Below are 57,671 nucleotides of genomic sequence, written 5' to 3' on the forward strand. Positions count from 1 at the left end.
ACGACAAAACACTACATATTTTTAGGGGGCATAATATGTTTAAGAAACTGATAGGAGTTGGTATGTCAGTTGCACTTGCTGCAGGTGTACTAGCTGGTTGTGGAAACAATGAGGAAGCATCAACATCTTCTGGATCTAACGGAGAAAGCGCAGAGAAAAAAGAGCTAACTGTACAATTTGTTCCGTCACAAAACGCTGATACGCTTGAAGCAAAAGCAAAGCCGCTTGAAAAGCTATTAAGTGACGAGCTTGATAGACCTGTGAAAGTTAGTGTTTCTACAGATTACAATACAATTGTAGAAGCAATGGCTTCAAAGAAAGTAGATGTTGGCTTTTTACCACCAACAGCTTATGTTTTAGCAAAAGACCAAGGAGCAGCTGACGTTATTCTACAAGCTCAGCGCTATGGAGTAAATGATAAAGACGGTTCCCCAACGGACGAGCTTGTTGATTCTTATAAGTCTATGTTCATCGTAAAAAAAGATTCTGGTATTGATAGTTTAGAAGATTTAAAAGGGAAAAAGATTGGCTATCAAAACGTAACATCTTCAGCAGGTTATGTATGGCCAGCAGCCTCTTTAATGGACGTTGGACTTGATCCGCTAAAAGATGTACAACCTGTGACATTGAAAGGTCATGACCAAGCTGTTATTTCTTTATTAAATGGAGATATTGATGCAGCTGTAACATTCCAAGACGCACGTACAATCGTTCAAAAAGATTACGAAGATGTATTTGATCAAACAAAAGTAATTCATTATACAGAACCGATTCCTAATGATACTGTTGCTGTTCAATCTGATATGGACGAAGACTTAAGAAAAGACATTCAAGAAGCGTTTATTAATATCGGAAAAGATGAAGAAGGCAAAAAGATCATTCGCGATATCTATACACATGAAGGTTATGTAAAGTCTGATGATAGCAAGTTTGAAATTGTACGAGAATATGGAGAAAAAGTAAAAACAGAGTAGTGAAATGAGGATATTAGAGAGAAAAATCAAGATGGCTGAGCCTTCAGCCATCTTTCTGTTGTCTATACTTACAAGAGTGGGGGATTCTAAATGATTGAATTTAAAAATGTATCTAAAGTTTATCCAAATGGAACAAAAGGATTAAATAATATTAACTTAACGATGCAAAAAGGAGAGTTTATCGTTGTTTTAGGACTTTCAGGAGCTGGGAAATCTACTCTTTTACGTTCAGTTAACCGGCTACATGAAGTAAGCGGGGGCGAGATTATTGTGAATGGAAAATCCATTACAAAAGCAAAAGGAAGAAACTTGTATGAAATTCGCCGTGATATTGGAATGATTTTTCAAAACTTTAATCTCGTGAAGCGTTCGTCAGTTCTTCGTAACGTTTTATCTGGTCGTGTTGGCTATCATTCAACATTACGTATGATGTTAGGGATGTTTCCGCAACATGACAAAGAGCTTGCTCTAAAGGCGCTTGATCGTGTAAATATTCTAGAAAAGGCTTATTCAAGAGCAGATGAGCTTTCAGGAGGCCAGCAACAACGTGTTTCAATTGCAAGGGCACTTGCTCAAGAGGCAAAAATTATTTTAGCTGATGAACCTGTTGCTTCTCTTGATCCTCTTACAACAAAGCAGGTAATGGACGATTTAAAAAGAATTAATGAAGAGCTTGGTATTACGACTGTTGTTAATCTTCATTTTATTGATTTGGCACGTCAATATGCGACAAGAATTATTGGTCTTCGAGCAGGAGAAGTAGTATTTGATGGAAGTGTTGATGAAGCAACAGATGAGAAGTTCGCCGAAATATACGGGCGTCCAATTCAAGATGAAGAACTAATGGGTGTTGCAAAATGAAAACTGTTCAAATTAAACAAAACCAAACCGTTCACTATAACAAAATGCCTTCAAAGAAAGTGAAACATATCCTAACTTTTATACTTTTACTTCTATTCATTTATTTGAGTGGAAAGCAAGTTGAGTTTTCACTTTCTAGCTTAGCAACGGGTTTACCTAACATTGGTGACCTTATTGTTCAAATGGTTCCCCCAAACTGGGCATACTTTTCAAACATTACAGCTCCTATATTAGACACTTTGCGTATGGCGGTTCTTGGGACAACATTCGGAGCATTGCTAGCTATACCAATTGCTTTATTATCTGCTCGCAATATTTTTCAAACAAAGGTTATTACAATTCCAGCTCGCTTTGTTCTAAATTTAATCCGAACAATTCCAGATCTACTTCTGGCGGCAATCTTTGTAGCTATTTTTGGAATTGGCCCGATTCCAGGCGTATTTGCTCTAACTGGCTTTTCACTTGGGATCATTGCTAAGCTTATCTATGAATCAATTGAATCGATTGATAAAGGACCGCTTGAAGCAATGACAGCTGTTGGAGCTAATAAAGTAAAATGGATTATGTTTGGAGTTATTCCTCAAGTTCTTCCACAGTATATTTCTTTTGTATTATATACGTTTGAAGTTAATGTGAGGGCTGCAGCTGTTTTAGGTCTCGTAGGCGCGGGAGGAATTGGTCTGTTTTATGAACAGACGCTCGGATTTTTTGAATACGACAAAACCTCTTCACTTATCGTCTATACTCTTATTGTTGTATTAATTATTGATTATATTAGTACAAAAACAAGGGAGAAGTTAATATGAATAATATATCGTTGCAGCCACCGGAAAGAACAGGGAAAAAGATTCGTAATGGTGCAATTTTAGCCATTGTTATTGCTATTTATGTTTGGGCTTTCGCAGGGATGCCAGCTCTTGAATTTAAAGATACGTCTAAAGAAATAGTTTCTGCTATTTTCTCAGGACTTCTTCACCCAGACTGGGATTATGTGTATTACCCAGATGGAGAAGACTTGCTTCGAGGTCTTTTAGATACGTTGGCAATCGCGCTTTTAGGTACTGTTATTGCAGGGTTATTATGTGTACCTTTTTCATTCTGGGCGGCAAAAAATATTGTGAAGAATAAAGGGATTTCTGGTGCAGGAAAGTTTGTGCTAAGTTTTATTCGTGTTTTTCCAGATATTATTATGGCCCTTCTTTTCATTAAAGCTGTTGGTCCTGGATCATTTTCTGGAGTACTTGCTTTAGGTATCGGCTCTATTGGAATGCTTGGTAAACTTTTTTCAGAAGATATTGAGAGCATTGATTTAGGACCAACAGAGGCGCTTGTTGCAACAGGAGCAAATCCTATAAAAGCAATCTGGTTCGCTGTTCTTCCACAAGTATTACCGAGCTATCTGTCATTTCTTTTGTATCGATTTGAAATTAATGTTAGAGCAGCAACTATCCTTGGGGTAATTGGGGCTGGAGGAATTGGAACTCCCCTTATTTTTGCCCTAAGTGTAAGGGATTGGGAACGAGTAGGAATTATTTTGCTAGGTATTATTATAATGGTCGCAATAATTGATTTCTGCTCAGGAAAAATCCGAGCACGTCTCACATAGAGAAAAAACCGTCTTTCAATAAAGGCGGTTTTTTTGTCCTCATTTTATAAAATAGAGAAAATTATTCTATAATATAAGGGAAAATAAAGGAATTAAATAGGACAATTTACATGGTTGAAATTTAAAAGTATAGGCACAATTGTAATGAGTAGCGAAAAAGAGAGAAAAATGTAGTAGATTATCGTTCTCTGTTTCACTAAAGGTATGTTATAATTTGTTTCGTGCTTTTAATAAAAGTACAAGCTGCGGAACGGATGAAAAATGGAAATAAGGATAGGCTAAAATGATAAGTCGTTTATTATTAGAGAGAAAATGATAAACGAGCTTTTTAAAGAGAAATAAAAATGCTGCTTTTTAGGAATGCTTTTATTAAAAGGGTTTTTAAAATTAAGTATATTTCTAATTTATTATTGCATAAAGCATGTAAATGTTCATTTTGGCTCTATGATAAATATTGGAGGGTTTGAAAGTGGCAATGAGAAAGAAAAAAGATAAATTTTCATTACTGTTAATGGAAATTGCGAAAAATTTGGATGAAACAGCGGATTTCTTTGTGAACTTTAAGGTAACAAATCAGTCCACTTTGAAAGAATTTGCGGACAAACTTAAAGAGTTTGAAACAAAAGGAGATAATCACGTACATGTTATTATTCGCGAATTGAATAAAGCATTCATCACACCGATTGAGCGTGAGGATATTCTTCAACTTACAATGAGTATGGATGATGTTTTAGATGGTATTGAAGCATTCTCAGCTTCAATGGAAATTTATTCTATCACTGAAACAGATGAGCATATGGATAAGTTTATTGGCTATATCCGTGAATGTGTTCGCGAAATCTTAGTAACAATTGAGCTTTTATCAAACAATCGTCTTAAAGATATTCAACCACATGCAATTAAGATTAAAGAATATGAGCACAATTGTGATAATTTACTTCGTAAATCTTTAAAGAACTTGTTTGCTCTTGTAAAAGATCCAATCAAAGTTATTCAATATAAAGAAATTTATGAAACACTTGAAGAAATTGCAGATAGCTGCCAAAATGTAGCAAACAATCTAGAAACTATCATCATGAAGAACGCGTAATGAGGGATTAGTATGGATTCTTTATTTGTCTTAACCATTTTAATTGTCATTTTTGCTTTAGCTTTTGATTTTATTAACGGATTTCATGATACAGCAAATGCAATTGCAACATCTGTATCAACGAAAGCTTTAAAACCACGTCATGCAATTATTTTAGCCGCAGTTATGAATTTTATTGGAGCGATGACGTTTACAGGGGTTGCTAAAACCATCACTAAGGATATTGCAGATCCCTTCAAGCTCGATAATGGACTAGTTGTAATTTTGGCTGCGCTTATTGCAGGGATTGCATGGAACTTGATCACTTGGTATTACGGAATTCCAAGTAGTTCTTCACATGCCATCATTGGGGCGATTGCAGGAGCAGTTATTGCTTCTTCTGGTTTTGGAGCTATTAACTATAATGGATTTATTAAAATTATTGAAGCACTTCTTATTTCACCAATCCTTGCCTTTGTTGTTGGGTTTATTATGTATACTATTATTAAATTGGTTTTTAAAGATAGTAACTTATCCAAAACAAACAAGCAGTTTCGTCGTGTGCAAATTTTGACTGCAGCTGTTCAGTCTTATACACACGGAACAAATGATGCCCAAAAGGCGATGGGGATTATTACAATGGCTTTAATTGCAGCGAACTTACAAGAAACAGATGAAGTTCAATTTTGGGTACAGCTTTCTTGCGCAATTGCAATGGGTCTTGGAACATCTATCGGTGGATGGAAAATCATTAAAACTGTTGGCGGGAAAATTATGAAAATCCGTCCTGTAAATGGAGTAGCAGCAGACTTAACAGGAGCAGCTATTATCTTTGGAGCTACATATATTCACCTTCCTGTTAGTACAACACACGTTATCTCTTCTTCTATTTTAGGGGTTGGCTCTGCTCATCGTGTGAAAGGTGTAAAATGGGGAACAGCTCAGCGTATGATTATTACATGGATTATTACGCTTCCGATTTCTGCAGCACTTGGAGCAATTATGTATTTTATTTTAGATTTATTTTTATAAGAGAAAGCGTAGGAGGTATTCCTACGCTTTTTTGTTTGTTAAAATAAGGTTAAAAAAGGGGGAAGAGTTTTGCAAGGACAAATAGTATCCGTTAACGTGGGAAAACCAAAAGAGTTAATTTATAAAGGAAAAAGTATTCAAACAGGTATTGAGAAACAGCCTGTAGATAAACCTCTTTTATTAACTAAAGTAAATTTTGTTGGAGATGGTCAAGCAGATCTTGTAAATCATGGGGGAGAAGATAAAGCAGTATGTGTTTATCCATTTGAACACTATGCTTATTTCAGCAGTGAAGTAGGGCTTTCTCTTTCTTATGGAGCTTTTGGAGAAAATCTAACGCTCCTTGGATTGACAGAAGAAAAGATATGTATAGGCGATGAATTTCAGATTGGAGAAGCTGTTGTACAAGTAAGTCAGCCAAGACAGCCGTGCTTTAAATTAGCTCATCGCCATGACACAAAGGATCTTCCTCTTCGTTTTCAGGAGACAGGTTATACAGGGTTTTATTTTCGTGTTCTTTCAGAAGGAGTAGTTTCTAAAGAAGACTCAGTTCAATTTTTAAGACGGCATCAAGATGAAATTACGATTTCATACATAAATGAAGTACAGTATAAGGATAAAAGTAATAAAGAAAAAGTGAAAAAAATTTTAAGTGTGCCATTTCTATCCCAAAGCTATCAAAATACGTTTATGAAACGGTTACAGTTATTAGAAAAGCAGAACTAGTACAATCTAGTTCTGCTTTTTGAATTGTGAAGGACGTGTAAAGAGTTAACATATTTTTTATAAAAGAAACGATAAAAAATCAAAAATAAGCCTATTTATAGCTCTTTTGCTTACTCAATTCTTTAATTATTAGCATATAGGACATTTACATAATGAATAAAAAAAGTATAAAGAATATTTATATGTCCTTTATAAATGTTCTTTAAAATAAAACTACAAGAAACATGTTATAAATGGTTACGGAAAGAAAGAGAGGTGAACAATTCTATGCGTTTCTTAATTACGAGCAGTAGCGGAATATTTTCACCTGCTGTAGGATCCATCGTTGAAGTTCTTAACCATTTTGGCGAAGTTTTCGTTGTTTGCCCTCATAAAGAGAACCCTTTGGCAGGTTATACGGTTACATTACATAAGCCACTAAAAGTTACAGAGCTAACGGCTTTTGGGGCTGAAATAAAATCATGGGTTGTAAACGGTACTTCAGTGGATTGCGTGAAAATTGGTATTGAGAAGTTGATTAAGAAAAAAATTGATTTTATTGTCTCAGGTATACATATAGGCTCACCGTCAGGAAGAGATCTTGCTTACTGCGGAGATATAGCAGCAGCAATGGAGGGCACGTTTTTTCAGATTCCGTCTCTTGCTCTTTCAATAGATGATATAGAAGAAAATGAGGTAAATTTTTCGTCTTTTAAAAAATATTTTAATGAACTTATAGAAGTATTCCTAGCTCATAAACATCCAAAAGGAGTTTGTTTTCATATTCATTTCCCCACTTTGTCAGAGAAAAACTGTCAAGGTGTAAAAGTGGTGGATTTTGATTTTACTTTTAGCCGCTACAAGTACGTTACCATACATGATGATCATCAGGATTTTTATGTACTACAACAAAAGGTGAGCGAAAGAAAAGATAAAGAAACTAGAGAGAACAACTCAACAAAAGCGAGTTACATAACTGTTACACCTTTAGAAAACTTAATAAGTCAGCGAAAGCATATTCGTCAATTAGAAAGATGGTTCAAAGACAAACAAATTATAGAGAAGGAGTTGCCATAATGAAGAAAAATTGGTTACTGAACGCATGTCTTGTTTCAGTTCTTTTACTTAGTGCGTGTGGAACAGAGAGCAGCAGTGGAGAAGAACGTAAGCAAGGGGATGTAGGAGGCACGCTTGAATTTTATACTTCACAACCTGATGAAGATGTTACAGAGCTCATTAAAGGGTTCAATAAAAAATACCCTGATGTAGAAGTTAAAGCTTTTCGTTCTGGAACAGAGGAAGTAGTGGGGAAGGTTCAAGCAGAGAAAAGAGCAGGGGATGTAAAAGCAGATGTTATGCTTGTAGCAGATAGCGTTACATTTGAAAAGTTAAAAGAACAAGATTTGCTTTTGTCCTATAAGTCGAAAGAAATCGAGCATATACCAGACGATTTTGTGGATGATGATTATATGTATACAGGCACAAAAATGATGGCAACAGTGCTAGCTGTAAATACGACAAATGTGAAAGCTCCTAAAGAAACGTGGAGCGTGTTAACTGATAAGAAAACAAAAGGGAAAGCTGTGATGCCAAGTCCTTTGTATTCAGGAGCTGCGGCTTATAATGTGGGCGTTATGAGCAGACAGAAGAATTTAAATTGGGATTTCTTTGACGAGTTAAAGAAGAACGATATGACCGTCGTACAAGGAAATGGTGCAGCATTAAAAGCAGTTGCGAGTGGCCAAAAAGACTACGGACTTGTGGTGGACTATCTTGCTTTACGAGCTAAAAAAGAAGGATCACCTATTGAACTCATTTATCCTAAGGAAGGAGTTCCGGTCATTACAGAACCTGTTGGTATTATGGAAGGTACAAAAAATGAAAAGGCTGCAAAAGCATTTGTTGACTATATTCTGTCAGAAGAAGGACAAAAGCTTTCTGCTAACCTTGGTTACGCACCTATCCGACAAGAGGTAGAGGCACCTGATGGTTTAAAGTCGATGGAAAGTATTCAAGTATTAGACTCCCCGTTATCAGAGCTGTATAAATCTCGAGAAGAAGATAAGGAGCGGTTTAAAAGAATTTTCGGAAACTAGAGAGGTGCTATAAATGGAACGCTTTTCGTTAAGAAGACAAATTTCTTTGTCTTCTCTTTTGTCGACACGTTTAACACATACTTTATTCATTAAACTCGGGATATTTTGTCTTCTCTTTTTCTTTTTTCTGCTCCCTATTGTTCGCCTTATTATAATGAGCTTCACAGAAGGTCATAAAATAAGTTTTTTGAATTATAGCTCTATTTTATCAGAAGCTGCTACATGGTCGATGTTAAAGAATACAGCTATCGTTGTTGGGGGAGCAACGATAGTGTCAATTTGTGTAGGGGTTTTGTTCGCTTGGCTTGTTGCTTACACAGATATTCGCTTGAAAAAACTTCTACAACTCTTCATTATGTTACCTTTTTTAATTCCCTCCTATATAATGACGCTCGCTTGGACTCAATTCACAGAGGGAAACAGCTTTTTTATCAGTTTTTTAAAGTCTTTTTTAGGGGTTTCTCATCTTAATCTTTATAGCTATAGTGGACTAATTTTTTTGCTTGGAATCGTTCATTATCCACTTGTTTATTTGCTGACTCTTCATGTATTAAGAAAGATTCCAAGAGACTTGGAATGGGCAGTAAGAGCTTCGGGAGGCACGCGATTTACGATGTGTAAGACCGTTACACTGCCTCTAGCACTTCCAGGTATTATTAGTGGGGCAATGCTTGCCTTCTTAACAACTATTGATAATTTTGGTATACCAGCCTTTCTTGGTATACCAGCTAATATCCCTGTTTTAAGTACGGCTATTTATCAAGAAGTGATTGGGTTTGGAGAAGATGCTTTTGCAAGGGGGGCTGCATTATCAGTCTTACTCGGCGTTATTGTGTGCCTTGTTACTTTTCTTCAATATATACTGCTAAAACGATTTTCTTATCAGGAAACAGGTAGAGCAGAAAATGAACCACGCATTTTTTTAAAGAAAGGGAGATGGGCTGTAGAAATAGTGCTATGGTTATTTCTTCTTTTTATAAGCATTATTCCTTTATTTTCAATGATTGGGACTTCTTTTATTAAGGCATATGGCTTACCATTTTCATTTGAAAATATGACGATGGAACATTATAAATATATTTTGTTTCAGTATGAGAAAGTAAAAATTGGAATTGCAAATAGTTTAAAGCTTGCTTTCTTTACAACTATAATTTGTCTTTTTATTGGAACGGCTATAGCTTATATAAGAATACGATTTGATCGCCATGAAACAAGATTAACAGAAGGAATCATTAGCTTACCATATGCACTTCCAGGTATGGTGCTTGCTCTTGCTATGATTTTAGCTTGGGTCCAGCCTATTCCAGGATGGAAACCTGGAATATATGGAACAGTATGGATTTTGCTTGTTGCGTACGTTACAAGGTTTCTCATATTGCAAGTTCGAAGTAGTATGACGGCTCTTTCACAAGTTTCTACTGAGATGGAGGAAGCCGCACATATTAGTGGTGCTAGAGGTATAGCAAAGTGGCGTTATATTATGCTTCCGCTTCTATTTTCAGGAGTACTCAGTGGAGCTTTTCTCGTTTTTATTACAACATTGACAGAGCTTACGGTTTCGTCATTGTTATGGTCGAGCGGATCCGAGACAATCGGAATGTTAATCTTCAGTTTCGAACAAGGTGGATATACAACGTATTCGACAGCTCTTTCAACCCTTATTTTACTGTTTTTAATGCTCACAAGCCTCATTATCTATGTGCTTATAAAATGCTTTAACAAGAAAGTAGGGAAAGTATGAATACAGTTGTTAAAAATGTATCAAAAAAGTTTGGAGAAACATCAGCTTTATCCAGAATTAATTTAGATATTAGCAATGGGGAATTTATTGCAATTTTAGGCCCATCTGGGTGTGGGAAAACAACTCTTCTACGCCTTATAGCTGGGTTTGATTCACCAACGGACGGAGAAATTATGATGAATAAAGAATGTGTGGCAGAAAAGGGGAAAGTGGTTCCACCTGAGAAACGAAATATTAGTATGGTATTTCAATCTTTGGCTCTTTGGCCACATTTAAAAGTAAAAGAGCAAGTAATGTTTCCATTGAAGCATCATAAATTTATTGATCAGGAAATTAAAAAAAATGCAGACCAGCGGGTGCAGCAAATGCTTGAACTTGTTGGCTTACAACGTTTAGCAACACGTATGCCTCATGAATTATCAGGAGGTCAGAAGCAACGGGTTGCAATTGCAAGAGCTCTTGCTCCAAAGCCTTCTCTTTTATTAATGGATGAACCGTTAAGTAGCTTAGATGCTGAGCTACGGGCTGAATTGCGCAATGAAATTCAAACGATTCATAAGGTTACAAATACCTCTATTCTCTATGTTACTCATGATCAAACAGAAGCTTTAGCAATGGCAGATCGTATTGTTGTTATGAAAGAAGGAGCAATTGAACAAATTGGTACACCAGAAGATATTTATCATAATCCAAAAACTTCTTTTGTAGCCACATTTGTTGGGAAAGCGAACCTCATCCCTGGTAATTGGAAAGGAAACTACTTCCACCCTTTTTCACATCAGACGCTAGCATGGAATATTCCTTTTTCAACCTTTTTAAAAGAGGAGGGAAGCTGTGCAATAAGACCTGAACAACTTTTGTTAGACCGTGTAGGAGAAGGAATTCCCTGTACGGTTAAAAATGTTCTTTTCCTAGGAAAAGAAATTCATTACACAATAAAGCTTAGCAACTGTACAGTGCGTGTTATAGGTAGCTTAAAAAAACGATTTAGCGTTGGAGAGAAAGCTGTCTTAAAGCTGAGAAGTGTTGAAGAACCAAGTCAAGAGATGGCTTCTATTATCGGAGTGAATTGAAAGTAGCTAAAAATTTAAATATAAACTCAAAATGAAAAATAAAATTAAAGAACATTAAAAAAGAGGGTTAATAAGACTCTTCAAGAAACTATATATTATAGAAGGTTTATATTACTACTATAAAAAAGGATGGTGCGCAGACATTGAAACGTGTATGTGTTTTTGCAGGATCTAACATGGGACTTAATCCAGAGTATGCTAAACAAGCGAGAGAACTTGGGCGAGTCATTGCAATGAATGGGTTTCATCTTGTTTATGGTGGTTCTAAATTAGGGCTAATGGGAGAAGTAGCAAATGGCGCTCTAGAACAGGGGGGGCATGTTACCGGAGTTATGCCTAGAGGTTTATTTAAAGAAGAAATAGCTCATAGAGGTGTGAGCGATTTTATTGAAGTAGCAGATATGCATGAGCGAAAAGCGAAAATGTCAGAGTTAAGCGATATGTATGTAGCTTTACCTGGAGGATATGGAACATTTGAAGAACTTTTTGAGGTCATCTGCTGGGCTCAAATTGGTATTCATAAAAAACCAATTGGATTATTAAATGTGGAAGGATATTATGATCCACTTCTACAGCTTATTGAACATACTGTTAATTCAGGGTTTATGCCGCGTGTGCATGGACAGTACGTTATGCAAGGATCCAATCCAAAATGTTTATTAGAATATATGCTTGATTTTATTCCAGAAGGATACAAAAGTAAGAGAGTTCCTCCTGCTGGTTGAGAAATAAAACAATAGAATAGAAAAAACGGTCATAACAAGTTATGACCGTTTTGTTTAGACGGAAATCTCCTCAAAAGAGAAAACTTCATTATTTAATGAGACTCTCATAGCACAAAGCTTTCAATACGTCCCATGTTGGTGAAGAGCTTACTTTTGAACGTTAGCAGCTTGTGGACCACGAGCGCCTTCAACGATTTCAAATGTAACAGCTTGACCTTCTTCTAAAGTTTTGTAACCTTCACCTTGGATTGCAGAGAAGTGAACGAATACATCGTCTTGACCTTCTACTTCAATAAAACCAAAGCCTTTTTCAGCGTTGAACCATTTTACTTTACCTTCTAACATGTTATTGCCTCCTACTTGTGGAACAAAACCACTTGAAAATGTATATCCATTTCCCCTCTTCTTATTCTAAAAAAGCGTTTTCTAAAATAAAGAAAGAGCTACAATGGACAATTATAGTTTAGCAAGTTTTTTGAATAATTACAAGACTTTAAATGTTGGATATAGGAATAAAATGTTAAGAAAGTGTTTTCTAAGGGATTTATAGGAAAATTCATTGATTCTTACTTGTTAAGAAAATGTAAATTCACTAGTAAAATAAATTTTACTCTTGCATAATAGCAATTATTACAATATATCAAATAAATACAAAGGAGTAGTTATATGGAGCTAGTTATTTTACAAACGAGCGATATACATGGACATGTGTTACCAATTCAGTATGGAACAAATGAGAGAGCAGATCTCGGGATAGCTAAAATAGCAACAATGCTCAAACAAGAGGAAGAAAAAAGTGAACATGTATTAAAAATAGATAACGGAGATTTAATTCAAGGAAGTCCTTTGCTTACATACTATATGAAATATGAACGAAATCATAAAAATCCAATGATCGCTATCCTAAATCATTTAAAATATGACGGTGCAGTTGTTGGAAATCATGAGTTTAATTACGGACGTGTAGCTTTAGAGGAAGCTGTCGCACAATCAGACTTTCCATGGCTGTGTGCTAACATTTTGGAGAAGGAAAAAGAAACACCTTTTTTAGGAACACCTTATATAATTAAAGAAATAAATGGAGTAAAGGTAGCTGTTTTAGGAGTAACAACTCACTATATTCCAAATTGGGAAGAGCCTGCTCATATTGAAAAACTAGTCTTTGCGGATGCTCTAAAAGTAACTGAAAAATGGGTAACATATATTCGTGAACACGAAAAACCCCATCTTCTCGTTGTGTCTTATCATGGGGGATTTGAGCGGGATTTGGAAACAGGTGAAGCTACTGAAACGTTAACAGGAGAAAATCAAGCCTATGAGATGTGTCAGCATATTAAAGGTATTGATGTTCTTTTAACAGGGCATCAGCATCGCTCCTTAGCAGGAGAAGTAAATGGTGTGACAATTGTCCAGCCGAGCTTTTTTGGACAAGAAGTAGGAAAAGTTGTGGTTAAGTTTGAAAAAGAGGAAGAAGGCTATTCTATTCTAAAAAAAGAGAGCATGACACTATCTACAAAAGAAATTATCGAAGACGAGGAAATAGTAGAACTTATTCATTATTATGAAGAAGGAACACAAAAGTGGCTTGATGAGAGAATTGGAACTGCAAAAGAAAGTATGAAAATCGATGATGTCTTCCAAGCGAGAATAAAAGAACATCCACTTATTGAATTTATAAATAAGGTCCAAATGTACGCATCAGGGGCCCAGATTTCTTGTACAGCTTTGTTTAACGACAGTGTAAAAGGATTTGATAAAGAGATTACAATGCGTGACATTGTCTCGAATTATATTTATCCTAATACATTAAAAGTTATTAGAATAACAGGGGCTGATATGAAGGCAGCTTTAGAAAGATCTGCTTCCTATTTTGCGTTGGACGAAAATGGAGAATTAACCGTAAGCAAAGACTTTTCTTATCCAAAACCACAAGCCTATAATTACGATATGTGGGAAGGCATACAATATAAAGTTGATGTTTCCAAAAAAGTAGGCGAGCGTATTGTATTTCTAGAAAAAGATGGAGCACAAATAGATGAAGAAGCCTTTTATGAAATTGTTACAAATGCGTATAGAGCAGGTGGCGGCGGAGATTATGAGATGTTTAAAAATAAGGACGTTGTAAGAGATATAACAGTTGCAATGACAGACTTAATTGCTGAATATATTACAACGTTCTCTCCTATAAATGTTTCTGTTAATCATAATTGGAAAGTGGTAGCTTCTGAAAAACTAGAATAACGATGTTCTTTAGAAGGAGATGAAAGAATGGATTTCACTAGGTTAGTAGAAGAGAAAATCAAGAAATCAATTGCTGATGGAGATTTTGAAAATCTAGAGGGAAAAGGAGAACCGCTCAAGCTAGAAGACTTATCACATGTGCCAGAGGAACTTCGTACTAGCTATAAAATTTTGAAAAACTCAGGATATCTTCCTGAAGAAATGATGTTGAAAAAAAATATTGCAGAATTAGAAGATTTGCTTTCTGTTTGTGAGGGTAAAGAAGAAAAGGAGCAACTTGAGGAGAAAATAAGTGAGAAACTGCTTCGTTTTAATCTTCTGATGGAGAAAAGGAAGCTAAGCCATTCACGTGCATTCAAGCAATATCAATCTAAAATTCACAACCGCTTGTTTTAATAAAAGCGCTCCGAAGTACAAGAACAATAAGTCAACAGGAGGAGCAAGAATTGAAAGCATTTATTATTGGATTACTAACATTGCTTATTGTTTTCCTTGGAATATGGAAAACACAAAAAGCCGTTGGTGAGCAAGGACGATATGAACCTGTTTTGCTTTTCCATGGTTTTCTAGGTGGAGAACGTTCTTATAAGACTCTTATGGAGCGATTTGAGGAAAATGGCCAAGGGTATAAAGCAGCTGTTTGTCGTGTTAATGAACGTGGTGTTGTTTCGTGTGAGCATAAATACCATTTTCAGCAAAAAACAGATCAGTTTCCTCTTGTACAAGTCATTTTTGCAGATGATCATGCAAGCATAAGTAAACAAGGGAAATGGGTTCAAAACGTAGTAAAAAAACTTAAAGAAAAGGAAAAAATGAAAGGGTACCATCTTGTTGGTCATAGCATGGGTGGACTTGCTACTATTAAATATTTAGAAGAGACGAAAGATAAAAATGTTAAATCTCTTACAACGATAGGTACCCCTGTTGGAGGATTGGATATTGATGAACTTGCTGTAAACTATCCTAAAACAGAAAGCAATCGTACGTCAGAAGGAGCAAAAGATTTACAATATCACTCAGAGGCCATTACAAAACTTCAAAAAGAAGCAACAAAGCTGAAAGAATTACGTATTCCGATTCTTTCAATTGCCGGAAATGTAAAACATAAAGGTGGAGATGGAAGCGTTCTGACAGAAAGTGCATTTTCGTTAGAAAACTATGTGCCTAATGTAAAGAAAAAAGAGTTTCCTTTATTACACTCAGCTCTTCATGAAAGTTCCGCAGTTGATAAAGTTCTTTATACTTTTTTGAAGGACAGTGAAAAGGATGACCGCAGATAGCGGTCATCCTTTTCACTTGTTAATCAATTTTAAGTGTCCAGTTCAGTTCATCCTCTACAGTACCTGTTTGAATACCTGTAATTGTATTGTAAACGTCTAGAGAAAGCTGACCAGCTTTTCCATTACCTACTGTTAATTCACGTTCTCCCCATTTTAATTTTCCAACTGGAGAGATGACCGCAGCTGTACCTGTTCCAAAAATCTCCTCTAATTCCCCGCGTTCAGATGCTTCAAAAATTTCTTCAACTGAAATACGTTTTTGTTCAACTGGGATATTCCAATGTTCGAGAAGTTCAATCACTGAAGTTCTCGTAATCCCATCTAGAATACTTCCGCTAAGTTCAGGTGTATAAACTTTTCCACCGATTTTGAAGAAGATATTCATACTTCCTACTTCTTCAACATATTTCTTTTCAATTGCATCAAGCCAAAGCACTTGATCATAGCCAAGTTTCTCTGCTTCTGTTTGAGCACGAAGGCTTCCTGCATAGTTTCCTGCTGTTTTAGCAATCCCTACGCCACCACGTACAGCACGAACATATTCATTTTCAACGTAAATACTAACAGGTTGAAGCTGCTCGCCGCTGTTGTAATACGCACCAACAGGAGAAAGAATGATCATAAATTTATATGTTGATGAAGGACGTACACCTAAAAATGCGTCTGTTGCAATAATAAATGGACGAATGTAAAGAGAACATCCTTCTTCAGTTGGAATCCACTCTTTGTCAATTTCAATTAAGTTTTTTAAAGCTTCCATTGCTAAATCTTCAGGGATTTCCGGCATGCTTAAACGTTCGTTAGATAGATTCATTCGTTTTACGTTTTTAAGAGGTCTAAAGAGTTGAACACGATTGTCCGCTGTTCTGTATGCTTTAAGGCCTTCGAATACCGCTTGACCGTAATGGAATACCATTGAAGATGGTTCTAAAGTAAGCGGAGCGTAAGGAGTGATTCTTGGACTATGCCACCCTTTATCAGTAGAGTAATCCATTGTAAACATATGGTCTGTAAAAAACTTTCCGAAACCAAGTTCACTGTGATTAGGTTTTGTTTTTTTCTGAGAAGTTTTTGTTACTTCAATTGTTTGTAGCATATTTCTTACACCTCTTATAAAAAGAATTTTCAATCTATTTTTTTATTTTATGATATTACTCTATATTAATTTAAGTAATAACGCAATGACTAGAAAGCGCTTACAATATAAAAAATAAGAATTTATTCACTTTCTAAATGGTTTACTATGTTTAATAAATAAAACTTATTACCTGTCATATTAAGAAAATGAGTATGATAGAATAAGAGGATTAAAATTTTTGACGAAAAAAGGAGCGAAAAACATGCTGTATTTAGTTCGCCATGGTCAAACTGATTGGAATAAAAAGGGACTCGTTCAAGGGCAGACAGATATTCCATTGAATAGTACAGGAGTTGAGCAAGCTCAGGCGTTAGCAAAAAGGTTTCAAAAGGAAAATATTGATGTGATTTATGCTAGTGATCTTAAGCGTGCATATGGAACTGCTGAAGAAATTGCAAAAGTAAAAAATATGAGAGTATTAGAAGGCCTTCGGGAACTTCGTGAACGATCATTTGGGGAGCTAGAAGGAGCAGATCTTCCTTTGCTGCAAGAAAAATTTCCTAATCTTAGTACAGATTGGAGAGAGGATCTTCCTCTTAATATAGAATCACTAGGAAATATGCAAAAACGAATGGTGAAGGAACTTACAAATATTATGACAAATCATCAAGATGAGGATGTTCTTGTTGTAAGCCATGGAGCAGCTATTAACGTATTTATTCACTATGTTACAGATGGGGAAAACGGAACAGGAAAAATACTTTTAGCAAACACAGCTGTTAGCACATTTACTTTTGAAAATAAAAAATGGGCCATAGGTATGCTAAATGATGCGTCACATTGGATAAAAGAAGCGAAAAATAGCTAAAAAGTTGTGAAAAAAATGTCTTAATTTGTTGACATATGTCGAAATGTGTAGTAAATTTGTAAATAACTTATTAATACTGTAACAAAAAACATCTGAAAAAGCGATCAAATTTTACATTTGGCGTTTTATTATTCTCTTTTTTAGTCTTTATTTATTCTGTGATCCCAACCTCACATTACGATCTTCCAGTCATCGTAATGTGGGGTTTTTTAATGTCTTGAAAATATAACTTATAGAAGATTAGTGCTGATAGATGAGACGTTTAGAAGCGAAGGAAAACAAGAAAGATAACCGTGTATAAAACGTTAAAAGAGAGGTGTAGATTCACTTTTTGTAAACGGCGGCAATATAGATGAATTACAGAAGGGGGATAGAATAATGAAACAGAAAATTTCCATTATTGGTGTGCCGATGGATCTTGGTCAAATGAGGCGAGGAGTTGATATGGGACCTAGCGCAGTCAGGTATGCTGACTTAAATGAAAGACTAAAAAATTTAAATTATGATGTTACTGATGAAGGAGATATCGAAACTGAAATTAAAGAAAGGGCAGACCTTCATGCTCATACATCTTTAAAAAATCTAGAAGCTGTAGTAAAGGGAAATGAGCGACTAAGTACAAAAGTAAGGGAAGTAGTGGAAAAAGGAAACTTTCCTCTTGTGATTGGGGGAGATCATAGTATAGCAATTGGTACACTTGCAGGACTAGGAAAACGGGCTAACAATCTAGGGGTGATTTGGTATGATGCCCATGGAGACTTAAATACACTTGAAACCTCTCCATCAGGGAATATTCATGGCATGCCGCTTGCAGTTAGTTTAGGAATAGGGCATGAAAAACTAACGAATATAGGCGGATATATGCCAAAAATAAAACCGGAAAATGTAGTGATAATAGGGGCTCGCTCTCTAGATGATGGAGAGAAAGAATTAATTCGTAATAAAGGAATTAAAGTTTATACAATGCATGAGATTGATCGATTAGGAATGACCAAAGTAATGGAGGAGACCATCTCTTATTTAAAGAAACGTACAGATCAAGTTCATCTTTCTCTTGATTTGGATGGTTTAGATCCAAGAGAAGCCCCTGGAGTTGGTACTCCTGTTGTTGGAGGGATTAGTTATAGAGAAAGTCATTTGGCAATGGAAATGCTTGCAGAAGCAGAATTTATTACCTCAGCTGAATTTGTAGAGATAAATCCAATACTTGATGACTCCAACAAAACTGCCGAAGTTGCGGTTGCTTTAATCGGTTCTTTACTAGGAGAAAAGCTGCTTTAACAAGAGAGAACTCTCTAAACTTAGAGAGTTCTTTCTTGTTAAAGGAAGATCGTTATTTTACTAATTAGAAAGCACAGAGTGAATTTTACGAATAGCCCAATCCAAATCTTCTTCGGAAATAATAAGTGGTGGCGCAAAGCGAATGACAGTATTATGTGTTTCTTTACAAAGAAGTCCTTTTTCTTTCAAACGTTCACAATAAGAACGAGCAGGTGTTGTTAACTCTACGCCAATAAAAAGACCGCGTCCTCGAATTTCCTTAATAACAGAGCTGTTAATTTTCTTGAGTTGTTCTTTAAAATATTCACCTAATCTAAAAGAGCGTTCTGCTAAATGTTCCTCTTCTAACACTTGGAGAGAAGCTAATGACACGGCACAAGCTAGAGGGTTTCCGCCAAATGTCGAACCGTGTGAACCAGGATTAAAAACACCTAGAATATCTTTGTTTGCCACAACGCAAGATATAGGAAAAACCCCCCCTCCCAATGCTTTACCTAGGATAAGCATATCAGGTTCTACATCTTCCCAATCGCATGCAAACATTTTACCAGTACGAGCTAACCCAACTTGAATTTCGTCTGCAATAAATAAAACATCTTCTTTTTTACATATGTTTGCTGCTGCTTTTAAAAACCCTTCTGGGGGTAAAACAATGCCAGCTTCACCTTGAATCGGTTCAATGAGAAAAGCAACTGTGTTTGGTGTAATAGCTTTTTGTAAAGCTTCCAGGTCACCGTAAGGAATTCGCTTTATCCCAGGAAGTAGTGGACCAAAGCCTCGCTTATACTCTTCCTCAGATGAAAGAGAAACAGCTGACATTGTTCTTCCGTGGAAATTTCCATCACACGCGATAATTTCTGCTTTATTTTCTTCAATTTGTTTGTTTGTATATCCCCATCGTCTTGCAGCTTTAATAGCTGTTTCAACAGCTTCTGCACCCGTGTTCATTGGGAGAGCCATCTCTTTTTTCGTCAGTTTACAAATTGTTTCGTACCAAGGACCAAGTTGATCGCTATGAAAAGCACGAGATGTGAGCGTTACACGATCTGCTTGTTTTTTTAACGCATCAATAATTTTTGGATGACGATGTCCTTGGTTAACAGCTGAATAAGCGCTCAGCATATCCATATAACGATTTCCTTCAGGGTCTTTTACCCATACCCCTTCAGCTTCTGAGATAACAATTGGAAGAGGATGATAATTGTTTGCTCCATATGTTTCTGTTTGATTAATAATTTCTTCAGAATGATTGTATTTTAAGTTCATTGTAAAACCTCCTAATTTATTCTTAATCATGTAGTAGATCCTGTTTATTCGAGCCATAAGAACTTTTGTACTTCTGTCTACTTTATAAATGCAAGAACTGTGCCAACTATTTTTGTGCAGTAAGGATAGGGTTTCTCTAAATATACGGAGATAAAAAGCAAAAAAATTAAGCGTTTATGTAGAAAAATAAGCATTAAAATTTGGCATTTTCTTTTATATCGACATAAATATCATAAAAAATTTTGCGTATTGAAATTGTTTCTGATTAAATAAAAAACAAGCAGTATAAAAAGGAGCGAACTTAAATGCATGAAAAAAATGTAGAATATTTAGAATATTTAAAGCGAACTTATGAGCGAATTATGGATGAACTAGATGTGGGATTACATGTTGTAAATAAAGATGGTAAAACCATTTTATATAATAAAAAGATGATGGAAATGGAATATATGAAAAGTGAAGATGTGTTAGATAAAGATTTACTTGAAGTTTTTATGTTTAAAAAAGGTCAACAAAGTACACTGCTTAGAGCATTAGAGGCAGGGGAAGAAACAAAAAATGAGAAGCAAACGTACTTTAACAATAAAGGGAAAGAAGTAACAACGGTCAATAATACATTTCCTATCGTGGAAAAAATGGAGATTCAAGGAGCGGTGGAAATTGCTCGGGATATTACCAAAATTGAGAGATTAGTAAGAGAGAATATAAAGAGAAAGAAAGAAAGTAAGTTTACTTTTGAGAACATTATTGGAAAAAGCCCAGCTATTCAAGAAGTAATTGAAAGTGCTAAACGAGCAACGCGTACCTCGTCTTACGTACTGATTGTAGGAGAAACAGGAACAGGCAAAGAACTTTTTGCTCAAGGAATCCATTACGAGAGCAATCGTGCCTCACGTCCTTTTATTTCTCAAAACTGTGCTGCTCTTCCAGATAACTTGATTGAAAGCTTGCTTTTTGGTACAAAACGAGGTGCTTTTACAGGGGCTGCTGATCATGCGGGATTATTTCAACAAGCAGAAGGGGGGACATTGCTTCTCGATGAGATTAATTCTTTAAATATTCATCTTCAAGCTAAGTTGTTGCGTGTTTTGCAAGAAAAGAAGGTGAAGAGAATAGGAGATACGAAGGAAACGTCTGTTGATGTAAGAATTATTGCGCATATTAACGAAGATCCAATTGATGCTATTGCAAACAAGCATTTACGAAAAGATTTATATTATCGTTTAGGAGTTGTGACCCTTTTTATTCCACCTTTACGAGAAAGAAAAGAAGATATTTCGCTTCTTGCTCAGCATTTTATCCTAAAATATAATAAACTTTTTCAGATGGACGTTCAAAACATAAGTGAAGATGTTTTACAACTATTTTTATCTTATGAATGGCCCGGTAATGTAAGGGAGTTAGAACATGTTATTGAGGCTGCCATGAATATTATGGGGGATGAAGAGGAGAGGATTGAACGTTATCATCTACCTATGCAATATAGAACAAAATGGGAAGCTCGTAAAGAAGTAGAAGAGAAAGATCCTTTGTTTAAAATGAAGGCTTTTCAAACTCTTTCTCTGAAAGATCAAATGAAATCATTTGAGAGATATTGTATTGTCCATGCTTTAAGAGAAAACAATTTTAAAATCTCAAAAACAGCTCATATGCTAGGATTAAGTCGTCAAAGTTTACAATATCGGATGAAGAGGTTAAATATTGAGAAAGAATGAAAGGGAAAATGTGAGTATGCAGTTGTTTTTCTTGGGATCTATAACTAAAAAGCTCTCCTGAAAAGCAGAATAACAGGCTAAAAAGAAAAAATGTAAGATAATTTAAATATGTATAAATAATCAAAAAATTGTCGAGTTGAGTCATTTACCCTTTATCACTTACACTAAAAGATAAGAAACGAGAGGGGGAGAAACATGAAAAGGGAAATTTCAATTATTGGAGCACCAATGGATTTAGGTCAAGCAAGAAGAGGGGTAGATATGGGGCCAAGCGCAATTAGATGTGCAGGCTTAAGTGAAAGACTACAACGTTTAGGATACGAAGTTTATGATGAGGGAGACATTGAAATTGAAATTAGAGAAAGAGCAAAATCAACGTCGTCTACTCACTTAAAAAACTTAGAGGCTGTTGCAGAAGGAAATCAACGGCTGTGTACAAAAGTTCAAGAAGTCATTAGTTTAGGACGTTTTCCACTTGTTGTTGGCGGAGATCATAGCATTGCGATTGGAACGCTTGCAGGTGTATCAAAACGTGCTGAAAATTTGGGCGTGATTTGGTATGACGCACATGGTGATTTAAATACAGCTGAAACATCACCATCAGGAAATATCCACGGTATGCCGCTTGCTGTAAGTTTAGGAATGGGTCATCCGCTTCTAACAAACATCGGTGGATACCTTCCAAAAGTAAAGCCAGAAAACATCGTTATCATTGGAGCTCGTTCTCTTGATGTAGGAGAAAAAGAATTAATAAGAGAAAAAGGAATTCGCGTATATACAATGCATGAGATTGATCGTTTGGGAATGACAAAGGTAATGGAGGAAGCGGTTTCATACTTGAAAGAAAGAACAGATCATGTTCACCTTTCACTTGATTTAGATGGACTTGATCCAAAAGAAGCTCCTGGTGTTGGAACACCTGTTGTTGGTGGAATTAGCTATAGAGAAAGTCATCTTGCTATGGAAATGTTAGCAGAAGCTAATTTTATTACATCTGCTGAATTTGTCGAAATTAACCCTATTTTAGATGACCTTAATCGAACGGCTGAAGTCGCTGTTGCATTAGTTGGGTCTCTTTTAGGAGAAAACTTGCTCTTTGAACAAAAGAACTTGCTTACATTAACTTCTTCTTGATAAAGACTAAAAGATTAAGTGAAGAGAAAACAAGACAACCAATCTCCTGTTAATTTTTAATTGCAGCGATGATTGGTCTCTTTTTTAGTAAGGAATGCCAAGTTTTTTTGCAGGATAATTAAAAATTTGGCATTTATATTAATCTGAATACTCGTTTAACTAGGGATATTTATATGGCATAAAACTTGCACTATATATTTAACAAGTAAAAGATAGCTTACTCACTTGATCAGGGATAGAAAACGAAGGGGTGTTTCTATGGGAAGAGAAAAAGAGCAACAATATGAATTAAAGAGGACAATGAATTCTAGGCACTTGTTTATGATTTCTTTAGGTGGGTGTATTGGGACAGGCTTCTTTATTGGGTCAGGGTATACGATTTATGAAGCTGGTTCAACAGGAGCCATTTTTGCATACTTAGTTGGTGGATTTATTATGTACTTAACCCTGCTTTGTCTAGGTGAACTCTCCGTTGCAATGCCTGTATCAGGATCATTCCAAACATATGCAACAAAATTTATCGGATCTGGAACAGGATTTGCTATCGGGTGGCTCTATTGGTTAGGATGGGCTGTAACGATTGCTTTAGAATTTTTGTCAGCTGGACAGCTTATGCAAAGGTGGCTTCCGGGTTCACCTGTTTGGATGTGGTGTATCATTTTTGCTGCTCTTATGTTTTTCTTAAATGCTCTTTCTGCAAAAGCTTTTGGTGAAACAGAGTTTATCTTTTCAAGTATCAAGATCCTTGCCATTATTTTATTTATTGGAGTTGGCGGAGCTGCTATGTTTGGTTTGATTGAAATGAATGACGGTCAAGTTGCTCCATTTTTCTCTCATTTTACAACTGATGGTCTTCTCCCGAACGGGGTAACAGCTCTTCTTATTACAATGATTAGTGTTAATTTCTCATTTCAAGGAACAGAACTAATTGGAATTGCAGCAGGAGAAAGTAAAAATCCTGAAAAGACAATTCCTCGTTCCATTCGTCAAACGGTTTGGAGAACACTTTTTTTCTTTGTACTTTCTGTATTTGTTCTCGCAGGCGTTATCCCAAGGACGGAAGCAGGAGTTTCTGAGAGTCCTTTCGTTGTTGTGTTAGACCGCATTGGTGTCCCGTATTCAGCTGATATTATGAATTTTGTTATTTTAATTGCTCTTTTATCAGTAGCCAATTCAGGCATGTATGCTGCAACACGTATGTTGTATTCTTTGTCACGGGAAGGAATGGCAAGCCCTCGTCTAGGAAAAGTAAACAAGCGTGGCGTTCCAATTAACGCTTTACTTATTACACTTGCTATATCAGGTCTTTCATTATTATCTGGAGTATTTGCTGCTGAGACGGTCTTTGTTTGGTTGCTTTCATTAGCAGGACTTGGTGCACAGATTGGATGGATTGCCATTACGGCGTCTTTGCTTGGCTTTAGAAAAAAATACATTAGTCAAGGTGGGAAGATAGAAGATTTAAAGTTTAAAGCACCACTTTATCCCATTTTGCCTGCTGTGGCTCTAATTGCAAACTGTATTGTTATGGCAAGTTTAGCCTTTGATGCTGAACAGCGTATGGCCCTGTATTGGGGAGGAGGGTTTTATATTTGTTGTTACCTTGTTTATCATCTTAGAGTGAAGAAAAAACACCGCATTAAAACATACGAACAAGAACTTCAGCTTAACGAAGGAAAAAAGATGGTCATGTAAAAAAAGCAGCTCGCATAGGAGCTGCTTTTTTATAATTTATGTTTGCATAGTACAGATTGGATCATAAAATATTCAATTGATGCTGGAAGCTCTTCTTTTATTGGTTTTAATCGCTCTGTTCCCACTTTTTCAATAGCCGTTAAAATGGCTTCTTCTTGTTCTCCCGTGAAAATTTTATCCCATTCCATTGGATAGCCTTCTTCTACAGCTCGCAAAATGTGTTTTTCAACCGTTTGTTGGGTCATAGAACGCTCTTTTGCAATTGTTTTAGTATTATGACCTTGTTGAAAAAGATCATATGAAACAACATAACTTTTTTGATCTCCTGTTTCTTGTTTAGAAGATGGAGTATCTGATAGCTTTTGAATTGGCGTAATATTATTTTCTAATACAAAAGCTGAAATAGCTTCTAAAAACGGCTGGCCGTAACGTTCAAACTTGACTTCGCCAACTCCATTCATATTCAAAAAGGCTTCTTTTGTTGTTGGATAGTAGCGACTAAAATCTTTAAGAGTTCCATCTGCAAAAATTAAATATGGTGGATAGCCTTTTTCATCAGCTATTTCTTTTCGCAATGTTCGCAAACGCTCAAATAATTGTTCATCTATTATTTGCTCTGGAGCTGTTTTTGTTTCAATCTCACGTTTCCATACCGTTTCTTTTCCTTGTAAAAGGGAGTATCCTTTCTCACCGATATAAACGGTCGGATATTGATGGTTTGTAAGTAAAAGGTACTTTTCAGCTAACAAATAATGAATAAGAGAAGAAATTTGTTTTTCGGTTTTCTCTTTCATCAGTCCGTAGGTTGACAAAGTTTGAAAGTTAAACTGGAGAATTTTCTTGTTTTTGGAGCCTTTCAACACTTGAGCAACCAATGTAACACCGAAGCGTTCTTTCATTCGTTTCACACAAGAAAGAATCATGAGCGCTTCTTTTGTAATATCAATTTTTTCTCCCGTATCAAGGCAATTTGAACATTTGCCACATGTGCTCTGCTCTTCTTTTCCTTGAAAATAAGAAAGAATATAGCTCTGCAAGCATTGCTCTGTATGACAATATTGAACAATTGTTTGTAAGTTCTCATATTCTTGTTGTTGCCGTTCTGCTGATGTGGATTGTTCAATAAGAAATTTCTGGACACTCACATCTTGAGAATGAAAGAGAAGAATACATTCGCTTTCTTCTCCATCACGACCAGCGCGCCCTGCTTCTTGATAGTAATTTTCAATATTTTTAGGCATGTTGTAGTGAACGACATATCGGACGTTAGATTTGTCGATTCCCATTCCAAATGCATTTGTCGCAACAATTACTTGACAGTTGTCATAAATAAAATCATTTTGAGCCTCTTGTCGCTCAACGTCTGAAAGACCAGCATGATAAGCCCGAGCTTTGATTCCTTTTTTAGTTAATAATGTTGAGAGTTGGTCACAGAGCTTGCGAGAAGCAACATAAATAATCCCTACTTCTTTTTGATGATTTTCAATGTACTGTAGAAGGTATTTTTGCTTATCAACTCCACGAAGAACTTGAAACGATAAATTTTCGCGTGCAAAGCCTGTTACATAGGTATCTTCTTTTTCAATAGAAAGAAGAGTACATATATCGTTCATTACTTCTTCTGTAGCAGTTGCTGTTAAAGCTGCTACAACAACATTTTGAGGGAGAGAAAAAATACGGTTTACAATAGACCGATAGCTTGGACGGAAATCATGTCCCCATTTTGAAATACAGTGAGCTTCATCAAAAGCAATAAATGTTAAAGGGAGCTTCTCAAGCCATGTAACAAACTCTAAAGACTCAAAGCGTTCTGGTGCCACATATACAATTTTATAAATGCCGTTTTCAATTTCCCACATTATATCTGAGATTTCTTCATATGAAAGAGAACTATTTAAAAATGTAGCAGGGATATGAATAGAGTTTAAAGAGTCTACCTGGTCTTTCATGAGGGAAATTAATGGAGAAATAACGAGGGTAATTCCTTCAAAAAGGAGAGCCGGGATTTGATAACAAATTGATTTCCCACCGCCAGTTGGCATAATACCGAGCGTATTTTGTTTTTCGAGGATGCTCGTAATCACTCCTTCTTGTCCAGGACGAAATGTTTCATATCCAAAGTGTTTTAATAGCATATTTTCTGCGTTTTTCAATTCTACCAAAATAATCACCAGCCTAATCTAAAAACATATGATGAATAGATTAAAATTCATAATCTACTATTCCTATTTTATTATACATGAAGAAAGAAGAGGAAGAAAATGAAAGCCATTTATTTATAGTTGACGAGACATGTATATACAAGGTAAAATCATATTGTAACTTGTATATACATGTTTTTGTTTTTATTGAATCTTATCAAAAAAGGAATTAAATGAGGAATTTGTAAGCGTTAACAAAAAGGGGGCGTTTCCATAATGAACAGAGCATCTGTAGAACAGATTGTCCATGCTTTAGGAGGAAAAGAAAATATCTCAACAGCAACACATTGTGTAACACGTTTACGACTTGTGTTAAAAGATGAAAGTAAAGTAAATCATGAAGATCTAAATAATATAGATCTTGTTAGAGGATCTTTCTCCACAAATGGGCAATTTCAAGTTGTTATTGGACAGGGAACAGTTGATAAAGTGTATAAGGAATTTGTAAACATTACAGGGGTTGGAGAAGCCTCAAAAGAAGAAGTGAAAGATGAAGCATCTAAAAAAATGAATCCGCTTCAACGTGCTGTCAAAGCTCTTGCTGACATCTTTATTCCGATTCTTCCAGCCATCGTAACCGCAGGTCTTTTGATGGGGATTAATAATATATTAACAAACCCAAATATCTTTTTTGATAGCAAATCTGTTGTTGATGTATACCCACAATGGGGAGATTTTGCAAATATTATTAATTTAATTGCTAATACAGCCTTTACCTTCTTGCCTGGATTAATCGGTTGGTCAGCGGTGACAAAATTTGGGGGGAGTCCGATATTAGGAATTGTTCTCGGTTTGATGCTTGTTCACCCAGATCTTTTAAACGCGTGGGGATATGGAGAAGCACAAAATAAAGGTGATATTGCAACATGGAACTTATTCGGTCTTGAAATTGAGAAAGTTGGCTACCAAGGGCAAGTTCTGCCTGTGTTAGTAGCTTCGTACGTTCTTGCTAAAATTGAAAGTTTCTTAAGAAAAAGAATACCAGATGCAATTCAACTGTTAGTGGTAGCTCCAGTAGCTCTTTTAGTAACGGGGTTCTTATCTTTTATTATTATTGGTCCAATCACAATGAGTCTTGGTGGCCTTATTACAGACGGAGTTGTTTATTTATTTGATAAAGCTCCGATTGTTGGAGGTCTTGTATACGGAGGGCTTTATGCACCGCTTGTTATTACAGGAATGCATCATACGTTTTTAGCAGTTGATCTTCAGCTTATTGGTACAATTGGCGGAACTTTCTTGTGGCCTATGCTTGCTCTTTCTAATATTGCTCAAGGATCAGCGGCTCTTGCAATGATGCTCGTTGTGAAAAATGAAAAAGTTAAAGGTCTTGCAGGTGCTTCATCTCTTTCTGCTTACTTAGGTGTTACAGAACCAGCTATGTTTGGAGTTAATTTACGTTTCCGCTATCCTTTTATTGCGGCAATTATCGGTTCTGCTATTGGAGGGGTAGTGTTAGCAACAAACCTTGTTAAAGCTTCATCTGTTGGAGTTGGAGGCTTACCAGCCTTTTTCTCTATTATGCCATCATTTTGGCCTGTCTTTTTCATGGGAATGGGCATAAGCATTGTTGTTCCGTTTTTACTAACCCTTGTAATGGGGAAGTTTGCAAAGCGAAAAGAAGTGGAAGTAAAACGTTCTATAAGCCAATAAAGAGATAAAAAGAGGAGAGGATAAAAGGTTATGAAACATGAATGGTGGAGAAAAGCCGTAGTTTATCAAATCTACCCTAAAAGTTTTTATGATACAGAAGGAACAGGAGTTGGCGATCTTAAAGGGGTTACAAAAAAGCTTGATTACTTAAAAACATTAGGTGTTGATGTTATTTGGCTAACCCCAATTTATGAATCACCTCAAAATGATAACGGTTACGATATTAGTGATTATTATAAAATTTACGAACCCTATGGAACAATGGAAGATTTCGAAGAACTTCTTTTTCAAGCTCATGAAAAAGGATTAAAAATTGTTATGGATATTGTTGTTAATCATACATCAACAACCCATAAATGGTTCAAAGAAGCAAAGAAAGATCCCTCTAATCCTTATCGAGATTTCTATATTTGGAAAGACGGCAAAGAAGGGGGGCCACCAACGAACTGGAAATCCAAGTTTGGTGGATCTGCATGGGAATATGACGAAGGTAGCAACCAATATTATTTACATCTTTATGATGTTACCCAAGCTGATTTAAACTGGGAAAATGAAAAGGTACGACAAGAAGTTTATAAAATGATGAACTTCTGGTTTCAAAAAGGTGTGGATGGTTTCCGTCTTGATGTTATTAATGTAATTTCAAAAGATCAGCGCTTTTTAGATGATGATAATGGAGACGGCCGTAAATATTATACAGATGGCCCGCGTGTTCATGAATATATGAATGAAATGAATAGAACGGTATTTTCAAAATATAACGTAATGACGGTTGGAGAAATGTCATCAACAACTCCAGAGGAATGTGTAAAGTATACGAATCCAGAAAGACAGGAGCTAAATATGACTTTCAACTTTCATCATTTGAAAGTTGATTATAAAGATGGTGAGAAATGGAGCAATGCACCGTTTGATTTCTTACAGCTCAAAGAAATCCTCTCACACTGGCAAGAATATATGGACAAAGGGGACGGCTGGAATGCACTTTTTTGGTGCAACCATGACCAGCCGCGAGTTGTCTCCCGCTATGGAAATGATCAAGAATACCATAAAGAATCAGCGAAAATGCTCGCAACTGTTGTTCATATGATGAAAGGAACACCATACATTTATCAAGGTGAAGAGATTGGAATGACAAATTCCTATTTTAGTGATATTAAACAATATCGCGATGTTGAATCACTGAATATGTTTAAAGAAAAAAAGGAAGAAGGATGGTCAGAGGAAGAGATTCTGGCCATTTTAAAGCAAAAGTCTCGGGATAACTCGAGGACGCCAATGCAGTGGAATGATGATAAGCATGGTGGTTTTACGACAGGCACGCCATGGATTTCACTTGCCCCGAACTATGAGCGTATTAATGTGAAAGAAGCATTAGAAGATGAAGAGTCCATTTTTTATCACTATCGAAAGTTGATAGAACTTCGAAAAACGTACAACATAATTACAGAAGGTGATTATAAGCTATTATTACGAGATGATGAGCGGATTTTTGCTTATACACGTAATACAGAAGAAGAACAGCTTGTTGTACTCAATAACTTTTATAGTGAAGAACAATCATTTTCTTTACCTGAAAGTGTGATAGGAAATGGTGAGCTTCTGTTAGGAAACTATCATGATGCTCCTTCATTACAAAGAACAATAACGTTACGACCTTATGAATCAGTTGTTTATCTTTCTAAAAAGTAATAATAGCTATTGCCATACGTAATGAACAACAATTACACTTTATAATGGTGATGAAAATGAAAGAAAATAAATATATGAGTATATATCAAAATATTGTACAGGACGTCAAAAGAGGGGAGTACAAGCCAGGTGACAAACTTCCGTCAGAGCACGAACTTGCCGAACATTATAAAACATCAAGAGAAACAATTCGTAAATCGTTAAACTTGTTAGCTCAAAATGGCTATATCCAAAAGATTCGTGGGAAGGGATCTATTGTTCTGGATATGACACAATTTAACCTCCCTATTTCAGGCCTTGTTAGCTTTAAAGAGCTTTCTAAAGAGATGAGTAATCCACCTAAAACAAAAGTAAACGAGCTTACGGAAATGGAAGGGAACGCATTTTTAGAAAAAGTGTTAGAACTCTCATCAGGAGAGAAGGTGTGGCAAGTTGTCCGCTCACGAAATTTTGATGGAGAAAATGTTATTTTAGACAAAGATTACTTCAAACAAAGTATTGTTGAGCAATTGACAGTTGAGATTTGTAAGAATTCTATTTACGAGTATTTAGAGAAAGACTTAGGGTTGATTATCAGTTTTGCCAAAAAAGAGTTTGTTGTGGAAAAATGCACAGAAGAAGACTACGCATATTTAGATTTAAAAGGATATGACCACGTTGTTGTTGTGCGCAACTATGTTTATCTTGAAGATGCGACTCTTTTTCAATACACCGAATCAAGACATCGCCTTGATAAATTCCAGTTCGTCGATTTCGCCAGAAGAGAAAAATAAGACACGGCATACAGCCGTGTCTATTTTTATTGTGAAGAAAGAAGAATAAGGATTAAAATAATGGTTAGGAGGGAAACTATGGAGAGAAATTCAAAAAGCGTAAGAAGCCATATTATTGCTATAACTTTAATTGTACTTCTCGTCTTATTTTCAGCGAGTATCATCTTCTTTAGTGTTTTATTTGGAACAGTTGGTTTTTTTCATATTTCAAACTCAAGTTATGACTCTATTTGGTCTGTTTGCTTATTTATTTTACTTCTTTCTTTTGTAAGTGGATTTTTAGAGCTTTTTGAGTATCTATTGAAGATTATAATCACAGCAATCTCTGCAAAGTCTAAAGTAACCGTTCTCTTAAAGTATGGAGTAGAACTTCTCTTTCTTTATGGATCTCTTTCCATTGTAGACGACTGGATGGAGAGTATTTCACTATCTTCGTATAGTAACCTATTTTTCGCTATTTTAATTCTTATCATTGGGCATATTGATTCTTTACAAAAAAAGAAGCATAAAAATAAATGAAGAGTGATGAATAGATTTAGTTTCTAGTTCGTTAGCCCCTTAATAAAAATTCGCTTGTTATGTATAATGATGTAATTGTTGTGAGAGAAGAAGAAGTGGAGTGCCGGTGGAAAATGTGCTGTACTGCCTTTTTACCGGCTATTTGTGATGAGAAAAAAACCAAGTGTAAAATTATTCAAATAAACTAATATTCAGTCTATTTATTTACCTCTAGAACTTCTCTTTCAAGTTCAGTAGAATAGAGAAATGAGCTTATTTTATGTATAACCTATTCATTATTTTGAATATGGTTAAAGGAGTGTTTTCATGAGTAATAATGAACAACAAAATAATGGCTTACAAAGAACAATGAAAGCCCGACACTTGTTTATGATTTCCTTAGGAGGCTGTATTGGAACAGGCTTCTTTTTAGGATCAGGATATACAATTAACCAAGCAGGTTCACTAGGTGCGGTTTTATCATACTTAGTAGGTGGGCTTGTAATGTACTTAACCCTTGTTTGTTTAGGTGAGTTGTCTGTTGCAATGCCTGAGTCAGGATCATTTCAGACATATGCTACAAAATTTATTGGTCCTGCAACGGGATTCGCTATTGGCTGGCTATACTGGCTAGGTTGGGGGGTAACGGTTGCCCTAGAGTTTTTATCATCAGGACAGCTTATGCAACGATGGTTTCCAGATTCGCCAATTTGGATGTGGTGTTTAATCTTTACTGTTGTTGTCTTTTTACTAAATGCTTTGTCAGCAAAAGCATTTGGGGAATCTGAATTTGTCTTTTCGAGTATTAAGATATTAGCCATTCTATTATTTATTATTGTCGGAGGAGCTGCAATGTTTGGGCTTGTAGACATGAAAGGTGGAGAAAGTGCACCGTTTTTCTCTCACTTTGTTAGTGACGGTCTTTTTCCGAATGGCGTAACAGCTCTTCTTATTACTATGATTAGCGTAAACTTTTCGTTTCAAGGAACAGAGCTTATCGGGATTGCGGCAGGAGAAAGTGAAAATCCTGAAAAAACAATTCCAAAATCCATTCGACAAACGGTATGGAGAACGCTTTTCTTCTTTGTTCTTTCGGTAGTTATCGTAGCAGGAGTATTACCAAGAGAGCAGGCTGGCGTTGTTGAAAGTCCGTTCGTGGCTGTATTAGATAAAGTTGGAGTACCGTATGCAGCAGATATTATGAACTTCGTAATTTTAATTGCACTTTTGTCTGTTGCAAACTCAGGTCTTTATGCAGCAACGCGTATTCTTTATTCGCTTTCTAAAGAAGGAATGGCAAGCCCTGCGATTGCTAAAGTAAATAAAAAAGGGATTCCAATGAATGCGTTGCTGATTACACTTGCTGTAGCACTCTTATCGCTTCTTTCAAGCGTTTTTGCAGCAGAAACCGTATTTGTTTGGCTTCTGTCACTTGCAGGGTTAGGAGCGCAAATTGGTTGGATTGCTATTACCTGGTCACATCTAGCGTTTAGAAAGAAATATGTGCAACAAGGCGGAAAAGTAGAAGATTTAAAGTTCAAAACTCCGCTTTATCCATTCTTACCCGCAGTTGCTTTAATTGCAAATCTTATCGTTATGGCAAGCATGGCGTTTGATGGAGAACAACGACTAGCTCTTTATTGGGGAGGCGGCTTTTTCATTGCTTGTTATATTTACTACTTTATTCGGGTAAAAGGCAAGCGAGAAGGAAAAGAGTTTAAACAAGAAGTAGAGCTAAAAGAAGGAAAACGAATGATGATGTAACACAAAAGGAGCGATTTCTCATATGAGAAATCGCTCCTTTTTGTGTTAAAACGTAAAGTGAAAAAGCTTAGGAGCATAATAGCAAATGGCCATCACGAGGAAAGTAGAGAGAAGGAAAATGACATCCTTCTTTTTGATAGACGTTGTTTTATAAAAAACGCGTCCTTTCGCCCCTGTAAATCCTTTTGACTCCATAGCAAGTGCTGTTCGTTCTGCTTTACGAATAGCGCTTGCTAAAAGAGGAATAATATAACGCTTCAACTGATGAATTCGGTCTTTAAGCGTTGTTGCTCGTTTAATTCCACGAATACGATGAGCATTTTGAATGGTTTGAAACTCATCTTTCATCTGAGGTAGAAAGCGATAACCTGCTAGTATACCGTAAGCGAATTTAGGGGGCAGCTTACATTGCTGCATAAGACTTAACATCAACTCTGTTTTATCTGTTGTAAAAATAAATAACAGTGAGAGGGAGGCAAAACCAAGCACTCTTAAAGCGAGGCTAAGTCCATTTTGAAGCGTTGTCTCTGTAACCGTAATAAACCAAAAATGAGCGATAACCTTGCTCCCTGTTTTAAATTCTTCGTCTGCAAAAACGATAGAAGTCCACAAGTAGCCAAAAGCCACAAGCAGAAAAGGAAGCAGAACAAGGAGCCATCTTTTAAAAGAAACCTTGCCAAATGCAAATGTGGCTAAGACGGTGAGGATAAAAAATAATAAAGGCGTCCACACTGTCAAAAAGAGTGATAAAAAAATCACAGAAAGCAAAACAACAAGTCCTTTTATAGCAGGATTAATCTCTTCAAGTTGCAAGGAGTTCACCATCTTTCTCTAGCGCACATTGGACTTTTATTTCAAGCGGGAGGTCAAGATTGGCTTTTTGAAGCAAATCTTGTTCTCTCCAAAGCACTTCTGTTCTTCCGTTAAAAAGCAACTTTCCTTCATGTAAGACAAGAACCCGATCAGCTTTTTCGTGAACAAGCTCCATATCATGAGTAATTAAAAGCACTGTTGTCCCGTCCTTAACACGCTGATCCAAAAGGGTTAGAAGCTCTTTTGTTGTTTGTGCATCTTGTCCAAATGTTGGCTCATCTAAAATTAAAAAGGATTGTTCATCGACAAGCATTGTTGCTACACTTAAGCGTCGCTTTTGACCTTGACTTAGTGAAAAGGGATTTTGATCTCTAACATGCAGAAGTCGGAACGCCTCTAGCACATGTTTCGTTTTCTCTGTTATCTCTTTTTCTAGTAAACCTTGCAGCCGAAGGCCAAATGCTACTTCTTCAAAAACACTATCTGTTACGAACTGATGCTCAGGGTTTTGAAAAACATAGCCTGTTTTTTGACGAAGTGTTTTTTCATCCCATTCTTTTAAATTCTTATTTTCTAATAAAATTTGACCTGAAGAAGGTTTTTTTAAACGAGAAAGCAAGGTGGAGAGCGTAGACTTTCCAGCGCCATTTGTTCCAACAAGAGCTACGATTTCACCTCGGCCAATCTTAAACGAAAGATTGTTAAGAAGGAAAGGCTCTTTCTTTTGATAAGAAAAAGAAACATCTTGAACATCAATAAGCGTTTCTTTTTCTCTTTTCTTTTTCTTCCTATTGAAAAAGGGAGGAGAAGACTGAAGTCCTTTTAGAAACTCTTCCATTGAAAGTGGGAGAGCGCCTTTTTTGTACCAGCCTTGTTCAATTCCTGTATAGGCAAGAGAACTAATATGTGGAATCCATGTCCCGTGTTCAATCAAAAGTTCATAATGATGTTTAAAACAGTCTTCTAACGAAGTATCAAGAATCATTTCGCCATCTTTATTAAAAACTAAACAGCGCTTTATGAGATGAACCCAATCATCTAATTTATGTTCAATAACTAAAAGCGTAAATTTATATTCCTCCTGTAGCGTTGAGACGAGTGAAACAAGTTCTTTCGTTGAAGCAGGATCAAGATTTGCAGTTGGTTCATCTAGAATAAGAATGTCTGGTTGAAGAGCGAGCACACAAGCAAGTGCTAGCTTTTGTTTTTGACCTCCAGATAGAATTGAAATAGAGCTTTGTTTATAAGGAAGAAGTCCAACAAGAGAGAGTATTTCATCAATACGCTCTTCCATGTTTTCTTTTGGATAGTTAATATTTTCAAGCCCAAAAGCAACTTCATCTTCAAGCGTTAACATACAAAACTGATTATCTGGATTTTGAAATACTACCCCTACGCGTTGGCAGGCTTCTCCGGCTTCAAAGGAAGAAAGATCTCTTCCAAAAATCTGTACCTCTCCCTTCAAACTACCATCAACAGCTTCTGGATATAATCCATTAAGACAAAGCGTGAGAGTACTTTTGCCTGCACCACTTGGGCCTAATACAAAAATACTGTCACCTTTAGACGCTGAAAAGGAAATATTCTGTAGCTTTTTTTCTTCATCTTCTTCAAATGAAAAACTTAAATTTTTAACTTTAAGAGGCAGTTGATTTTCGATCATTTTTTGTTCCCACCCGTTTTTTACGTTCTTTTCCAAGAGCAAAACCATTTAAAACCCCTGTGTTTGCCAGTTGATCACTTAACCATTTACCAAGTAAACCAGCAAGAAGAGCTCCGCTGGCAAGTCGGACAGCAAGCATTGTACTAACATAAGAAGGATCAAGAGCATTGTAGCCTGACAAGAAATAGCCCATGATAAAGCTTGTTACAGAGGCTCCCATACCAGCTAGCATAAGAATCGGCAGTGAGTATCGTTTCCAACCAGTAGCTGCGAATACAAGCTCAGGGCCTATTCCTTGCACAACTCCTGTTAAAAGAAGACGAGGACCTGAGGCATTTCCAATCAGCAGTTCAACAGCAGCAGCAATTGTTTCTGAAATGAGGGCTGCTCCTGGTTTTCTAATGATATATGCTGTAATAATTGAAACAATAAACCATATTCCGAAAATAAATTCATATCCTAAGAGTCCGAACATTCCGAACAACACATTTCCAAGCTGTGTGAAAAGAAGGTACACAACAGCAAACACAACAGCTAATGCAGACATTACGACAATTTCTTTTAGTTTCCAGCTCTTTGTCATTTTCCATCACCAGGCTTTCTTTTTGTTGAAGGGCTGTTTGCTGATAAGTTGACGGTCATCACAACGTGACTTGCTTCTTTTTGGGAAGAAAGAAAAGCATCCTTAATTGTCCGGAAAATAGTGTGTGTATCTCCATCAAGATGTGTTGCATAGTGAACACCAGCAACAAATACTCCCTCGTCTTTTGCTGTTTTAACGCCATCCATAATTACGTCCATGTAGTGGGAAATCCCCATCGGATAAAGAGCGAACTGCATAGCTGTTTCAATCGAAATATCCTTGCTTTTCTCCTCGTTTAAGAGCACATCATCTTCGGATAAGTAAACATCACCTTCAGAGTCTCCAGGGCAACCAACAGAGAAAGAACCATTCAATACAACGTGAACACCTGTTTTAGCTGCGTGAAGATAAATAGCTTTTACAACATCGAAAACATGTTCATTCCGTCCGCGTACACATGTGCTCACATTATCCGTTTTAATCCATACTTTTGATGTATCAACCTCTCTTAGCACCGTTTTAATCACTTCAATAAAGTTATCGCACATTGGATAAAGAGAGAAGCGACATCCATAGATTCTGCTTGTTCCGCAAAGCTGTTCATTCATTTCTACTTCCTCCTAAAAGTTTATAAACACAAAAAAACTGCATCTTAAGGAAGATGCAGTCACATAGACAAAAATGTAGAGTCAATCAACATAAAAGTCGTATATTGCTACACTTCCCCACGCTAGTATTATCTAGATCGGGTTATAAGGGATCGGAACAAAAGTTCACATCTCAGCTAATTAGCACCCCTAGTGCGTTATACTATACAGTTTTTTCGCTTATACACATCATAAAAGAAAGATGCTTTTTTGTAAATAGAAAGATAGATTACAAACCAGCGGAAATTTGCGTAGGCCGCTTTGTTTTCTTTTTTCTAATGCTAGGAATCTTCAAATATGTCCAAAGTCTCCAAATCCATTCCAAAGGTCCAATGATGAAGAACTGGAGCCACAGTTTGCTAAGGAAAAGCTGAATCGTAAAGAAAACAATGGTAAATACGATACCGCTTGTAACCCCTACTTTGCCGAATAATCCAAATCCATATCCATAAAAAAGGAAGGTGAAGAAGATGGATTGAGAAAGATAGTTTGTTAGAGAAAGTTTTCCAGCTCGAGCTAACGCATTTGATAGTTTTTTCCATCGTTTACTATAGGTTAAAAGAGCAATGCTTGAAATATAAAAGATGGCGACAAGAGGAGCTCCTAATGAAGCACTAAGACCTTCTAAACTTTCATTTTGCATAAATTGTGGGACGATCTTTAATGGAAATCCAATAAGAAGAGAAATCCACCACATTTTTTTATAAAGAGAAACATAGCGATCTGCTTCATGTAGCCACCTTTTAGCTGCAACATACGCTCCTAAAAAGAACATAGGAAGAGAAGCAAGAACACTAAAGAAACCAAAAGCAATCATCTCTCCATCGCTTGTATCTTCAAAAGGCATACTATTGTTTCTAAAATGAACAACTTCACTATAAGAGCCTGTTGAATATACCTCTTTTTCTTGTGCAAGGTAGGAAGGACTTGTTACAAGAGTATCTTCACTTCCTTCTTCAACAGGAATAAATGAAAAAGCGCTCATTAAACCGATAATCACAAGAGCAATTGTAAGCCATACTTTTGGTTTGCACCAGAGAAACAAAAATAAACAAAAGCCACATAAAGCGTAAGATGTTAAAATATCGCCTTCCCAAATATAAGTTCCATGTAAAAGTCCAAATGCGAGAAGAAGAAGGAGACGACGTAAGTAAACGGTCCAAAAACGTCGCTTTTTTTCTCGACTTCGATCTCTTAAAATCATAACACCAAATCCAAATAGAAAAGAAAAAAGGGTTACAAAGCTTCCAGTACCAAAAATATTAATGAAGGAGGCTGAAATCTTTTCCAATCCTTGAGATGTTTCAATATATTCATATTCACCAAATAGTCCATATTGAAAAATGAGCATATTAACAAGCAAAATTCCAAAGAGCGCAAAGCCTCTCATTGTATCAACAGAAGAAATTCGTTCAGCACCTCTGAGAGGGGAAAGAGCATTTTTCATATATTTAATCTCCTTTATATAAGTTCTAACTCCACTATATCGTATGAACATTACCAGCCTTCAACTACTAGCTTAACAATACCTTAATTATGGTTAAATAGTCATAAAAAGTAATTCTCAATTTTTTAGGATAATGCTACGATTGGATTATTAGGAATAATGTTCCAAGGAGTGTTAGTGATGAACAATGAAAAAATATTGCTTGTTGATGATGAGAAGGCTTTAACAGAAATGCTTAGTGTTGTGCTAAAGAAAGAAGGATTTTCAAATATTAAAATAGCTCATAACGTAAAGGACGCGTTTTCATATTGTAAGCAAGAACAGTTTGATTTAATTGTGTTAGATATTATGCTTCCAGATGGCTCTGGATTTGATTTGTGTCCGCAAATTAGACAGCTTACAAATGCCCCTATTTTATTTTTAACGGCACGTCAGTCAGATCTTGATAAATTAACAGGATTTGCGATTGGAGGAGATGACTATATTACAAAACCATTTAATCCACTTGAAGTGGTGGCTCGTATTAAAGCACAGCTAAGACGTCGTGGGTTAAATGAAGCAGAAGTCACACGTGAGCAAGAACAGTTTTCATTTGGAAATGTTGTGCTTTGTGAACGAGCAGGAGAGCTTACAGTAAAAGGGCAAAGAATAGAGTGTCCTGCTCAAGTTTTTCAGCTTCTTCTCTTTTTTTGTAAGCATCCAAACCAAGTGTTTAGCAAAGCGCAAATTTATGAGAAAGTATGGAACGAACGGATTATTGAAGGTGATGAAAACACGGTAATGGTTCATATTCGTCGCATTCGGGAACGAATTGAGGAAAATCCAAGTAAGCCAAAACATCTAGTAACGGTAAGAGGACTTGGCTATAAGCTTATGACAGAAGGAACTTTGTCATGAAATTAAAAGGAAGGTTTATTTTCCATTATGGATGGCAATCGTTACTTTCTATGATACTAGTTCTTCTTGTTACTTTTGGTGCTTTTATGTTTCTTGGGTTTGGTATGGGAGAGTATGAAATGAAGCGAGATTTTGCTAGAGGTGGCCTTGAATACATGGGAGATTTTATGGAGGAAGGAGAAGGAGAAGTAAAATTCAGCCAAAAATATTTAGATGCTATTAAAGAACATGGAGGCTGGCTCCAAGTATTAGATAATAAAGGGCATGTAAAAGCCTCTTTTTATACTCCTAGTGATGTTCCAACACGCTACAATCCAGCAGAACTTGCAGATAAATGGGAAAGAAGAACTGAGTCAAACTATCAACTTTTTCTTTATCGAGGAAGCAGTGAGAAGTATACGCTTCTTTACGGTGAAAAACCAAAAGCTGAGCAATGGATTGAAAAAGCTAAACAGGATGGAAAAGTTGTAGAAGGCGAGTTGATACTTCCAGAACAGTTAAAAAAAGAGTTAAGAGAAAACGATGCCTCTCTTCAAGTGTTTAGCAAAGATGGAGAAGAGGAATTCTCCTTCAATAAAACTATTTATAGTAAGGATCAATATACTTTAGAAGATTTAACAACTAATGCCACATATGATGCAAGATATGAAACAGACATTTCTTCTCGCTATGATAAAGATACAGGAAGAACATGGGTTGTAAATGTCCCGCATGATACCCAGATTCAATTTCCATATAGCAATGCTCAATCGTTTGAAGAATATGCCATACACATCTTTATTTTTGTAGCCGTTATTATTTTAATGATGTGGATCCTCTTTGCCCTTTGGTATTCAAGGCGTCTTACAAAACCAACACTACATATGGTGGAATGGCTTCATAATTTAGCCTACGGTAAGTATGAAGAACCGTTAACAAAGAGAAAAGAAAGCAAAGCTTTTAAGAAAAATGGAAAGTTAAAAAGGTCATATCGCCTTTTTAGGGAAGTCAACACATCTCTTGCCCATTTAACTGAAAAGCTTCGTTATAATAAAGAAATGCGCCTTCGGATTGACGAGATGCGCGAAGAATGGATTACAGGGCTTTCTCACGATTTAAAAACACCGCTTGCTTCGATTAACGGATATGCACAGCTTCTTGTAGCAGATGAGCAGTATAATTGGAGTAAGGAAGAGACTCAAAAGTTTGCTCGGACAATTCTACAAAAAGGAGCGTATATGTCTGAGCTTATTAATGATTTGAATCTAACGTACAGACTTCAAAATGATCAAATCTCACTTGACTATGAACAGGTAGAATTAAATGAATTTGTAAGGCGCTGTGTCATTTCGTTTATTAATGATCCAAGTCATGGCCAACACCTTCATTTTGAAAGTTATCAAGAGTCTATTTATGTTTCTATTGATCAAGCTTTATTTCAGCGTGTGTTAGAAAACATTATTGCAAATGCCATTAAGCATAATGAGAAAGGTACAGATGTGTGGGTGTCTATTTTGGCTACAAAAGAGGATGTTTTCATTAGCGTGAAAGATAATGGTTCAGGAATGAGCGAAGAGACAAAAATTAACCTGTTTCAACGCTATTACCGGGGAACAAACACAGAAGAGCGGGGCTATGGAACAGGTCTTGGGATGGCGATATCTAAACAAATTACACAATTACACGGCGCGGAAATTAATGTAGAAAGCGAAGTTGGGAAAGGAACGACAATTACAGTAAGTTTCACAAGTATTCTTCATAACGTATCTTAATTTAAAGGAGTGGAAAGCGTGCTTATTGAAGTATTAAAAGTGGGAATGAATTTTTTAATCGAGCTTTTTTCCGGAAATCTTCCTTCTTTATATTATATATGGTTCGTTGTTCTGTTTTTAATCTATTTTTCTCTTGGACTAATTATAAATCGCTTTTCAACCTTGAAATATAAAGGGTGGGAGCTCATTGCTGGCTTTAGTATTGGTATTGTTGTACATATTTCATTAGCAAAGTTCCTTTCAATAATTGTGGAAGATGCCATAAAAAGCCCGAGTGCTATTTCTTATTATTTTCTTGGCTTAATTATGCTGACAGGAAGCGTTATCGTTGAAACCTTATATCGTTGGATTAGAGTCAAATCAAAAAGACCACTTGTTTCCTTTTTTATTTTGCCATTCTTTATTATTCTTCTTTCAATCTTCTACTTTTCAGTGAAGGATATAAGTGCTATTGCTACTGCTTCAACTTCCTTTATTGTAACGTTAAGTATTGTGACAACTGTCCTTATGATGGGGCTAATTATTTTATTAGAAAAAGAGGAAGCGGCTTAAGCCACTTCCTCTTTTATTGAGCACGTTTAAATGTTTCTTCTAAATGCTTACCCCATTTTAATGTGTTGCCTTCCAATTCATACTTAACAGTACGTACCCCAGCTTCTGTTGAAAGCTGAAGTTCTGTTGCACTGACAATTTGATATTTACCAACTTTAACGCCTGAGCGAAGGAGTTGTCCACTAGGTGTTAGTTCCATCATTGTTCCACTTTGAGTGTTTTCCCATTTTCCTTTTATATCTCCTGCTGCTAGTGTGTGATGTGACATTGTTTCGTATACAACAGGAGCAACCATTGTCCATGACAAAATAAACAGAGAGGCAGCAACTTTAACTACCATCTTTTTCACTTTTCTCACCTTCTATTCAAAGTATTAAAGGTAGTATGTGGAGAATATGACTTTTTTACTCATATTTTTATAAAAAAATTAACTTTCTCTGTTTATATAACGTTATAGAAAATGACATGAAGAAATTTATTTTCTATTATATTAAGTGAAAAAGAGAGGAGAGGGAACAAAAAGAGAATAAATATGTTAGAAGTTCTTACATAAAAGTAGAGAGAAAAGAGAGTTTCTTTTATTATAAAAACAAGATTAGATTGTCTCCTGAAGATTTATCTTATCTCTCAGTATACATACTGAGGTTCCCTACACCCAAATCCCCATCTTTTGTTATTTTGGGAAAGCCCCACTTCTACTTGGAAAGAAGCGGGGTTTTTACTTATGTTCTTTGTTTGTCTGTCCGTTGTTCTAAACGCTTGAAAAAAGCTTGTTTAAAGAGCCACCTTAGAAATGGGGGCATAAGAAATAAAATAAATAAGATGCGAAACAGTTGAAAACTTGTTACAACAGCTAGTGATGCTTTAACTTCTTCTGCTACAACGGCCATTTCAGCCATTCCTCCAGGCGCAACACTTAAGAAAGCAGTTGTTATAGGAATGTCAAAAAATAAAAAAAGAAGCATTCCGGAAAGAAAAGAAAACAAAATAAGTGAAAAAGCTGTGCAAATGGCAAAAAAACTAAAGCGAGCTTTATGTGGGAGTTTGTTTGGTTTTAAAATGAGTCCAAGATATGTACCCATTAAGAGTTGAGCTCCATCCGTAATAAGATCAGGGGGATGTGGAGCTGTCCCGCCTGCAATAACAAAAATACCAGTTGTTAAAATAGGGCCAAGTAAGAAGCGTGTGGGAAGTTTAAAATATTTTCCGGCTATAGCACATAGCAAACCAATTAAAAGAAGCCCTATGTATGTAAAGAGATCATGAAGCGAGAAAGTAGTTAAAATACTTTTTATTGGTGTTCGTTCTTGATTGCTAAAAAAAGAAGCCAAAAATGGAACTGTGAAAACAACGGCCATAAGCCTTGTTGCCTGAATGAATGTCACAACAGTTAAATCAATTCCCTTCAACTCTTCCCCAAGCACAATCATTTGAGAAAGACCTCCAGGAATGCTGCCTGTTAAAGTACTCTTTAAATTAATATTTGTTACCTTTGAAACGTAATAAGCAAGGATGCTGCTAAATACTAAAATAAGAATCGTTAGAAGAAGCATTGATGGAAGATGATGAATCATACGAAGTAGCGTTTCTTTTGTAAACGAGCGACCAAGCATATAGCCAATCAAAAGAAGCCCTACATTTCTCAATTGAACAGGCCAAAGAAGTGGAAAAGATGAAAATCGTGAGAAGATGAGCGTCGCTGTTAATGAGCCAAGCATCCAGGAAAGTGGAATGTGAAAAAATGAAAATATAGTACCTCCAACAACAGCAAGTATGAGTGTAATGAGTAAGCGAATGGGACTTGAATAAAATGACATGTAGAATATCCTTTCTCTAACAACGCTGTGTGTAATATTTGAAAATAAAGACTTCTCTTATTTCCCTAGTAAATCTCTTTTTTTCTTATTATAATATAACGCAATACGTATGAAATGTCAGAGCGGATATTTCCGTTCTTTTTTTCTTTCAGCAAAAAAGGAGTGAAAGAATTTGGAAAAGCAAAAGCCAGAGTCATCAAATGATTCTTTCGCTTTTTTGGATCGTTTTTTTGAGCTATCTGCTCGAGGCACGACGGTAAAAAAAGAAATGTTGGCAGGCCTGACAACATTTATGACTGTAAGTTATGTTATCGTTGTAATCCCGCTTATTTTATCAGAGACAGGAATGCCAAAAGAGGCAGCATTAGCAGCTACAATTTTTGCTATTGCCTTTAGTACTCTTCTCATGGCTCTTTGGGCGAACTTCCCGGTTGTTACAGGTCCTGGAATGGGACTCAGCGCCTTTTTTACTTATTCCGTTGTAATCGGAGAAGGACTTTCATGGGAAACAGCACTAGGAGCTGTTTTTATTTCAGGGGTCATTTTCTTCATCCTCACCGCAACAGGGATAAGAGGGAAGATTATTGATGCTATTCCTTCTGTGCTAAAGTCTTCAATTACAGTTGGGATTGGGCTTTTTGTGGCCTTTATTGGATTGAAAAATGCCGGAATTATCGTGGGAGACGATTCTAACTTTGTTGGGTTAGGAAAGTTAGCAAGTCCAGGCCCTATCGTTGCGCTAATAGGAGTTTTGTTATCTGCTGTTTTTATGGCGCGTAAGATGAAAGGTGCCATTATATTAGGGATTATCTTAACAACGCTTCTTGCCATGATCACAGGTGTGCAAAGTCTTCCAACTCATGTAAGTGATGTGTTCACCCTCCATCTACCGAGCGTTGCGCCGACTTTTATGAAGCTAGATATTGGAGCAGCATTTGCATACGGTATCTTTTCTATTGTGTTTTCATTCACAATTGTTGAACTTTTTGATACATTAGCAACACTCATCGGGCTGTCGCGTAAAGCAGGATTAGAAGATGAGAATGGAAAGATTCCTAATTTAAATCGGGCGTTAACAGCAGACTCTATCGGTACGATGGCAAGTGCTTTATTTGGAAGTACAGCTCTTAACACATATATTGAGAATGCGACAGGAATTACGGAAGGTGGCCGAACAGGATTAAAATCGTTAACAGTAGCTGTTTTATTTTTACTGACCCTGTTTTTAGCTCCTCTTATTCAGTTTATTCCAACCGTTGCAACAGCACCTCCGCTTATTATTATTGGAGCGCTTATGCTTAGTGATATTAAAAATATTAATATGGAAGATTTCACAGAGCTTATTCCCGCATTTTTAACAATTGTTATGATGCCTCTTACGTTTAGTATTGCGGACGGACTTGCTTTTGGTTTTCTTTCTTATACATTTCTAAAATTATTAACAGGTCGTTATAGAGAAATTCATCCGTTTCTTTATATTATTTGTATCGCTTTTATCATTAACTTTTATATGATTGGCCACTGATGGAAAAAGACTAGGTCTTTTTCCATCTTTTTATTTTGTCCGTCAAATTCATTCTTTCAGGAAAGCTGGAAAGGAGTTACAATAAACATTGGATATGTGAATAAGGGGAAATCAGGTGAAAAAGTGAAGAAAACAACGGTATATGCACTTCTTGTAGCAGTAATGGCAATGTGGGGATTAAATATTATTTGGCTCAAGCTTTTAGTGAATGAATTTGCGCCTGTCACAATGACTGCTTTCCGGATTTTTGTAGCAGGTGTAGCTGTCCTTCTTTTTCTTTCTGTAAAAGGAGTGGTGCGAAAACTCACATTTAGAGAATTTAGTTTTATTTGTGTTGTGAGTTTGTTCAATATTGTTGGTCACCACTATTTTCTATCGGTCGGTCTAACAAATACAACGGCTATGAACGGAGGACTAATTCTAGGCCTTGTTCCTATCTTAACAGCTATTGCATCTTTATTTTTGTTAAAAGTAAAGTTTAGCATAATGAAGGTAGTTGGAATTCTTTTTGCGTTTTTTGGAGTGAGTTTTGCTCTCGTAGCAGGACATGGCGGAGCAATTAGTACATCGTACGGTGATGTGCAAATCTTTTTAGCTGCGGTATCCCAAGCAATCAGTTTTGTGCTTATTAAAAAAGCCTCAACAAATATTGATGCCCGTCTTATGACAGGATGGCTTATGATTGTTGGCTCAGCTGGTTTATTCTTTGTTAGCCTTGCTGTTGAGCCACAAGGATTAGCTACGATGAAAACAGACCACTATTTAATTTGGCTTGTTTTTATAGGTTCGGCACTTCTTGCCACAGCTTTTGGGCATATGACATACAATTATGCAATGCAGCACATTGGAGCAAGCGAATCTGCCGTATTTATTAATTTAAATCCATTTTTTGCGTTAATTTCGTCTTATCTTTTTCTTGGAGAATCGCTTTATATAACACAATTTATTGGATTTCTGCTTATTGTTTTTGGCGTTTTAGCTGGAAGTGGAGCGGTTGAGCAATGGAGAAGAGCGAAGGTTACGTATAAGATATAATAATAGAAAAAGCTAGACATTGAATCAAATGATTGAATGCCTAGCTTTTTTGTGTTACCTATAAGAAGAACATTTTTATAAATCTTAGTTAGCTTTTATGTTATGAGCTGTTTTCAGGAAATTAAAAAGCCCAAGATAATATTTGTGAATTTTTTTACTAAACCAAGGAGAGTAGTTTAAAATTTTACGCATTCATAAATATCATTTAATGCTTACTGTAGGTCTTCCTTTTTATTAAAAAGAAAACTATAAGGAGTTAGGGTGTGCTCTCTTCTGTGTGTTTTTGTTGGAAAGGGGAATGATAGTAAGGGAGGAGGAAGAGAATGATTAGTTCACATCCATATATCCATATTACAAAAAAGATTAAACATAATCGTCAAGAATATGAGGAGTTGGAGTATCAGCTTGAACTTTACGAAGATAAAATTGTAGCAGGAGGGGAGCAGTTTGCTATTAAAGCTGTTCTTGATGTCTCGTATCGGATTACAACAAAAAGCTATGGTTTTCTCTACTTACATACAACAAAAGGAGTGTTTTCTTACTTAGTAAAGGAAAATCCTCAGTTATTTATTAGGCACTGCAAAGAGAAACTTAACTGGTGAGAAAATAAGGTGTTTAATAGAAAAAATCCTTGGAGAGGCCTCCAAGGATTTTTATTATGATAAAGCTTCAGTTAGTGGTGGAACGATTTGTTTCTTACGAGATACAACACCTTTTAGAAGAGCTTTGTCGTCAACAAGAGAAACGTCAAACGCTTTTTCAACAGCTTCTGTTTCTTTACCGATTGCAAGCGCCATTGAGTTGCTATTAAGAATATCTGTTACAACAAGAACAAAAAGATCTAAGCCTTTTTCTGCGATTGTTTCTAACATAGCATGTTTCAAGTCTTCTTGACGGATAAGAACATCGTTTGTGTCAACAGCATTGATTTGCGCTACTTCAACACGATGCTCACCCATTTGGAATTCTTTAGCATCTAATGTGATAAGTTCTGCAATTGTTTTGTCGCTTAAGTCAGCTCCAGCTTTAAGCATAGCTAAGCCATACTCTTCTGCATCTACTTCAGCAATTGATGCAAGTTCTTTTGCTGCTTTTACATCTTGTTCAGTGCATGTTGGTGATTTGAATAAAAGAGAGTCTGAGATAATAGCTGAAAGCATTAAGCCAGCTGTATCTTTTTTAATTTCCACACCGTGTTCTTTATAAAGTTTGTTTAGAATTGTTGCTGTACAACCAACAGGTTCAGCACGATAGTAAAGCGGATCAGTTGTTTCAAAGTTTGCAATACGATGATGGTCAATAACTTCTAAAACACGAACATCGTTAATATCTGATACACTTTGTTGACGTTCGTTATGGTCAACTAAGATTACGCTGTTTACTTCGTTTGCTACAGTCTCCACAAGACGAGGTGCTGAAGTGTTGAATTTGTCTAAAGCAAATTGAGTTTCTCCGTTTACTTCTCCTAAGCGAACAGGTTCAACGTCAAAGCCTAGAGCTGCTTTTAATTCAGCGTAAGCAATAGCTGAGCAAATTGTGTCTGTATCTGGGTTTTTATGACCGAAAATAAGAATCTTTTCCATAATTAATCTCCTTTTTCCTATATGTAAAATAAGTATACATACATACTATACCATCTCTCTCAGTTTGTAAAAAAGTCTTAGGCAAAAATTATTCTTTTTATTGACTGATATGAAATAGAGCTTAACTATCATTTTTTATTATAGAAAAGAAGGAGATATACCGCTTTTTATTTGTTAGAATAAGGATAAAAAGTAAGCTAGATTAAAAATTCCAATGAAAGAGGGAAGCTGATTGGCAAACACTATTCTCTACATAGAAGACGATACAGAAATTGGTACTTTTACAAAAGCATTTTTAGAATCAAAAGGATTTGAAATCATTTGGTTAAAATCATCATATGATCACGAAAAATACTTAGAGAAAGCAGACTTGGTATTGTTAGATATTATGATTCCTGGTTTGGACGGCTTTACGGTTGGACAGCGTATTAAAAAAAGAAATGCCGAAACTCCTCTTTTGTTACAAACAGCTCGAACTTCAATTGAAGACAAGTTAAAAGGGTTAAATTTTGCGGATGATTATATTACTAAACCATTTCATCCTGAAGAACTTGCAGCCCGGATTGATATTCTTTTAAGGCGTTTTGATAAAGTAAGTGAAGACTGCATTGAAATCCATCATCTTAAAGTAAATATAAAAGAAAAGCGTATTATTAATGTTGAGAAAGATGAAGAGATTTTATTAACAGAAAAACAGCTTAAAATTTTCTTTTATTTGCTTCGTCATCCAAATCAAATTTTAACGAAAGAACAAATCTATGAAATGGTATGGGAAAGAACATTCATTGAAGGGGATAAAACGCTTATGGTGCATATAAGACATTTGCGACAAAAAATTGAGAAGGACCCAAATAATCCTGAAATAGTGGAAACGATCCGAGGAATTGGGTATCGAATTAGACAATGAAGCTTTCTAAAAAATATCTACTTATTATTGTAGCGTCAATCCTTTTTTTTCCTATTTCCTACCTTGGAGTCAATTTTATTTATTATTCCCTTCTTATGAATGTGGCAAGCAATAATGTTGATATCCATTATGAGCCTCAGAAAGTTGAAGCAAAATGGAAAAATGATATAGAAAATTTACAGGGAAAAAGCGTAAAAGATATTCTATCATTTTTTAATAACTCAAAAGAATATAAGGAAGCGCGAATTGTTTGGATTAGTACCGATGGAGACGTATACTTTGATTCTTCTCAAACGCCAAATTCAGAATGGTCTATTGCATATACTATTGAATTTATGGAGAAAGGCAGTAAGGGGAACGATCTTTTGTTGAAAGAAGAGCTTGGTAACGGGACAAGAAACGGTTACGCAATGCTAGAGATTCCTGAAGAATATGTAGGCTCGAAGTGGAAAATCTTACGTGAAAAATATGTATATGTATGGTATTTGATGTTGTTATTCCTATGGGCTTTATTTATTTTTGTTTCATGGTTTTTCTTTTATGGGATTCAGAGACGTCTTATTTTTATCCAACACCACATGGAAAAGGAAGGGAAAGATGGAATTCCAGAAGGATTTAAAGTGAAAAATAAAGATGAGCTAGGTCAAGTGGAGCTTTCTTTTAATAAAATGGTAGAGAAATTAAAAGAAAGCCGGAGAAAAGAAATTCAAGAAGAAGAGCTACGAAAGAAATTTATTTCAGACGTTTCTCATGATTTAAGAACACCACTTACGATTATAAGAGGGCATACGTTTACCTTAAGTGGAGAAAATTTGTCCCCTCAAGGAAAGCAATCTGTTGAAATTATTAATAACAAGATTAGTTTTGTTGGGGATTTGATTGATAACTTATCTTCGTTTAATTTGTTAACAGCTCAAAAAATGCCTATGAACAGGAAAAAGGTAGATGTATTAAAAATTATTCGTTCGTCGCTAACAGCCTGGTATCCAATTTTTGAAAAAGAGGGATTTGAAGTTGATATTGGTCTAGAAAAAAGTTTAATTTGGAACATTGATGAAGTGTGGATGAAGCGTATTTTAGATAACTTGTTTCAAAATATTATGAGACATGCGAACAATGGAAAATATGTATCTGTGCGTATTGAAAGTGATGATAAACATGAGTACCTTATTGTAGAAGATAAAGGTCCTGGTTTACAGGCGAAGTCAGATCATAAAGGTTCAGGAATTGGTCTATCCATTGTGGAGATTATGGTAAAGCAGATGGGATTAATACAAGAAATTTCAAGTGGGAAGAATGGTACTACTTTTAAGATTTATCAAAAAGAAGAATGAAGGCTGCCTAAGAAGGCAGTCTTTTTTTATTGTGGTAAGAAAATAGAATGAAATTTAAACGAAATTTAAACTGAAATCAACCCTTAATTTAAATTAGCGTGTCTATACTAAAAGTAACAAAAGGAAAGCGAAGGGAGAGAAAAGTTGATGGTTAATATTTTAAAAGCAGAGCACATTAACGTTTCTTTAAAAGATAAACAAATTTTAAAAGACATTGATTTGTCATTTGAAAAAGGAAAGATTTATGGACTGTTAGGACCAAATGGAGCAGGGAAAACAACGTTGTTAAAAGTACTGCTCGGTATATTTCCCCCAACATCAGGCGAGGTTTTATTTAATGAATCTAACCTATATAAAAACCCAAAAAAAGACGTAAGAAATTCAATTGGTAGCATTATCGAATTCCCAGGATTTTATGATAATTTAACGCTGTATGAAAACATTGTTCTACATTTAAAATACGTTCAAAAGAAAATGTCTAAGCAGGAGATTTATTCGATTTTAAATACGGTAGGTCTTTACGAGCACAGAGATAAGCTTTTTTCTCAAACATCGCTTGGAATGAAGCAAAGGTTAGGCATTGCAAGAGCAATTGCTCACAATCCAAGTCTTTTATTACTTGATGAACCAACAAATGGACTTGATCCACAAGGAATTAAGGAAGTTAGAGAGATGTTGTTAAAAGAAGTGCGTGACAAAGGAGTAACAGCTATCGTATCAAGCCATCTTTTAAGTGAAATTAATCTTATGGCTGATGAACTCATTATTATGAATGGCGGAGAGGTTATTTTCGAATCTCAGTTTATGAAAAATGATCAGGAAGTTTTCCTATATAAGATGCCTAAGCATATTTCCTTCCATAAAGACATAGAAGAACAAATTACAAACTATAGAGTGACAAGCAATGGAGATACTCACGAGTTTATTGCAACTCTTCCACCTGATCAATTGCGAGTCGTATTAAAACAAAATGGCTATTCAGCAGAGGAAATAGAAGCTTACACGCTTTCTTTAGAAGATTTATATTTAAAACTTATAACAAAGGAGAAGAAAAATGAATTTATTAGTGCGTAATGAATTTATGAAATTAAAAAGATTAAAATCCATTTACTTTGTTTTTGTACTAAGTTTCTTCCCTTATATTGTAAATACAGTAGGGCTGTTTTTAAAGGCAACTCAGTATGATGCCACCAAGTATTATATGTTTGTCTTTAATCAGTATGCCTTTTTATTACCAGCTGTTGTGTTTATCTTTTCAGGGTTTTATTTTTATATCGAATTTAAGAATAAAACGATGCTAAATTGGATGTCCTATCCGTTTAAAAATTTTCAGCTTATTTTTTCAAAGATTGTCGCTACATTTATTGTTTTATTTAGTATTTCCATTGTGAATCATATTTTACATTTGGCAACATTATGGATCATCTTTCAAAATGAACAAAGTTTTAATGACGTATTATCAATGTTTCTAACTTCTGTTTTGTTTACAGTCTTGAGTTTATGTGTTATTCCTATTGCCGCTTTACTTGCATCTATCACAAAAAATATCATGGTTGTTTCGATTGCGGGAGTTTTATCTTTCTTCGTGATGACGATTCTTCTAGGTGGAAATGTTTCGATACTGTTCCCGTTCTCTTTTATTTATCGCATTAGTATGCAAACATTTGATTATGAAATGGGATATAGTGATTTTGCCCTTCAGGCTGGAGGATCTGCTATCTTTGCTGCTTATATTTTGGCTGCTTTTATCGGTTTATATGTTTATTCAAAGAAAACAAGAAGTTATTAAAAGGAGGAAACTGTAATGGAACAACTATTTTTTATCATAGCGATTGCATCACTTGGAATAGCAGCGGTTATTTTTATCGGAAAGATATTAACAGAAGGTTTAGGAGGTTCCACTTTTAAGGTCTCTCAAAAGTCTGTGAAAATAATGCTCAGCTTCTTTGCTTTATATGTTGTTACATTTGCCGTTTATATGTTTATTAGTAATTAGAAACTTTCCAGGCTACTTACCGTTTAGAAGAAGGATGGTGTAAAATGAAGCATTTTACTAAAAATAGTTTGCAAGAATGGGGAGCTGTAATATTCCCATTCTTGCTTATGAATATCTTTCTTTATATTCTCTTTAAAGATATATTAACGATTCAGAACTATATGCTGCTTGTATTAACGGGAACCATTCTTCTTATCTGGTATTCGGTTATGATTAGAAGGAAAGTCAAACAAGTTGAGACACTGTTCAAGGAAGAATCAAAGTATGGAAAGAGTTTGTTTGGCTTTTTAGAGAAAGGTTATAAAGAAAACAATATGGAAAATTTGATGCACATTCTTAAAAATGAAATTTCAAGTGTATTGAACATTCAAAATGTGTATGTGTGTCATTACTATGAAGAAGAGAAAGTGTTTAAGACAGAAGATGATGTGATAGCAGACTTGGAGCATATTGACCTAGCAGATACGTATTTTGAAGTTGGAAAGCTAAAAAATATCCCCACTGGCTATCTTTTTTTAGTAGGAAAATATCGCTCTTTCTCTCTTTTCATTTACTTGAAGCACGGCAAAAAGAAGATTGAACTGAGTTATTATGATGTAGGTTGGCTAAACCGAATGGCTCTTTATACATGTATGACATTACAAACATTTATGCTTACAAAAGATTTTGTTAAAGAAATTGAAGGATACGAATTAAGAGCTAATCATTCTCCCTTTTTGAGCAAGCTCGTTTTCTTTCTGTCTGAAAATGAACGAATTAAACTTTCACAAGATATCCACGATACTATTCTTCAAGAGCTGATTTTTATAGCTAGAGAATTAGAAAAAGACGCTCCTACACAACATCAAGTACAGAAAATAAGAGGAAAGCTACTCGAAAATATCCAACAAATAAGGGAAACTTGTTATGAACTTCGCCCCCCTTTTTTACTAGAGATGGGCCTTGTAGGCAGTATTCAAAACCTCGTGTCTAAGCATCAGGAAAAAGGAAATTGTTCAATTGAATTTCTTCATAACTTAGCAGGTGAAGAACAAATCAGTGAAGAGATAACGGTAAATCTTTACCGAATCGCTCAAGAGTTACTAAATAATGCAAGAAAGCATTCACAAGCTAAGTTTATTGTTTTATCACTTTATAAAAAAGGCTCAACTCTTTTATTTTTATATGAGGATGACGGTATAGGAATGGATATGAGTGAACATAAGGGCGAAAGAGAGCATTTTGGAATTAAAACGATTAGAGAGCGTACTCATAGTTTAAATGGAAAATTTGATCTCTCTTCTAGTATTGGAGAAGGCATGTTGATTAAAGTTGAATTAAGCATACAAAGAAACACCAAAACAATAGTGGAGGACCTTATTTATGATAAACATACTGTTAGTTGATGATCATATAGGCGTTGCTCAAGGTACAAAAGCTATTTTAGAAAAAAAGGGTGAGATGGAAGTAGATATTTTAGGTGATAGTAAAGATACGTTCACAGCCATTGAAGAATGCTGCTATGATATTCTACTTATTGATTTGTATATGCCAACTTTAAACGGCTTAGAGCTTTCGAAACAAATTTTGGACAAGTATCCAAACGAAAAAATCTTAATTTATACGGGCTTCGATATTGGAACCCATTTTAATCTTCTTGTTGAAGCGGGAGTTGTTGGTTTTATCAGTAAGTCTGCTCCAGAGGAAAAGATTATAGCTTCTATTCAATTAGCTTTACAAGGTGAGACGGTCATTCCTACTGAACTGTTTCGCCAACTTCGAAGAACTGAAATTGCATCTGCACAAGGTACAGAGCCAGTAAAAGAGCCCTTAATAAGAGATCTTACGCTAAATGAACGAGAGCAATATATTTTATCAGGAGTAGCAGAGGGGCTAACAAATCGAGAATTATCTTCAGAGTTGTTAATTAGTCAGCGTGCAGTAGAATATATTCTTACAGGGATTTTTAAAAAGCTCGGTGTTAAATCCCGTACCGAAGCTCTTATAAAAGCAACGAAACATTCATTAATTACGGTTAGAAGTTTGTGAAATACAAAGGACAAGCTGAAAATATAAAAGAGCAAGAATCCTCTTAAAGGTTCTTGCTCTTTTATATTTGCGTTACCGAACAGCAATATGTAGATTATTGCAATCTATCATCGTAAAGAACGCAAAAAGAATGCGGTTTTCCGAATGAAACCTTTCGCTGAATTTTGAGAAAATTTGTATTAATATAAAAATATAGAAATTGATGGTAAAAGAAATGGATTTAAAACCCATTAATTTCTAAATTATTAGGAGGTGGCAGATGTGGAAGAAAGACTTTATGGATTTGCTGGAAAGTTAGAAGAGGAGTTAGAAGAAATCGCGCTTAAAGAAATTAGTGGTGGAGCAGAACAAAGAGGCATTTCACAAGGTAACGATGGACATCAGTGTACAATTACTTGGGAATGCAGTATTTGTCCTACTCATACGTGCTGGTGCTAGTAACTCCTAGGATGGCCGTTTTTAAACGATAGTAGTTTTGTAAACGGGGTAGCTACATAAAACACTATAGCGTTTAAATATGGTCAGTGTACGTCTGTATTTAAAAGAGGGGTATGCCAGTACCTCTCTTTCCAAACATAAGGAGTGAGCGGAATGAATAACTTAACCAACATCTTAATAAGTAAAGAGAAAAAAGTCAATAAAAACGATATAAATGAAGATGCTTTTTTCGAACGAAATCTTGCTCTTGTGTATAAAAATGATCTTCATTTAGCAAAAGAAAGCATTTCTCATATACTTTCAGTGGATTCATTAGATCAAATAAAAAAACTGTACAAAACAGAAACTTCTAAATCCACCTTTAAACTAAGCGTATTTAAGAATGTTGCTGAGGGAATATCCAAACAAAAAATTGATTCTTCCCAAATTGATAAAAGAGTGATGTTTCATGCTTTTTCTTTAAAAATCGCGTCTTATTTTATTAATCTTACAAAAACGTCGCCTCAATATTTATTACATACGTCACATATTCTAGAAGAAACTAGTTTTCTAGATAACATAGAAAAGCAGTTTCAACAACATATTTTAAAAGTGTGCTACAGAACGCTTGTTTTTGATTTGAATCTTCAAAGAGAACAGGGAAATCTTGTTGGTGAGACCAAGAAAGAGAAATATGAGCACTATAATGACGTCTTATTAACAGATAGCACATACGTTTATCATTTCTTTACAGTATACCCAAGTTTGCTAAGAATTATAGCTAATGAAATAAGAAAAGTAAAAAAATTTATAGGGGAATTTCTTAATCGCTATAGCAGTGATTATAAACTAATTACAAATAAATTTTTTTCATCATTACAAAGCAATAAAATTATGACATTTGAGCTAGGACTCGGGGATGCGCATTCAGATGGTCGCAAAGTAGCGAAAGTTTCTGTTGAGCAAGGAACGATAATCTACAAGCCACGAAATATGAAAGTTGATTGCTTATATAATGAGCTTATTGCTTTCTTAGATGGAGAGATAAAAGATAAGTCTTATAAAATTAAAACGCCGTTAGTTCTAGAGCGGGAGAACTATGGGTGGGCTGAATATATCAATTTTGAAGAATGTAAGAGCGGCATAGATATTCATACCTTTTACCAAAACTTAGGTAACCAAATTGCGCTTTTATATGCTTTGAATGCTGTTGACTTTCATTCAGAAAATTTAATTGCGCATGGTTCTCAGCCTGTACTTATTGATCTTGAATCTTTATTTCATGTTCCATATGAAAGAGAAGTGAAGGAAGATGCCTATTTTAAAGCTCAGCAAAAATTGAATACATCTGTTCGTTCTCTAGGTCTTCTTCCGTTCTTTTTTGGAGGAAAGAATGTAGACATTAGCGGAATTGGACGAAGGGGAAAAGTGAAATCTGTAATGAAAGTTCCTCAAATTGTTAATCAATACTCAGATGATATGAAGATTGAACGGGACTTCATTGAAATGAATCCTTCTATGAATCATCCTGTTTTAAAAGGAAAGCAAATTTACGCAAAAGACTATGTAGAAGATTTAAAAGTAGGCTTTAAACAAATGTTTGTAAAAATCACAGAACATGCTAATAAGCTCATAGAGATTATTGAAAAATTCGAAGCGAATACTTATGTTCGGTTTATTGCACGACCAACGGTAAAATATAGTTCTCTTTTAGAGCTAAGCTTTCATCCACGTTTTTTACACAATTCAATTGATCGTGAAGCTTTTCTTGCAAAACTATGGGAAGAGTCAAAAGATAGCGATGAATATGTGCCACTTATCAAACATGAGCATAGTGATTTAATGAACAATGATATCCCTTATTTTAAGGTAGAACTAAACTCCACAAATCTTCTCAATTCACGAGGAAAAAAGATTCCTTCCTATTTTAAAGAAACACCTAGTAACCTTGTGAAAAGTAAGATAAGACATTTGAGTGATGAAGATTTAAGGTTTCAATTAAATATTATTGAGTTATCAATGCTCGCTTCAGAGGATGATCGTCAAGAAGTTATTAAACAGTTTGTTTCAAAGAATCCCTCACAATACGAAGGAAAAAAGGACCATAAAGCTTATTTAATTCATAAGGCAGAACAATTAGCCATGCGTATTACTAAGGAAGCTTATCAAGGAGTAGAGAATGGAAAAAGAACATATAGCTGGATGAATACAACACCAGTAGGAGTCGATGAAATTCAGTGGAATGTTTCGGTTATGGGTGACATGCTCTATGAAGGTTTATCAGGGATGGCCTTGATGTATATGGCTTTATTTCAGGCTACTCATAATGAAAACTACTTAGATATGGCAGAAGACATTATGAAAGATATTATGTCAAGGTTTGAAAATATTGAGTCTAGTTTACCTAACGGAACAGAAATATCAATCGGGGCTTTTTCAGGCATTACTTCTATTGTTTATACTCTTCTTAACTTTTACGCATTTACAAAAAAAGAACAGTACAAAACATGTGCGAAAATGATAACGAAGGTCATTCCAGAACTCGTTGAGAAAGATAAAGATTTGGATCTTATCAGTGGAACGGCAGGAGCTTTAGTTGTTCTTATCCGTTATTATGAAATGACCGGCGACAACGAGACGTTGCTTTTAGCTAGGAAGTGTTCAAATCATCTTTTGAGTCAAGCTATTAAAACAGAACAAGGACTAACTTGGAAAGGGGTAGCTGGAATTCCCCTCACAGGATTTTCTCATGGAAACGCTGGTATTATTTTTGCGCTTCATCTCTTCTATCGGTACTGCCCTGAGAAAGAAGTAGAAGAGGGGATTAAAGAAGGATTGAAATTTGAAAACAGTTATTGTATTAACGAAAATTGGATAGATCTTAGAAAACCTCAGGAAGAAGTAGCATCTTCGGCGTGGTGTCATGGAGCACCAGGAATCCTACTTAGTAGGATTGAATTAAGTAACTCTTCGATTCCACAGGTAGCAGAGCAAGCTCAAGCTGATATGGATAAGGCTTTAGGTAACATTTTTGTAGATGGATTTGGGAGAGAACAAAGCTTATGTCATGGAGATATTGGGAATTCAATGATTTTACTAGACTATGGCAGAAAAATGAAAGATGAAAAGATAATTCACATTTCTCGAAACTTGTTAGCAGAAAGTATTATGAGTAAAGAAAATGGTGTTTACCAATGTGGAATTGGAAAAACTGCAGAAACACCAAATTTAATGGTAGGTTTTGCTGGCATGGTGTATGGCATGATTTATGCCTATCATGATAAACTACCGAACCTTTTAACTTTAGAAGTTAACCTACCTTCTTAAAGAGGGGAAAGTAAAATGACAAAACGAAAAAGAAAGCTTCCTGTTATTCTTCAAACAAATAAATATGATTGTGGAATTACCTGTTTGGCTATTGTAATGAGCGGTGAGGAGAAATTTAGATTAAACCCTAAAACTTTTAGAGGTGGAAGAGATTTTATTGGACGTGAAGGAACAAATTTATTCTTTTTAAAGGAGACCGCTGTAAAATACGGCTATACCTTTAAAGCTTATCGAACAACTCAGCTCGAAAACTTAGCTCATCTTGTTAAAGATTCCCCTGTTATCTTGCACTGGAATCATAATCACTTTGTTGTTCTCGAAAAAATGG

General features: G+C 35.6%; 53 protein-coding genes and 1 riboswitch (1 of these 54 only partly in view). Of the genes, 41 read left to right on the top strand and 12 right to left on the bottom strand.

Going from position 1 to position 57,671, the window contains the following annotated elements; genetic code table 11:
• Nucleotides 1–35: 35 nt before the first annotated feature.
• From ACK3CR_RS06325 to ACK3CR_RS06380, 12 genes are all read left to right on the top strand, one after another.
• Nucleotides 36–974, top strand: coding sequence for a phosphate/phosphite/phosphonate ABC transporter substrate-binding protein (locus tag ACK3CR_RS06325; protein ID WP_243514321.1), 939 nt, complete (start codon nt 36–38; stop codon nt 972–974).
• Between the two features lie 90 nt (nt 975–1,064).
• Nucleotides 1,065–1,835: a phosphonate ABC transporter ATP-binding protein gene (gene phnC, locus ACK3CR_RS06330; RefSeq protein ID WP_243514312.1), complete on the top strand. Its 771-nt coding sequence runs from the start codon at nt 1,065–1,067 to the stop codon at nt 1,833–1,835.
• A complete protein-coding gene (gene phnE / locus ACK3CR_RS06335) occupies nt 1,832–2,641 on the top strand; it encodes a phosphonate ABC transporter, permease protein PhnE (RefSeq protein WP_488975061.1) in 810 nt (269 codons plus the stop codon). The genes phnC and phnE (ACK3CR_RS06335) overlap by 4 nt, the downstream gene beginning before the upstream one ends.
• Entirely contained in the window at nt 2,638–3,441 is an 804-nt protein-coding gene (gene phnE / locus ACK3CR_RS06340) for a phosphonate ABC transporter, permease protein PhnE (RefSeq protein WP_430239612.1), read from the top strand. The genes phnE (ACK3CR_RS06335) and phnE (ACK3CR_RS06340) overlap by 4 nt, the downstream gene beginning before the upstream one ends.
• Nucleotides 3,442–3,916: 475 nt before the next feature.
• Nucleotides 3,917–4,531 carry a DUF47 domain-containing protein gene (locus ACK3CR_RS06345; protein WP_243520962.1) on the top strand — a complete coding sequence of 205 codons (615 nt, stop codon included), beginning with the start codon at nt 3,917–3,919 and terminating at the stop codon, nt 4,529–4,531.
• Nucleotides 4,532–4,543: 12 nt separating this feature from the next.
• Nucleotides 4,544–5,542, top strand: coding sequence for an inorganic phosphate transporter (locus ACK3CR_RS06350; RefSeq protein ID WP_243514297.1), 999 nt, complete (start codon nt 4,544–4,546; stop codon nt 5,540–5,542).
• Nucleotides 5,543–5,611: 69 nt separating this feature from the next.
• Nucleotides 5,612–6,268: an MOSC domain-containing protein gene (locus ACK3CR_RS06355; RefSeq protein ID WP_488975062.1), complete on the top strand. Its 657-nt coding sequence runs from the start codon at nt 5,612–5,614 to the stop codon at nt 6,266–6,268.
• A gap of 267 nt (nt 6,269–6,535) precedes the next feature.
• Nucleotides 6,536–7,324: a 5'/3'-nucleotidase SurE gene (surE, locus tag ACK3CR_RS06360; protein WP_488975063.1), complete on the top strand. Its 789-nt coding sequence runs from the start codon at nt 6,536–6,538 to the stop codon at nt 7,322–7,324.
• On the top strand, nt 7,324–8,343 hold the full coding sequence (locus tag ACK3CR_RS06365) for an ABC transporter substrate-binding protein (RefSeq protein WP_488975064.1): 1,020 nt from the start codon (nt 7,324–7,326) through the stop codon (nt 8,341–8,343). The genes surE and ACK3CR_RS06365 overlap by 1 nt, the downstream gene beginning before the upstream one ends.
• A 13-nt stretch (nt 8,344–8,356) precedes the next feature.
• Nucleotides 8,357–10,084, top strand: coding sequence for an ABC transporter permease (locus ACK3CR_RS06370; RefSeq protein WP_488975065.1), 1,728 nt, complete (start codon nt 8,357–8,359; stop codon nt 10,082–10,084).
• Nucleotides 10,081–11,157: an ABC transporter ATP-binding protein gene (locus ACK3CR_RS06375; protein WP_488975066.1), complete on the top strand. Its 1,077-nt coding sequence runs from the start codon at nt 10,081–10,083 to the stop codon at nt 11,155–11,157. The genes ACK3CR_RS06370 and ACK3CR_RS06375 overlap by 4 nt, the downstream gene beginning before the upstream one ends.
• 143 nt (nt 11,158–11,300) lie before the next feature.
• On the top strand, nt 11,301–11,882 hold the full coding sequence (locus ACK3CR_RS06380) for an LOG family protein (RefSeq protein WP_019393751.1): 582 nt from the start codon (nt 11,301–11,303) through the stop codon (nt 11,880–11,882).
• Between the two features lie 147 nt (nt 11,883–12,029).
• Here ACK3CR_RS06380 and cspD read toward each other — a convergent pair whose 3' ends face one another.
• Entirely contained in the window at nt 12,030–12,227 is a 198-nt protein-coding gene (gene cspD, locus ACK3CR_RS06385; protein WP_019393750.1) for a cold-shock protein CspD, read from the bottom strand.
• A 321-nt stretch (nt 12,228–12,548) separates the two neighbouring features.
• Between cspD and ACK3CR_RS06390 the strand changes: the two genes are divergently transcribed.
• From ACK3CR_RS06390 to ACK3CR_RS06400, 3 genes are read left to right on the top strand one after another with little or no spacing between them, the layout of a single operon-like run.
• Nucleotides 12,549–14,123: a bifunctional metallophosphatase/5'-nucleotidase gene (locus ACK3CR_RS06390; RefSeq protein ID WP_328123039.1), complete on the top strand. Its 1,575-nt coding sequence runs from the start codon at nt 12,549–12,551 to the stop codon at nt 14,121–14,123.
• A gap of 27 nt (nt 14,124–14,150) precedes the next feature.
• On the top strand, nt 14,151–14,519 hold the full coding sequence (locus ACK3CR_RS06395; RefSeq protein WP_268582401.1) for a DnaJ family domain-containing protein: 369 nt from the start codon (nt 14,151–14,153) through the stop codon (nt 14,517–14,519).
• 50 nt (nt 14,520–14,569) lie between these two features.
• Nucleotides 14,570–15,403 (top strand): alpha/beta fold hydrolase, encoded by an 834-nt coding sequence (locus ACK3CR_RS06400; protein WP_243514273.1) that lies wholly within the window; start codon nt 14,570–14,572, stop codon nt 15,401–15,403.
• Nucleotides 15,404–15,422: 19 nt separating this feature from the next.
• On the opposite strand, the gene ACK3CR_RS06405 is transcribed toward ACK3CR_RS06400, so the two are convergent.
• On the bottom strand, nt 15,423–16,499 hold the full coding sequence (locus tag ACK3CR_RS06405; protein ID WP_243514266.1) for a branched-chain amino acid aminotransferase: 1,077 nt from the start codon (nt 16,497–16,499) through the stop codon (nt 15,423–15,425).
• A 244-nt stretch (nt 16,500–16,743) separates the two neighbouring features.
• On the opposite strand from ACK3CR_RS06405, the gene ACK3CR_RS06410 reads away from it, so the two are divergent.
• Together ACK3CR_RS06410 and rocF (ACK3CR_RS06415) are read left to right on the top strand one after the other, a co-directional pair.
• The gene (locus tag ACK3CR_RS06410; RefSeq protein ID WP_488975067.1) at nt 16,744–17,349 is read left to right on the top strand and encodes a histidine phosphatase family protein; all 606 of its coding nucleotides are present in this window, start codon (nt 16,744–16,746) and stop codon (nt 17,347–17,349) included.
• A 378-nt stretch (nt 17,350–17,727) separates the two neighbouring features.
• Nucleotides 17,728–18,630, top strand: coding sequence for an arginase (gene rocF, locus ACK3CR_RS06415; protein ID WP_243514261.1), 903 nt, complete (start codon nt 17,728–17,730; stop codon nt 18,628–18,630).
• A gap of 60 nt (nt 18,631–18,690) precedes the next feature.
• Here the strand turns inward: rocF (ACK3CR_RS06415) and ACK3CR_RS06420 are convergent, their stop codons facing one another.
• A complete protein-coding gene (locus ACK3CR_RS06420) occupies nt 18,691–19,896 on the bottom strand; it encodes an ornithine--oxo-acid transaminase (protein WP_488975068.1) in 1,206 nt (401 codons plus the stop codon).
• Between the two features lie 305 nt (nt 19,897–20,201).
• Here ACK3CR_RS06420 and ACK3CR_RS06425 point away from each other — a divergent pair, with 305 nt between their 5' ends.
• The 3 genes from ACK3CR_RS06425 (at nt 20,202) to ACK3CR_RS06435 (ending at nt 24,440) form a co-directional block, all read left to right on the top strand.
• Nucleotides 20,202–21,611 carry a sigma-54 interaction domain-containing protein gene (locus tag ACK3CR_RS06425; RefSeq protein ID WP_243514255.1) on the top strand — a complete coding sequence of 470 codons (1,410 nt, stop codon included), beginning with the start codon at nt 20,202–20,204 and terminating at the stop codon, nt 21,609–21,611.
• Nucleotides 21,612–21,806: 195 nt separating this feature from the next.
• Nucleotides 21,807–22,745, top strand: a complete 939-nt coding sequence (gene rocF, locus ACK3CR_RS06430; RefSeq protein ID WP_113713758.1) for an arginase — start codon at nt 21,807–21,809, stop codon at nt 22,743–22,745.
• Nucleotides 22,746–23,003: 258 nt separating this feature from the next.
• The gene (locus tag ACK3CR_RS06435; RefSeq protein WP_430239599.1) at nt 23,004–24,440 is read left to right on the top strand and encodes an amino acid permease; all 1,437 of its coding nucleotides are present in this window, start codon (nt 23,004–23,006) and stop codon (nt 24,438–24,440) included.
• A gap of 29 nt (nt 24,441–24,469) precedes the next feature.
• On the opposite strand, the gene recQ is transcribed toward ACK3CR_RS06435, so the two are convergent.
• The gene (gene recQ, locus ACK3CR_RS06440) at nt 24,470–26,602 is read right to left on the bottom strand and encodes a DNA helicase RecQ (RefSeq protein ID WP_488975069.1); all 2,133 of its coding nucleotides are present in this window, start codon (nt 26,600–26,602) and stop codon (nt 24,470–24,472) included.
• A gap of 255 nt (nt 26,603–26,857) precedes the next feature.
• On the opposite strand from recQ, the gene treP reads away from it, so the two are divergent.
• The 5 genes from treP to ACK3CR_RS06465 all read left to right on the top strand — a co-directional run bounded on the left by treP (nt 26,858) and on the right by ACK3CR_RS06465 (nt 33,021).
• A complete protein-coding gene (gene treP, locus ACK3CR_RS06445) occupies nt 26,858–28,294 on the top strand; it encodes a PTS system trehalose-specific EIIBC component (RefSeq protein WP_243514249.1) in 1,437 nt (478 codons plus the stop codon).
• Between the two features lie 30 nt (nt 28,295–28,324).
• Nucleotides 28,325–29,986 carry an alpha,alpha-phosphotrehalase gene (gene treC, locus ACK3CR_RS06450; RefSeq protein ID WP_488975070.1) on the top strand — a complete coding sequence of 554 codons (1,662 nt, stop codon included), beginning with the start codon at nt 28,325–28,327 and terminating at the stop codon, nt 29,984–29,986.
• Between the two features lie 56 nt (nt 29,987–30,042).
• Entirely contained in the window at nt 30,043–30,759 is a 717-nt protein-coding gene (gene treR, locus ACK3CR_RS06455) for a trehalose operon repressor (RefSeq protein WP_243514245.1), read from the top strand.
• 78 nt (nt 30,760–30,837) lie between these two features.
• Nucleotides 30,838–31,278, top strand: coding sequence for a YrvL family regulatory protein (locus ACK3CR_RS06460; protein ID WP_243514242.1), 441 nt, complete (start codon nt 30,838–30,840; stop codon nt 31,276–31,278).
• 306 nt (nt 31,279–31,584) lie between these two features.
• Nucleotides 31,585–33,021 carry an amino acid permease gene (locus ACK3CR_RS06465; RefSeq protein ID WP_243514240.1) on the top strand — a complete coding sequence of 479 codons (1,437 nt, stop codon included), beginning with the start codon at nt 31,585–31,587 and terminating at the stop codon, nt 33,019–33,021.
• Between the two features lie 45 nt (nt 33,022–33,066).
• Here the strand turns inward: ACK3CR_RS06465 and ACK3CR_RS06470 are convergent, their stop codons facing one another.
• From ACK3CR_RS06470 to ACK3CR_RS06490, 5 genes are all read right to left on the bottom strand, one after another.
• Nucleotides 33,067–33,834: an energy-coupling factor transporter transmembrane component T family protein gene (locus tag ACK3CR_RS06470; RefSeq protein ID WP_328123027.1), complete on the bottom strand. Its 768-nt coding sequence runs from the start codon at nt 33,832–33,834 to the stop codon at nt 33,067–33,069.
• Nucleotides 33,824–35,497, bottom strand: coding sequence for an ABC transporter ATP-binding protein (locus ACK3CR_RS06475; protein ID WP_243514235.1), 1,674 nt, complete (start codon nt 35,495–35,497; stop codon nt 33,824–33,826). Before ACK3CR_RS06475 ends, ACK3CR_RS06470 begins: the two co-directional genes overlap by 11 nt.
• Nucleotides 35,472–36,080 carry an ECF transporter S component gene (locus tag ACK3CR_RS06480; protein ID WP_243514232.1) on the bottom strand — a complete coding sequence of 203 codons (609 nt, stop codon included), beginning with the start codon at nt 36,078–36,080 and terminating at the stop codon, nt 35,472–35,474. The genes ACK3CR_RS06475 and ACK3CR_RS06480 overlap by 26 nt, the downstream gene beginning before the upstream one ends.
• Nucleotides 36,077–36,688, bottom strand: a complete 612-nt coding sequence (locus ACK3CR_RS06485; RefSeq protein WP_243514229.1) for a Ykof family thiamine-binding protein — start codon at nt 36,686–36,688, stop codon at nt 36,077–36,079. Before ACK3CR_RS06485 ends, ACK3CR_RS06480 begins: the two co-directional genes overlap by 4 nt.
• Nucleotides 36,689–36,785: 97 nt before the next feature.
• Nucleotides 36,786–36,889: riboswitch (TPP riboswitch) on the bottom strand.
• 67 nt (nt 36,890–36,956) lie between these two features.
• Entirely contained in the window at nt 36,957–38,174 is a 1,218-nt protein-coding gene (locus ACK3CR_RS06490; RefSeq protein ID WP_488975071.1) for a DUF418 domain-containing protein, read from the bottom strand.
• Nucleotides 38,175–38,354: 180 nt separating this feature from the next.
• On the opposite strand from ACK3CR_RS06490, the gene ACK3CR_RS06495 reads away from it, so the two are divergent.
• The 3 genes from ACK3CR_RS06495 to ACK3CR_RS06505 are packed head-to-tail and all read left to right on the top strand — an operon-like array spanning nt 38,355 to nt 41,374.
• A complete protein-coding gene (locus ACK3CR_RS06495; RefSeq protein WP_410914246.1) occupies nt 38,355–39,071 on the top strand; it encodes a response regulator transcription factor in 717 nt (238 codons plus the stop codon).
• On the top strand, nt 39,068–40,822 hold the full coding sequence (locus ACK3CR_RS06500; protein ID WP_328123026.1) for a sensor histidine kinase: 1,755 nt from the start codon (nt 39,068–39,070) through the stop codon (nt 40,820–40,822). The genes ACK3CR_RS06495 and ACK3CR_RS06500 overlap by 4 nt, the downstream gene beginning before the upstream one ends.
• 18 nt (nt 40,823–40,840) lie before the next feature.
• Nucleotides 40,841–41,374, top strand: a complete 534-nt coding sequence (locus tag ACK3CR_RS06505; RefSeq protein ID WP_488975072.1) for a DUF5823 family protein — start codon at nt 40,841–40,843, stop codon at nt 41,372–41,374.
• Nucleotides 41,375–41,387: 13 nt separating this feature from the next.
• On the opposite strand, the gene ACK3CR_RS06510 is transcribed toward ACK3CR_RS06505, so the two are convergent.
• On the bottom strand, nt 41,388–41,723 hold the full coding sequence (locus tag ACK3CR_RS06510) for a hypothetical protein (protein WP_430239588.1): 336 nt from the start codon (nt 41,721–41,723) through the stop codon (nt 41,388–41,390).
• A 373-nt stretch (nt 41,724–42,096) separates the two neighbouring features.
• Nucleotides 42,097–43,191, bottom strand: a complete 1,095-nt coding sequence (locus tag ACK3CR_RS06515; RefSeq protein ID WP_243514213.1) for an AbrB family transcriptional regulator — start codon at nt 43,189–43,191, stop codon at nt 42,097–42,099.
• Nucleotides 43,192–43,363: 172 nt separating this feature from the next.
• Between ACK3CR_RS06515 and ACK3CR_RS06520 the strand changes: the two genes are divergently transcribed.
• From ACK3CR_RS06520 to ACK3CR_RS06530, 3 genes are all read left to right on the top strand, one after another.
• Entirely contained in the window at nt 43,364–44,716 is a 1,353-nt protein-coding gene (locus tag ACK3CR_RS06520; RefSeq protein ID WP_243514210.1) for an NCS2 family permease, read from the top strand.
• A 123-nt stretch (nt 44,717–44,839) separates the two neighbouring features.
• The gene (locus ACK3CR_RS06525) at nt 44,840–45,751 is read left to right on the top strand and encodes a DMT family transporter (RefSeq protein ID WP_243514207.1); all 912 of its coding nucleotides are present in this window, start codon (nt 44,840–44,842) and stop codon (nt 45,749–45,751) included.
• A 323-nt stretch (nt 45,752–46,074) separates the two neighbouring features.
• Complete coding sequence (locus ACK3CR_RS06530) at nt 46,075–46,353, top strand: hypothetical protein (protein WP_243514204.1); 279 nt, start codon at nt 46,075–46,077, stop codon at nt 46,351–46,353.
• Nucleotides 46,354–46,407: 54 nt separating this feature from the next.
• On the opposite strand, the gene ACK3CR_RS06535 is transcribed toward ACK3CR_RS06530, so the two are convergent.
• Nucleotides 46,408–47,334, bottom strand: coding sequence for a manganese-dependent inorganic pyrophosphatase (locus ACK3CR_RS06535; RefSeq protein ID WP_328123022.1), 927 nt, complete (start codon nt 47,332–47,334; stop codon nt 46,408–46,410).
• A 232-nt stretch (nt 47,335–47,566) separates the two neighbouring features.
• Between ACK3CR_RS06535 and ACK3CR_RS06540 the strand changes: the two genes are divergently transcribed.
• The 10 genes from ACK3CR_RS06540 to ACK3CR_RS06585 all read left to right on the top strand — a co-directional run.
• Nucleotides 47,567–48,241 carry a response regulator transcription factor gene (locus ACK3CR_RS06540; RefSeq protein ID WP_243514198.1) on the top strand — a complete coding sequence of 225 codons (675 nt, stop codon included), beginning with the start codon at nt 47,567–47,569 and terminating at the stop codon, nt 48,239–48,241.
• The gene (locus ACK3CR_RS06545; RefSeq protein ID WP_488975073.1) at nt 48,238–49,575 is read left to right on the top strand and encodes a HAMP domain-containing sensor histidine kinase; all 1,338 of its coding nucleotides are present in this window, start codon (nt 48,238–48,240) and stop codon (nt 49,573–49,575) included. The genes ACK3CR_RS06540 and ACK3CR_RS06545 overlap by 4 nt, the downstream gene beginning before the upstream one ends.
• A gap of 147 nt (nt 49,576–49,722) precedes the next feature.
• Nucleotides 49,723–50,649: an ABC transporter ATP-binding protein gene (locus tag ACK3CR_RS06550; protein WP_243514192.1), complete on the top strand. Its 927-nt coding sequence runs from the start codon at nt 49,723–49,725 to the stop codon at nt 50,647–50,649.
• On the top strand, nt 50,630–51,364 hold the full coding sequence (locus ACK3CR_RS06555) for an ABC transporter permease (protein WP_040057099.1): 735 nt from the start codon (nt 50,630–50,632) through the stop codon (nt 51,362–51,364). The genes ACK3CR_RS06550 and ACK3CR_RS06555 overlap by 20 nt, the downstream gene beginning before the upstream one ends.
• 15 nt (nt 51,365–51,379) lie before the next feature.
• A complete protein-coding gene (locus tag ACK3CR_RS06560) occupies nt 51,380–51,571 on the top strand; it encodes a hypothetical protein (protein WP_243514188.1) in 192 nt (63 codons plus the stop codon).
• Nucleotides 51,572–51,615: 44 nt separating this feature from the next.
• A complete protein-coding gene (locus tag ACK3CR_RS06565; protein ID WP_488975075.1) occupies nt 51,616–52,956 on the top strand; it encodes a sensor histidine kinase in 1,341 nt (446 codons plus the stop codon).
• Complete coding sequence (locus tag ACK3CR_RS06570) at nt 52,934–53,599, top strand: response regulator (RefSeq protein ID WP_243514183.1); 666 nt, start codon at nt 52,934–52,936, stop codon at nt 53,597–53,599. The genes ACK3CR_RS06565 and ACK3CR_RS06570 overlap by 23 nt, the downstream gene beginning before the upstream one ends.
• A 261-nt stretch (nt 53,600–53,860) precedes the next feature.
• Nucleotides 53,861–54,037, top strand: coding sequence for a hypothetical protein (locus tag ACK3CR_RS06575; RefSeq protein WP_074842839.1), 177 nt, complete (start codon nt 53,861–53,863; stop codon nt 54,035–54,037).
• Between the two features lie 153 nt (nt 54,038–54,190).
• Nucleotides 54,191–57,343, top strand: a complete 3,153-nt coding sequence (locus ACK3CR_RS06580; protein WP_488975076.1) for a type 2 lanthipeptide synthetase LanM family protein — start codon at nt 54,191–54,193, stop codon at nt 57,341–57,343.
• A 15-nt stretch (nt 57,344–57,358) separates the two neighbouring features.
• Nucleotides 57,359–57,671: the start of a peptidase domain-containing ABC transporter gene (locus ACK3CR_RS06585; protein WP_488975077.1), read on the top strand. It continues 1,829 nt past the right edge of the window; only the first 313 of its 2,142 coding nucleotides appear in the window; it begins with the start codon at nt 57,359–57,361; its stop codon lies off the right edge, out of view.

Source organism: Priestia sp. TRM10 (genome assembly GCF_057808375.1).

What these genes read in the sequence shown, in the direction of transcription:
- ACK3CR_RS06325 (WP_243514321.1), top strand. Translation starts at nt 36, where the DNA reads ATGTTTAAGAAACTGATAGGAGTTGGTATGTCAGTTGCACTTGCTGCA.
- phnC (WP_243514312.1), top strand. Translation starts at nt 1,065, where the DNA reads ATGATTGAATTTAAAAATGTATCTAAAGTTTATCCAAATGGAACAAAA.
- phnE (WP_488975061.1), top strand. Translation starts at nt 1,832, where the DNA reads ATGAAAACTGTTCAAATTAAACAAAACCAAACCGTTCACTATAACAAA.
- phnE (WP_430239612.1), top strand. Translation starts at nt 2,638, where the DNA reads ATGAATAATATATCGTTGCAGCCACCGGAAAGAACAGGGAAAAAGATT.
- ACK3CR_RS06345 (WP_243520962.1), top strand. Translation starts at nt 3,917, where the DNA reads ATGAGAAAGAAAAAAGATAAATTTTCATTACTGTTAATGGAAATTGCG.
- ACK3CR_RS06350 (WP_243514297.1), top strand. Translation starts at nt 4,544, where the DNA reads ATGGATTCTTTATTTGTCTTAACCATTTTAATTGTCATTTTTGCTTTA.
- surE (WP_488975063.1), top strand. Translation starts at nt 6,536, where the DNA reads ATGCGTTTCTTAATTACGAGCAGTAGCGGAATATTTTCACCTGCTGTA.
- ACK3CR_RS06365 (WP_488975064.1), top strand. Translation starts at nt 7,324, where the DNA reads ATGAAGAAAAATTGGTTACTGAACGCATGTCTTGTTTCAGTTCTTTTA.
- ACK3CR_RS06370 (WP_488975065.1), top strand. Translation starts at nt 8,357, where the DNA reads ATGGAACGCTTTTCGTTAAGAAGACAAATTTCTTTGTCTTCTCTTTTG.
- ACK3CR_RS06375 (WP_488975066.1), top strand. Translation starts at nt 10,081, where the DNA reads ATGAATACAGTTGTTAAAAATGTATCAAAAAAGTTTGGAGAAACATCA.
- cspD (WP_019393750.1), bottom strand. Translation starts at nt 12,227, where the DNA reads ATGTTAGAAGGTAAAGTAAAATGGTTCAACGCTGAAAAAGGCTTTGGT.
- ACK3CR_RS06390 (WP_328123039.1), top strand. Translation starts at nt 12,549, where the DNA reads ATGGAGCTAGTTATTTTACAAACGAGCGATATACATGGACATGTGTTA.
- ACK3CR_RS06395 (WP_268582401.1), top strand. Translation starts at nt 14,151, where the DNA reads ATGGATTTCACTAGGTTAGTAGAAGAGAAAATCAAGAAATCAATTGCT.
- ACK3CR_RS06405 (WP_243514266.1), bottom strand. Translation starts at nt 16,499, where the DNA reads ATGCTACAAACAATTGAAGTAACAAAAACTTCTCAGAAAAAAACAAAA.
- ACK3CR_RS06410 (WP_488975067.1), top strand. Translation starts at nt 16,744, where the DNA reads ATGCTGTATTTAGTTCGCCATGGTCAAACTGATTGGAATAAAAAGGGA.
- rocF (WP_243514261.1), top strand. Translation starts at nt 17,728, where the DNA reads ATGAAACAGAAAATTTCCATTATTGGTGTGCCGATGGATCTTGGTCAA.
- ACK3CR_RS06420 (WP_488975068.1), bottom strand. Translation starts at nt 19,896, where the DNA reads ATGAACTTAAAATACAATCATTCTGAAGAAATTATTAATCAAACAGAA.
- ACK3CR_RS06425 (WP_243514255.1), top strand. Translation starts at nt 20,202, where the DNA reads ATGCATGAAAAAAATGTAGAATATTTAGAATATTTAAAGCGAACTTAT.
- rocF (WP_113713758.1), top strand. Translation starts at nt 21,807, where the DNA reads ATGAAAAGGGAAATTTCAATTATTGGAGCACCAATGGATTTAGGTCAA.
- ACK3CR_RS06435 (WP_430239599.1), top strand. Translation starts at nt 23,004, where the DNA reads ATGGGAAGAGAAAAAGAGCAACAATATGAATTAAAGAGGACAATGAAT.
- treP (WP_243514249.1), top strand. Translation starts at nt 26,858, where the DNA reads ATGAACAGAGCATCTGTAGAACAGATTGTCCATGCTTTAGGAGGAAAA.
- treC (WP_488975070.1), top strand. Translation starts at nt 28,325, where the DNA reads ATGAAACATGAATGGTGGAGAAAAGCCGTAGTTTATCAAATCTACCCT.
- treR (WP_243514245.1), top strand. Translation starts at nt 30,043, where the DNA reads ATGAAAGAAAATAAATATATGAGTATATATCAAAATATTGTACAGGAC.
- ACK3CR_RS06460 (WP_243514242.1), top strand. Translation starts at nt 30,838, where the DNA reads ATGGAGAGAAATTCAAAAAGCGTAAGAAGCCATATTATTGCTATAACT.
- ACK3CR_RS06465 (WP_243514240.1), top strand. Translation starts at nt 31,585, where the DNA reads ATGAGTAATAATGAACAACAAAATAATGGCTTACAAAGAACAATGAAA.
- ACK3CR_RS06475 (WP_243514235.1), bottom strand. Translation starts at nt 35,497, where the DNA reads ATGATCGAAAATCAACTGCCTCTTAAAGTTAAAAATTTAAGTTTTTCA.
- ACK3CR_RS06480 (WP_243514232.1), bottom strand. Translation starts at nt 36,080, where the DNA reads ATGACAAAGAGCTGGAAACTAAAAGAAATTGTCGTAATGTCTGCATTA.
- ACK3CR_RS06485 (WP_243514229.1), bottom strand. Translation starts at nt 36,688, where the DNA reads ATGAATGAACAGCTTTGCGGAACAAGCAGAATCTATGGATGTCGCTTC.
- ACK3CR_RS06490 (WP_488975071.1), bottom strand. Translation starts at nt 38,174, where the DNA reads ATGAAAAATGCTCTTTCCCCTCTCAGAGGTGCTGAACGAATTTCTTCT.
- ACK3CR_RS06495 (WP_410914246.1), top strand. Translation starts at nt 38,355, where the DNA reads ATGAACAATGAAAAAATATTGCTTGTTGATGATGAGAAGGCTTTAACA.
- ACK3CR_RS06500 (WP_328123026.1), top strand. Translation starts at nt 39,068, where the DNA reads ATGAAATTAAAAGGAAGGTTTATTTTCCATTATGGATGGCAATCGTTA.
- ACK3CR_RS06515 (WP_243514213.1), bottom strand. Translation starts at nt 43,191, where the DNA reads ATGTCATTTTATTCAAGTCCCATTCGCTTACTCATTACACTCATACTT.
- ACK3CR_RS06530 (WP_243514204.1), top strand. Translation starts at nt 46,075, where the DNA reads ATGATTAGTTCACATCCATATATCCATATTACAAAAAAGATTAAACAT.
- ACK3CR_RS06535 (WP_328123022.1), bottom strand. Translation starts at nt 47,334, where the DNA reads ATGGAAAAGATTCTTATTTTCGGTCATAAAAACCCAGATACAGACACA.
- ACK3CR_RS06545 (WP_488975073.1), top strand. Translation starts at nt 48,238, where the DNA reads ATGAAGCTTTCTAAAAAATATCTACTTATTATTGTAGCGTCAATCCTT.
- ACK3CR_RS06550 (WP_243514192.1), top strand. Translation starts at nt 49,723, where the DNA reads ATGGTTAATATTTTAAAAGCAGAGCACATTAACGTTTCTTTAAAAGAT.
- ACK3CR_RS06555 (WP_040057099.1), top strand. Translation starts at nt 50,630, where the DNA reads ATGAATTTATTAGTGCGTAATGAATTTATGAAATTAAAAAGATTAAAA.
- ACK3CR_RS06560 (WP_243514188.1), top strand. Translation starts at nt 51,380, where the DNA reads ATGGAACAACTATTTTTTATCATAGCGATTGCATCACTTGGAATAGCA.
- ACK3CR_RS06565 (WP_488975075.1), top strand. Translation starts at nt 51,616, where the DNA reads ATGAAGCATTTTACTAAAAATAGTTTGCAAGAATGGGGAGCTGTAATA.
- ACK3CR_RS06570 (WP_243514183.1), top strand. Translation starts at nt 52,934, where the DNA reads ATGATAAACATACTGTTAGTTGATGATCATATAGGCGTTGCTCAAGGT.
- ACK3CR_RS06580 (WP_488975076.1), top strand. Translation starts at nt 54,191, where the DNA reads ATGAATAACTTAACCAACATCTTAATAAGTAAAGAGAAAAAAGTCAAT.